The sequence below is a fragment of the Bacteroides timonensis genome, assembly GCF_000513195.1.
Taxonomy (GTDB): domain Bacteria; phylum Bacteroidota; class Bacteroidia; order Bacteroidales; family Bacteroidaceae; genus Bacteroides; species Bacteroides timonensis.
Genome location: NZ_CBVI010000097.1, coordinates 1 through 57671, shown reverse-complemented (window position 1 = coordinate 57671; position 57671 = coordinate 1). Strand labels below are relative to the sequence as shown.

Here is a 57671-nt window from a genome sequence, read left to right as displayed (position 1 = left end):
TTTCCTTCCAGGACAAACATGAGGTTTATTTTTTGCAGGTCCTTCTCTATCTTATTTTTGAAAGTCCCGTAATAGATTGGATTGCCGTTGACATTCAGCACATAGCTTTCCCGTTTGTCGATGACCGGCATCGGAAGCCGGGTTTTGAAGCAGAAGCTCGTGTCATTGTTCCGGTAGGACAGTACCGGGCTGTAGCGGATAGCAGGCTGGCTGGCCGAAAGTTGCAGTTTCCGCTTCAGGTCGTTGGATGATAGCGGCAAGGTGTCTTTCCGTTCCTTGTCTTTAAAGACGAGCGTGCTGTCCGGCAGCGAGGTTATGTCTATATGGAGCTGCTGTTCGGGGGCGGTCAGCAGGCGTTCGTCTATCCATCCGATGACAGCATGCCCTATGCTGTCTGCGTCAAGCTGCGGCGTGTCTGCCACGAGGGTGCATCCTTTGTCTTCCGATATTTGATAAGGATATACGACACTGTAAAATGGAATCTTGCCAGCCTCTTGTGTCAGGTCTGTATTTTTGAACAGTTTTACGGAGTCGTTGGCAAAATACGTTTTTGGGGTGGCCAATGCCACGCTGTCGTTCAGCATGACCACCTGTTTGTTTTTGAATCCGGTAACAATGTCGGTAAAGCCGCTCTGGGTCAGCAACAGGTCGTTTTGGTTGATCCATCCGCAGTATTTTGCCTGTTTCCATTCTTTCAGTTTCCCGTTTTTCAGAATGGCTGGGTCGTATTGAATGACTCTGAGCCAGTCTCCTTTTCGCTTGATGACGAGAAATGCGTCCATGTATTTCACAGACTGCATCTCGTTCTTTCCGCTCGGACTCAGATAGGTCGTTCCTGCTTCATTGGCAAAGACAATCCACGGGGTATGCTTGGGCAGTGTCTGGCTGCGGGGAGCCTTTACCCCTTCTATGGAATAGTTTCGCATATATTCACGGGGTACATTCTTTATCCGCGTAAAACGGTGTACCGGTCCGCAGGATGCCATACAGATGATGCACCCGCAAATCCATCCTCCTTTTATGAGTGTCGATATGCAATTCTTTTTCATGCCTCATTTGTTTTTTTGTTCGGAAAAGCGTTCGTGCTGTGTTACCATCAGCTGCATCACACATTCGTTGTTCAGGTTGTCTCCCATATCGACGAACACCTCGTCTATAAGGGTTTTCCTGCGTGCTATGATTTTCAGTCCTTGGCAATAGGAATAGAAATCATTCTTCTTGCTGTTGTTGACGGTTACCGCTATGTCCGGATTTCCGCAAAGGTATTTCTTCAGGATATAATTGTAATGGGTATTGAACGGCTTGCCGTCCACGATGGCTTGCAAGTGTTCACGGATGTCATTGCCGATGATGACAAGCACGTCTGTCGAGTCGTTCTCCGTATATTGGGGAAGGATTTCAATGGTGTGCCGGACCGGATATTGGGTATTCTCCGTAGTCAGCAGAACCTCGTATATGCCGGGTTCTGTATAGGCGTAGAGTGGGTTCTGCTCCCGCGAATCGACAATTCCGGATTCTCCGAACTGCCAGCGCCATTCTTTCGACGGACCGTATCCTTTGAAAGATACGATTTCTCCTTGAAAGGCGGTTGCCGGTGCTTTCATCCTGACAAGCTCGTCGCTTCCGTAATCATCCCGGCTCCTGTGTACTGTGATGATCTGTTTCCTTTCCAGTCCTCCGTCCACTTGAAGGCGCACTTGGTAGCGTCCCGGTTTCTTGAACACGTATTCTCCGCTCCGTTCGTGTGATATGTCCCCGTTGCCGAATTCCCAAAGCCAGGAGCGTGCGTTGCGGGTGCTGTCTGCATAATGGACCGTTTCTCCGGTTTCCACCTCTATGGGGGTCAGTGTCATACGCACGGTGCGGCTGGAAAAGAACAGCCGGATCAGTATGGCGACAAGGATGCACAGCAGCATGGCTGCGATTACGAACAGAATCTTTCTGGTATAAATTTTTCCCATGTCATTTGTTTTTAGTTCCTGAGCGCAAGTCTTCCTCCTTTTTCTGCAAGCCTATCTCGCACTCCTCCAGATTGGCTTTGAACAGACTTATGTTTTGTCCGATACTCCATAGCTGTTTCCTGTCGGACAGCCACATGGCATAAAAGTCGGCAATGTGCATGAACAGCTTGTATCGCTTGTCCCAGCTGTTCCTTTCGTATGTGTTCCGCAGGTTGTTTATCAGATAATGGATGTCGTCTTCTTCGTACTGGGCGTAAACGCCTGGTTCAAATGTTTCTATTTTACGGAACAGGGAGTCCACCGGCAACTGGCTTTCCGCTTGTTCCTGCTGGAAATCCTTGATGCGGTTCATCTTGATCTTTACGAACTCTTTCTGCTCAAACATCTTGAAATCTGAGTTCCACATGAAGATTACCAGACAACACGCTACGGTTGTCAGGAAAAAGAACAGGAATACATAGGCATGTCCCATGAATATTTCCCGTTTGTTCATTGTCTTTCTGTTGTTGTCCATGGCTTTCCGTTTTATTGTTTGTTGCCGCCGGAACCCACATTCAGGTTACGTCGTGTTTTCCAGTTGTCTTGGATGCACTGCATCAGGTCTTTCTTCACCATCTCTTCCTGGATATTCAGCAGACGGATGGAGTCTTTTACCCCGAGGAAGATGTTGAGGTTTTCCAGCAGCTGCCTGTAAAGTCTGCAATCTTTGGTGTCCATGTCTTGGACATATTTGAGCAGGTTCATCTTGCGCGTACTGACTACGCTTTGCAGGAGCTTGTCGTTTATTTGCGGTGAAGTGTTCATCAGTTTCATGTACTGGTAGATGGAGTCCATGCTGTTCGACAGGGACAGCTCTTTGGCATAGATATGGTCATATTCCAGTGCCTGCTCCGTGATTCGCTTTACTTCTATGCCGGAGGTTTTCAGGAAACAGGCAAAGATGCTTACCGCAAGGATGGTGCAGCATGTCAGATAGCCCGCGAATCTCAGATAGGCTTTCCTTACTTCTGTGTTGTTTTTCGGTTTCATATAGGATGATGTTTTATATTCATAAATAGGTGCTGATACCCAGATAGGCGCCTTGTTCGGTTGGGGTTCCCAGCCAGAACCGGGCGTCTTCCTGCTGGATGATGTAGCGGATCTGTATCTCCTTGTCCGAGGGGAGGAACAGTTCTGTCAGCGCATTCAGTATTTTACTGTCGGCGGCGCCGGGAAAGAAGCTCTCCATCCGTCGGGCGGACAGGGGACCGATTTCCACCAGCATCTGGTAGGTACCGTCGGCAAAACTGTTTCCCAGAACCATGTCGTCTCCCAGAATGCAGCTTCCCAATTTGGGAATAAGGCAGGAATCCACTTCCACCACGCATTTGTCTCCTCTCTTGATATGCACGGGCACACCGGTCAGAATGGTCATGCACTCGCCGGTTTTGGAGAGGCTCGCTGTAATCTGTTCCATATAGGCCAGCATATGGACAAGCATGACCGCCAGATGGGTCGGCAGCAGTTCCAGTACGGGCCATTGACCGGAAAAGATGCTTACGAAATCCGGATGTACGTTCATCTCGTCAATGCGGCGTTCCTTGTTCTGGAAGGCTACCAGCATATGGTCCAGGGAGATTTCGAAAGGCTTGAAGAAACGGCGGGCGAAAAATTCCTCTTCACGGTGGATGCGGATTTCGTCCAGCACCTGTTCCTTCGATATTTTCTCGGACTGGTAAAGGTTCTTGTGGAATATGCCTTCGGGCAGCTCGTCATAAAGGCTTCTCCTGTTCACATAAAGATACAGGTAATCCGTCAGGTCATAATGGGAATATTCCGGGTGGATGTCATGGATGTCTTTCGAGAATCCGCGCCGGATGTCTCCCCGTCTGAATATGAGGGTACGCTCTGCATCATACCCGGCTTCTTTCAGTCCGCTGGCCACCACTTCCGCCTTGAAGTCGGTATCCGGCAGGTTGAATGAATGGGAATGTTCGTCAAACCGTACTATTTTATCTTGTTCTTCCGTCATGTCCGTTCGCTTATAGGGGATTAGTCCAGTATGTTCCAGCGTGACTCGCTCGATTCTTTCGGTTGTCTGGAGCGTTCGGCGACAACGATATTTTCCTTGTGCTTGCCGATATATTCCAGACGGCTGAGGGTTGTCCACAGGTCATTGAACAGGTATAGGAAACGTTCCGCCGTAACCATCAGCTGGCGGATATTGTGGTGGTTGTACAGCAGCCCGCAGTTTTCCCTCAGCAGGCCTTCGTAGGCACCGGGAGTGATGCCGTTCCATTCGTTGAAGTATTTCAGCAGGTCCTCCTTGTCTTCCTTGTCCATGAAACTCAGGCATACATACAGGCGGTGAGCCAATGTGGAGAATACATTCAGGAAGTGTAGCGGTGAATAGTATTGCCCCTCGTTGCGGAAGGAGAAGTAGATATCGGATATGAACAGCATGACATGGCGGCACAGCATACCGATGTTGGTAGCCAGGCTGGTCTGTTTTTCTGCATTCTCCACTTTGGCAAGGATGTCAAACGAGGCCTTTTCTATGGAATCTACAAGTTGCCCGAATTTAGTATAGTAGCCTTTCAGGTCCGGATGGCTGGACATGCTTGTGCATGGCGGGATGAAGTTTCCGTCCACTTCACAGCGGTTTCCGTTCTTGCGCAGACGGCCGATCAGCAGAAAGTGTCTTCCCAGCTCGCTTCCGTCGGTCTGTCCGCTCGGCAGCACGCTCAATGCATATTTGGGTAAGGCATTGGGCTGGCGTGGACTGATTTCCTTCTCGTTCGGAATACCCGAAGGAAGATGCTCGAAAGGGTCTGCCATCAGTATGACATCCCACCGCTTGTCCTTTTCTTCTTCCTCTTCTGTAGGGATATGGAAACTGGCGGTGAGTTCGTCATCCTCACCGGCATCATAATCTATCAGGTAACCTCCGGAAGTAAGGGCGTGGCAACGTTTCAGACGGACTTCCAAGGTGCCTGTAACGAGTTCCGTAATGCTGAAATCGCCGGAAACCGGCTCTCCTTTCTTGAATGGCAGGAGTCCGTAGGTATTGCGGTTCAGATGAAATGACTGGTATTCGCACAACCGGTCCGTAAAGTGGTCTTCCTGTTGGGTGAAATGCCCTTTGTTGACAGGCATTCCGTCTGCCCAGTTTACCAGCGGATATTTTTTCTTTTGGCTCTGTTTTCCTATCATAATGTTTCTATTTAATATTCGTTATACTTTATAAGTTCGTTTGCCACACGTTTGGCTATGATTACATCGTGTCTTTTCAGCTTGTTGCCGGCAAGTGTAACGTCGGGGTCTATATAGCGCCGTCTCTTGAAAAAGGACGGTTTGGTATAGAATACCCATTCGTAATAGGCTCCTCCTTCATTCTTATATACGATGGGCGAAGACGGTGATTTGAGGTTGCAGTCGTCAATCATGCGCTGGAACCACTGCCCGAAGATGACATCCTCGGATGCCTTGCCGGTTATGCGTTCCGATGCGGGGTCATCCACCCTGCGGAATATGTCCACATCCATTACGATGCTCCGTTCACGGTTGATGTACAAGGTATCCGAATCATATTCCTCCGAATATTTCCATACTTTATAAATTTCAATGGGTATGTCGAAATAGCTGTTCACCGTTTGGGAATACAGGAGTGGAAATGCAAAGGGCAGCAGGCAGGTGGAGGCCCAGATGCCGTACTGGAGTTCGTTGCAGAGGTTGAACACTACGGAAAAGAGTCCGGCTCCCAGAAGCATGACCGTAACCGTCAGCAGGCATTGGATGCCGAAAGAAGGCATTTCCTTGCTTGATGCGAACACTTTGCGAAGGATGAGCCGGTTGTAATATCCGGCAGTCCAGTACAGGATGACCAGCAGGATATAGGCATAGGGCATGAAGTTATAATCCATGAATCCGGACAGGCCGGGCAGGGCAAGGATTATGCCGCACAGCAGCAGATACGCAATCAGTTTTTTGTTATTGAGCAGCTTGTTCTTGCGTGCGATAAAATAGGCTGCGATTCCGAAAATCACGGTCAGCAGCGGCATCAGCAGGTACGATGAAATGAGATGTTGGGTAACTGGGTTCATAAGTATGGTATTTATGCTTTATTGTATTCTATGAATATCCGGTAATTGAATGTGTCCGGCGAACAGGCCGAGAGTTTGGTACGCAGGTTGTCTTTTATCTGTTTTTCCTGCGAAGGCTCATCCAGTTTCGTTCCAAGAATCAGATGGACTTCTTTGGTTCGGATCAGTCCTTCGTGCGGCATCGGGCTGATTTCCACCCCGTTCCGGATTTCTGTCCGCACCAGCAGTTCGCCGAGTTCTTTTTTGCAGAAGCTGGCTATGTCGTTCTGTGTCAGGACACGGCCGTGCGAAATGAAGGCGTATTTGTAGATGTCAATCCGTTCTCTGTTTTGGGGGGCTTGTTTCCCGCCGTAGGTGGTACTGACCAGAGCCAGTGTCTTCGGGTCCAGGTAAGTGGTGGCATTGGGGGACAGGTTTACGCCTGCCTGTATCCGGTTTCCTACCTCACAGTTGGTTGTCCAGTATTTGACGGTAATCTGCCCCTTGCCGGACAGTTCGTCAATCATAAGGTAATAAGGTGTTTCCCTGAACTCGTTCATGTTGTCTGCCGTCTGTTTCATTTGCGCCATCAGCTGCTCCATCTGGATGGTAAGTGCCTGTAGCTTGATGCTTGATACGGCATTGAAGGCATGGGTCTCGTCATCCAGCAGGTCGGACAGATAGCCGAGCAGCTCCTTGGCGGAACGGGAGTCGAAACGCTCGCATCCTCCTTTGCGGATGGAGTAGGTTCCATAGCTTTCCGTGGAATCCTTTGCGGGATAGAGGAGTTCATGGTAGTTCTTTCCGTCAGAATCCTTCACGCTGTATACGGACAGAAGGGATTCGTAGCTGCCCGTGCGCAAGGGTATCACCCTGAAAGTTTCCTCAAGGGTGGTCGTCTGTTCGTGAAGCGTCTTGTTCTCTACAGGCACGATATTGATGCCGGCATGAAGTTCTTCAAGGACTTCCGCTGTGAAATGGGCGGGGAACTGTATCTTCACCCATACCAGCTTGTCCTGCATCTTCTCCAGAACGGCCTCTTTGAAACAGGACCGCAGGGTGTCCGGAAGGTTTTTCCTGCAGGAACCGTCGAGTGGAAAGGACTGCGATACCTTCAGAAAATGTTTGCTGTAAATATCCATGACTTCCTTGTCTATGACGGACATTACGTCATAGTCTTGGAAAAAGGCACGGGTTGGTTCTTTCTGTATGGTTGTCTTTTCATGGATTCCCCCTTCCATCACGACTGTTTTCCCTTCTACGGACCATTCCGTACAAGGGAGCAGGAGCAGATATTCATAGCTTTCCGTAAGGTTGGGAAAATCCAGATAGAACGAAAAGTCTTCAAGGTCGGAAATGGATTCATCCACCGCCATTCCTAACCAGACGGTACGCGGAGGCATCCTTGTCTCTGCACGGGCAATCATGGTCTTCTCCAAGGTAGGGGCTATCCGGTAGAGAAGGTCGTCGCAGACCATATATTTCACGTCGGCTTTGTGCAGCAGGGTATCGCAGGCGGGATAAAACGATACGCTTCCGGTCGATAGCTTCCGGGTAAGCGAGTCGCTCTCGTAATACATGCCCGATTCCCGGGTTATCAGGTAACACGGTTCTATGGGATAGGCGTGTACGATGCCGTGTGCGGGAAAGGGTGAGGTAAGGATGTCCGGGGTAAGGATTCGGGCGGTCTTTTCCAGCAGCCTTGTCTCGATGGCGGTAAAATCCTCTCCCAGCATATATATCTCGTTGGACAACGCTTCCAGCAGGAGCTTGACAACCGGGTCGAAGTTTTCCGCCTTTTTTATTCCCCAGAAAGCCGCAGCGTATTTCAGCATACGGTTTCTGATTTGCTCTTTATTGTATTTTTCTGTACTCATAATCCTTTCATCGGGTTGAAATCGGTCCTAAATAGATTACATAATAGAAACACCGTTTTTCTCCGGTATGTACCAGGGTTCCATATACATATACTTGTACACGTTTCTTTACGGCGGGAGCGTCAAATACATTGTCCTGTCGGGTGGTGTCATCAATGATGACACGTACATTTACACCTGTAAGCCGCTTCTCGTGCCGGGTAATTGCCTTGGTTATGTATTCCGAGAATTGTCCTTCCCAACGGGTGTGTGAAACAATGCTTTCAAAGTCGAGAAAAAAGATCTCACAGCCGAACTCCTTGTCAAAGGCATGTTCGCCGGGAGCCGTACTGATCAGCAGTTCGATAAACTGGTCGATGGACTCGATTTCCGAGCAGGATGCAAGACGGCTGTTTTCCACATCCTCGCTGAGCAGGGCTTCAAAATCCAGGGGCAATTTGCAAAACTTTGTTTCCATACTTGTCAGTGCCATTCGTTTTCAAATTCTTCGTCTATGAACTTCAGTGTTCTTGCGGCAAACAGAAGGACGATGCTGCTGGAATTGGATATACGGTCAACCTTGCGTTGCAGACGGATGCAGTTCCCATCCACAAAGCGCAAGGCAAATGCCGCTTGTTGGTCGGGTTGCTCCTTCTGGTAGATCCGTATTTCGCCGTCTTCACGGGAGTGGCTGTATGCGGCCCATCTCAACAGCTCGTCACCCGGCATACCGATAAGGGTACAGGTAATGAATCCGCCGTATGCCTCACCTTCAGGCAATCCGTCACGGTCTGTATTCCGCTTGAATTGCAGGTCGAACTCTTCAATGCTGTATGTCTCATGGCAGACGGACAGCCGCATCACGTAGCGGTCATCTGGCATTGAAGATTTTTTGTTTTTGAACAATGAAGTGAACCAGTTCATGATTATAAGTTTAAGTGACACGAATCGCCGGTCTCCATTTCCCGGAAGTGGATGAATAGTGATATACGGCTCTCTTTGGTTGTTGAATGCACATTGAAATCAAGGCATTTTGCTCCCTTGAAACGGATGATCTCTTTGGGAGTACCGGGCAGGCCGGAAGTGTTCATCACCTCTCCGTCCTTCAGGATTCTTGAATTGAACATCCATTCCAAGAGTTCCTCTGTAGGAAATCCGGCAATGCTTACCCGTATTTTACCTCCGTAGGTCTTCCCGGTTACCTTTCCGTTAGGAGTGGTTTCTTTCCGGAAGTCATACTCGTAGCCCAGCAGGTCGTATGCCTGCACTTCCTCATGCTCCGAGGGTTCGGCTGTCCAGAACTTGATATACGATTGTGCACTCATATCCTTATGTTTTTTTATTCTTCTTCACTCATCAGATTGGTTTGCAGCATGGTTGTCAGAGTCCGTTCCTCGTTCATGCGTGATTCAACGAACAGTACCGTATCTTGGCTGTCCAGATGCTTGCGGGCGTAGGCTAGCAGGTAGGCTTTGAATGCCTGTACCTTTGTCCGATATTCCTCTAAAGGGAGGGCGAATATACCTCGTTCTCCCACACGTTCTAATCCGTATTTCTCCAGTTCTTCTTCAAAAGACTTTTCTAATTGACCATTAGCTATGATATAAATCACTAATACTTTATATTGTCTCATAATAATCTATTTAAATATTAACGATATATTGAATAAGGTTTAGAAAATTGATATTCAGAGTCTTTAAATTCTCGTCTTATATGAAATTTAATCTTATTAGCAACTAATCATAATCCAAACCAATATACACTGCATTGTCAAAGAGAATAAAAATATTCCATAATATAGTGTATATTTTTTATCCGTATTAAACTTCACAAAAAAAACTCGTACTTATTTTTTTTAAACAAAAACAAATAGTTCGTAATATATATAACCGCACATATAATCACAAAAAATATACTTAATACCAACATGTTATTGAAAGCCATTTGAATGACATTGACCCTAGTAATTTTATAAATAAGCCAAAATATAAAACTTAAAAAACAAAGTGTATGGGCACAAATATAAGAAGTTGAAAATATAATAATCCCAGAATCTATACCTCGTTCATCCACTTCTCGTTTATTCAAAAAAGACACAATATTGTTAATATATTCATTAAGTCGTAATCTAACTTTTTTGTTTTGCAACCAATATATTGGATTTAGCAATCTATTAAAAAGATAGAACAACAATGTATATGTACAATAAAACATTATATTCCAATATAAATTAAGCAATGTTTTCATTTTAATATCAAAGAATTTGAAATATCGATAATAATATCTTCTCCCAACTCACCACCAAAATACCCTCCAATAGCACTTCCGATAAACCCTCCAATAGCAGCGCCGGCACCGATTCCAATACCAGCAGTAAATAGCCCAGCAACAGTAGCTCCTAAAAACGTTCCTATTTTTGTACCTAAATATAAACCAGCAGCCCCTCCAGCCATGCCACCACCAATTTTTAAAATAGTATTTTGGGTATTATCTCCAAATCCTTTATCTTTAGCCAAAGCGTACCCTATTTCAAGAGCATTTAATCCATATTCAATAGGTTTTATTGCATTTCCTATTTTCTCCCCGATACGAAAAAGTGAATAAGTCTTAACATATTGATTACCATAAAAGATATATCCTGATTGTTTTTCAAAATAAAGTCTCAAATTTTTATTTGAAATTCTAGTTTTTCCTGTTTTAGTCAAACCTTCTGCAAAATTGCCAACATATCCACATACTTCCTTTGAGTAATCTATAAGACTATCAATCAAAGTGTTAGTATCTTTAGTTCCTAAAAGTTTCAGTAACTCTATTGACAAACGATTACTATGATTATAGTTATCAAAATCATAATCATATGTTTCATTTATATCCATACTTTTCACTTCAATTTTAATATTGAAATAAGTATCGGATTCATCGGTAGATATGATTATTTCAGAATCCTTTTTAGGTATCATCAATGGGCCTTCTGGAATATTTAAGACATACATATCTCCTTTTTCTGAAACTAATTTATTACGAATATCATCAGGTGTCAAATGAAGGCTCTTGATAATTGCCAACAAAGAAGTATCTATTTGTTGAACTTTTATTGGATTGTATATATATGATGAATTTTCTAATATAGCCATCTCCGATGGGATGTTTTCAACATATGCATACCCACACCCAATGACAAATCCTTCATAAGGATATCCTTGGATACAGCTGACCCTAAAGTCATCTAACTCCATATATGTTGTTCTATAATTTCCCATATTACACCCATCTATTGTCGAAATCAACACCTTGAACAGTTAATGTTTCTGGAGAAATCGTTAATGTTGTAGATAACCCCTGTCCGAAACTGATACTTCTGTGTAGCCTTATGCAATACGCGTTCATAAACGCCACCTCAAATATCACCCCGGACGTTCCGGTCTTGAACAGAACTGCCCCGTTCTTTTTCACCCACGGTTTCACAGCCCATCCGTAGATGTTGCTTTTCACCGTCTGCGAAAGGGTTATCATGATTCGTCCCCCTCGCACTTCGCCTTCCGGTTGGTTCTTTAGGTTATCTACTGGCTGGTGAAAACCTATTTTGAACTGTTCCACTGCATATTCGTCGCCGTCAACGCTGAATATGACATTCACGTTGCTGTCCACTTGCGGAAAATTAAAAAGTCCCATAACGCTGCTGTTTTTAAAACACCCACTGATTTTCAAACTCTTCTGTACCGAATGCCAGTTTCTGTGCCTGTACGGTCAGTTTGGTCGCAATATAGCTTTTGCCCTGCCGGATATAGCTGATTTCCATATCCACACAAGTCGCTTTCTCAAAGAGTATCTTTTCGAGCGTGGAGCCTTGGTTGTCATGAACTACGATGGCTCCGCTCTGGTATTTACGGGCATCCAGCATCCACTGGATCATATCACGGTTGGGAAGATGGGGATAGGTCACATAGAATGTGCCGCCTTTTACCTCGGTCTGTGCCTGTCCTTTAATATCTATCCCTTGGGCAAATCCGAATTCGCAGCCGATGAGTTGGTAGCTGTCCTTGTACATGTCGGTCAGTGAGGAGGCAGCCAGGTTGCCTATCTTTAAGAATACGGTATATCCAAACATACGATACTTGATTATTGGTGAATATTCCAGGTTAATTCATTCTGTTCGTCCAGACCTACCTCCAGACTTTTTCCTTTGCCCAGCTCCTCGTTGATGATAAGCCGTGAAATCGGTCTGCGCAGATAGTTACGGATTACACCGGCCACTTGGCGGGCACCGTATTTGGGTGTGAATCCTTTGTGTGCAAGCATCTTACGGGCATCATCGGTGATGGTTATGCCGATACCCTGCTTGTCCAGAAGCTTTCTGACTCCATTGAACTGTATGTCGAATATTTTCAGGAGTATGTCTTCGCGGATGGGGGAGAACGGAACGATTTCAGACAGGCGTGCCAGAAACTCCGGACGGAAATACTGCCCCATCACCTCCATGATCTGGGTGGTGGACGGAACATTGCCGGACTCAAGTTGCTTGGTCAGCCACTCGCTTCCTACATTGGATGTGAACAGCACGATGGAGTTGGAGAAATCCCCTTCCTTGCCCAGACGGTCATGCAGTTTTCCCTCGTCCATGATTTGCAGGAAAATGTCATATACGGACGGATGCGCTTTCTCTATTTCATCAAAGAGGACAACGGTATATGGCTGTTGCCGTATTTTATTGACCAGCATGCCGCCTTCCTCATATCCCACATATCCCGGAGGCGCTCCGTACAGCAGGGCGGCGGAGTGTTCTTCCTTGAACTCGGACATGTCGAATCGGATCATGGATTTCTCGTCATTGAACAGGGCTTCCGCCAGTGCTTTGGCAAGTTCGGTCTTGCCGGTACCGGTGGGTCCCAGCAGGAAGAAGGAGCCGATGGGCTGTCCCGGCTTGTTCATGCCGCTACGGGATTCCAGGATGGCATCCGTCAATGTCTTCAGGGCCTGGTCCTGTCCGACGACGCGTCGCCTCAGATAATCTTCCATATTGAGTAGCCGTTCCTTTTCCTGCGACTGTATCTTGCCGATGGGGATGCCTGTCTTGCTGGCGACAACGGCGGCTACCTCATAGATACCCACCTCCTCTATTTTCTTCTCTGCAAATTGGAGGAGGACGTTCAATGCGTTTCTCAGATAGCCGGTCAGTTCTTCATACTCCTGCAATTCATGGATGTCCGCTTCATCGGGTATGACTCCTAAAAGGATGGGGCTTAATTTGTTGTGCATTACGAAAAGCAGCGTTTTCAGTTCTTCGGTCTTTTCCTGAAGGTCCTTTTCGTCCTTTTCTATTTCATCCAGCCCGGACAACAGGGCCTCCACATTTTTCTTTCCTGTTTCATTGACCATCTTGATGGCGGAGAGCGTCATGTCCAGCAGACCGATGGCGGAATCAGGCAGACGGCGGTCTTTGATATACCGTTTGGCAAGACGGACACATTCGGCTACGGCTTCGTTGCTGATTCTTACATGATGGTAGTCCACGTATTGTTTCTGCACGGAGTGTAGCATCTGGATAGCAGACTTTATGTCCGGTTCGCTTACCTGTATGACCTCGAAACGGCGGCTGAAAGCATGGTCCGGCTCGATTATTTTGCGGTATTCGTCAATGGTGGTGGCACCGATGACGGTCAGGTCGCCGTGCGACAGTTCGGATTTCAATACATTTCCCGCACCGGTATTTCCTTGTCGGTTGTCCAGCAATACATGGATTTCGTCAATAAACAGGATTGCATTGTCGATATTCCGCAATTCTTTCAGGATGTTTTTCAGGCGATCCTCGATTTCCCCCTTGTAGGTGGCTCCCGCAATCAGGGAGGCGTTGTCCAGTTCAAATACACGGGTTTCTTCCAGAAACGAGGGTACTTTATGGTTGACTATGTCCCAGGCAAGTCCGTAAACCAGTGCTGTCTTTCCTACTCCGGCATCACCGACAATCAGGACATTGGACTTGCTCCGGCTTCCCAGTATCTCCATGACCATACGGTTTTCACGGTCGCGGTTGATGACCGGATGCAGCTTGTTGGCCGCATCTTCGGTTAGATCCACACAGTATTTGCCCAAGAAGGAGGATGAGGCGGAAGTCGGGGCATAGGACTTCTCCGTAGTGGCGGAAGGACATGCCGGCTGCCCGTTACCTATATATATGGAATGGATATCCTTTTCCAGAATGGGGAAAGACCTGAGCTGGTCGCTGGAAAAAGCGACACCGGGTTTTGCCAGTGCCAATAGCACACAGATGGGATTGATGTCGAACAGCCCGAACTGGATTCGTGCATCGTCTGCGGCACGGAAAACGGCGTCAATCCGTTCCGAAGGCTTGATTTCGGACAACTGGGTGGATTTCGGGCATTGTTCGATATACACGTCCGCCCATTCCTCCAGATAGCCTAAATCCTTGCCTATACTTATTATAAAATCTCTTAACCCTACATCTTTATGAAGTAGAGCCTTCAACAAATGCGAGGGTGTATAACACTCGTTCGCATTTTCACGAGCCACTGCAAGTGCTATGTTAAGCGCAATTTTTACAGAATCATCAAGATTGATGAAACCAACTCCTGTTTCCATAATCGTAAGATTTAAAAATTGCGCAGGAGAACATTGCAAATATAAGGCAAAAAAAATAATTCGGCTATTGTTGGCAGCCTTTTTTTTATGCTTATGGGCATATTTTCGGTAAAAACAAGAAAAAATCATCAAAAGTTCTTTGTAGTTTTCAGAAAATGCCATATATTGGGCGCAGAAATTGAAGGACAAAGATAGGACTGTAGCAGGCCTCCTTTGACCGGATATTTCAAAATCAACTTATTTTTTAATTTAAAACTTTGAGAATATGGCATTTAAAGCGTCATTTAAGTTTTCGGACTCAAGAGAGTTTGATGTACTGACCTGGAGAGTTAAGTTCAATCGTGATGTGGACCCCAAAGGCCGTCCGGCATCTGACATTTATGGTGGCACAATCTATGTGGAAGTCGAATCAACTCCCGATACCATTGTGCTGGATAAGATGTTCAAGCAGTACCAGCCCGTAAACGGAAACATCGTCTTCAAGAAAGCGGATGAAGATGCCAAAATGAAGGAATTGGTGTTCGAAAATGGTTATGTGGTGGATTACGAAGAGGCACTGAATGTGGCTAACCAGTATCCGATGACAATCAAGTTCGCCATTTCTGCACAGACCGTGAAGATGGACGAGGCTACATTTGTACAGGATTGGCCGGAAAACAACTAATGGTTGTTTCCTAATCAAAGTTTTAAGGTGCCGGAATATACCAATTCCGGTTATTTCGGCGCCAAAAAACATACCGACCAGTCGGATTATTTATTTAAAATCATAGTTTAAGATAGTATGGGAGCAAGTTTTCTGAATTTGGTGGCTACTAAAGTAACCGTGAAAGGAGAAGAACAGAAATTCGTTTCACTGCATCTCCGTCAGGGTTTCAACCGGCATCACACCTTCACTGTGGTGGTGAATTATCTGTCGCCTAACAATACGTTCCAACAGACCCCGGAAAAATTCATCGGCTACATCGGGGAGACTGCCAGCATTTCATTTGTCCATAGGCAGACGGGTGAAAGTTATGACTTCGAGGGAATCATCACTCAAGTGGAAATGGTTGGAAGCATGGGCGAGACAGGCGGAGTGGCCATTCACGGAACAAGCCCTACGATACTGTATGAGAACAACAGGACACTCGATTCTTGGATGGATCAGTCCCTCTCTACCATAATAAAGGAGGCGACGCAGGAGTATGGAAAGGTCAATCTGGTTTCCAATCCCAAGTATGCGGCGCCCATACCCTACATGGCACAGTATAACGAGAGTGTCTTTGACTTTATGAATCGCCTTTCGGCTCTTTATGGGGAGTGGTTCTATTATGACGGGACGAAAGTGTATTTCGGCAAGCCTGACAGGGACAATACGGAGAAGATTGTTTATGACATGGATTTGGAGGAAGTACGTCTGGTTGCCAATCTGGTACCGGGTAAATCCGCAAGATACGATTATGTAGCGCAGGAGAACAAACAGCATAATGCGGATACGCCTGCCAAACCGGATGGCATGAACGACCTTCAGTCTATTGCACACAGCTGCTCTGAGAAGGCATATACCGCAAAAACGACCTCGGCTGCCGACCCCCATGTAACGGACAAGGCGGAACTGGACGAACAGATGAGGATTGTAAAGAATGCGTCTGGTGCCAATCTTCTGAACATCAAAGGCATAGGAAAGACTTGCCGGATAAGGATTGGTGAAATCATCGATGTTTCTTTCCCCGACAGGATGAAACTGCCTCCTTTAGGCAAGTTCCGTATTGTCGGGATTGAGCATGAGGTACGCCGTGACGGACATTACTCCAATAGTTTTGTCGGTGTGCCGGACGGTACGGTACATATTCCTGTTCCCGATGTGAAGCGGCCGTTGGCGTTGCCGGAACTGGCTACGGTGAAGGAAAACAACGACGACAAGGGACAGGGACGTGTGAAAGTGGCTTTCGACTGGCAGAAAAACGGCAAGACAACCAATTGGATCAGGGTGCAGACTCCTAATGCGGGAGTAAGTGGTGCGGTTCCCAAGAATCGCGGATGGGTATTTGTTCCGGAAATCGGCGATCAGGTTATGGTAAGCTACGAGCATGGCAACCCGGACCGCCCCTATGTTACGGGATCGGTGTTCCATTCCGGTTCAGGTAAAGGAGGGGACAAGGACAACAAGGTCAAGAGCATTATCACACGCAGCGGCAATGCCATCGTTTTTGATGATGAGACGGGAAGCATCGTTATTACCGACCAGACGGGAAAACAGCTGATCATGTTGGATGGCACGGATGCCATTACCGTCATGGCGAAAAAGAGCATTACCCTTACCAACGAGGCGGAATCGGTCATCGTAATGGATGATAAGTCGATAGGCTTGCAGGCCGATACCATTGCTCTCGAAGGCAGGAAAAGTGTAACATTGCTGTCCGGCAACGAATGTATGGTGCTCAGCAGCGAAAAGAGTATAATTAACAGCAGCGGTACCAATATCAAACAGGAGGCGGCAAAGGATTACGATGTTGCTGCAAAGAACGGAACGGTCAACGGTGTAAATCTGATGATAGAGGGAAAGGGAAACGTAACGGTTTCGGGAGGAATAGTAAAGTTTAACTCATAATTCGGTTGGCCATGGGAGCAGCTGCATCTGTGATACAGGAATATTACAAAGCGGTCGATTACTGGGCGGACATAGTCGGCAACAGGGACTGGAAACTGTCTGTATGGATTGTCGGGCAGAACGATGTGGACTTGGTGGACAGGTTTCTGGAAATAGAACGTTCTCCGGTAGGGCAGTTCGATGACATATTCTTTCGTTTTGATACGCCGTACAGGGGGGATGACGAGGAATACACTGAACAACTCTGGCAGGAATATGCGGGTTGGTTTTCAGAAAAGGTTGAGGAGAAGTATGATATTCTCAGGGCTCTGAGGCACGACGGGTTGCTGAAGGAAGAATACATTCCTGATGTGTCGGTTGAGCATACGGCAGGCAACTTGTGGAGAGAGATGTTGCGTTTCAAGGCATGTATCTCCCGGTTGGATGATGCCTTTTTCTGTCTGTACTTTCCTCCAGAACAGGAAAGGGGGTATTCCCGGACAGGATGGTTCGGCAATGTGCTGAAAGAAGGTGTCCCGCAGGGAATCCGGATGACAACCATTGACTTGAAAAAGAACAGGAGTATCCGATTGGGTGAGTCTCGGGAAGTGGTTTGCATACGCCCGCAGTTCGATATGGCGGCGGCTTTGCATAACCGGATGGCACGGTCGGATAGCGGTAACGACCTGATTGCACCTGAAAATCGGTTCAAGCAGCAGGTTACGGTTGTCATGGATTCTACACAAAAGCAGGATTGGAAATTATTGGACAGGGAAATCCGAAAACTGTTGGATATTGCACAGGAAATAAAGGATACGAATATCCGGATTTCCGCTCTGCTTATCGCATCCGAGGCATGTTATGCTATCAGGGAATATAAGCATAGCATGAAATACAGCGACGAAACCGTCCGGGAGGCGGAAAAGGCGATGCAGGGCGGTGAAACGGCAGGATATAGTTATTGGAAAATGGCTGTTTCCATGAAAGCGGCCATTCTGACAGCCGGGAAAAAACGGGAGGAAGCGGTTGCTTTGTATGACATGATGGCTAAAAAAGCCGTCATGCAAAAGGATCCTTATTATGTCATGGAAGGCTATCGCATGTGTGGTTTCCTGCGCTATGAGGATGGAAAGATGGAACAGGCTTTCGAATATTTTTTGCTTGCCCTGGCAGGAGGCAGCTACCTTTCTGCCGAAATCAGGCGGAGTTCCACGTTCGTTTATGCGGCGTATCTGGCTCTTCATACGGGAAGGCTGGTTCGTGCTCCGATTGATGTCGGGATATTGGAACGGCAGCTCTGCGAATGGATTGGGGAGGATTGGAAGGAACTGGTGGACAATCCGGATATGCAGCAGGCGAAGGCCAGAAGAAGGGGAAGTTTTTTCAGTTGAGCGAGATTTAATTAATATATATTTTAAATTTAAAATTGAATAAGTATGGATCTTGGTAATTATGGAATCGGCGGAAACGAAGTGAAGATTGACGCTTCCGAAGGTATTGCGGAAATTCCACAAAATCGAACCTTATTGGTGGAACAGCTGACGAAGGATGAGCCGGTGGCTCCCGAAGTGGTTGCAGGTCTGACCAACATTGACGAAGTCTTTGCACATTTCCGGCCGGAAATAGATATCGAGTTCGCGGATGCGGACGGTGCTCCCGTAGAGGAAAATTTCCGTTTCCACAATGTCGGTGATTTTTCTGTCAGGAAAATGACGGAACAGAGTCCATTCTTGTCCGGCCTGAATGCGGAAAAGCAGTTTGCGGACAGGATGGAGAAGTCGTTGCGTTCCAACAAGGTGCTGCAACGGGTACTGGAAAATCCGGAGACACGTGGAGCGTTTGTCAATGCGATTTCTGCCATTTTGGACGATTTGAAGAACAATGAGAAGTCTAACCCCACTAATGAATGATAGTTATGAGCGAACAGAATACACAAAGAGAAGCAGCCGTACAGCAGCAACAGGCTGTGGCGCAGTCCAGAAATCTGAACGCTGAATTGCAGATTCTGGCTAAGTTTGGCGGTTTCAATGTCTTGGAATCTTCCGTGGACGGCATACAGAACATGAATCCGGAGCGTAAGGCACGGCGGAACATATTCCTTTCCGACCCCGAACGGGCGGCTGAGCGCAAGGAGCTGGAAAAACGGCTTGAGATGTGGGTCGATATGTTGAAAGGCAACAAATCCATCAGCGAGATGGTGGAACTATGCCAGAAGAAATCTGCGGCGGTGTCCGGTCTGCTATCCCAGAACCAGCTGAAAGCGGTGGAAGAGGTCAGGCAGTTGGAGAAGTCCTACCGCACGGTCATGCTCTTCTACAAGAATACGGATTCCGACAAGATCAAGAATATCTCCATTGTGAACGCTTCGATGAGCCAGCTTACCGATTTGGACAACTCCTTCTTTATCGATGCCATTGCAAACGAGCTTCGTGCGAATTATGACCGTTTGGACTTGCGTACCAACTATTCCCTGCTGGTTATCCCGGGATATTTGGGTTCTAACAAGGTTGTTGAAAAATGGGCAAAGATTGCGCATGACAACAAGGTGATGATTTACACGGATTTCGCTGATCTGGAAAAACCGGATGATGTCATTGAAATGTTCTTTGATTCCAATCTTTCGGGAGGCGATGTGTACAAGTCCAACGTATGTATGACCTGCAACTATCTGGTAGGACGGGGACGCTATGCAGAACTGGGCGAAACCGAAGACTTGCTGATTCCTCCTTCTGCGGCATTGGCCGGCAGTGTGTACAAGACGGTAATGGCACAGGTTACCGCAGGTAAGAAGTATGGTTCCATGAGCGAGGTGGACGGGGTTGCCTTCAACCTGAAAAAAAGCGAGATTTCCGAAATCGAGAAGATTGGCCTGATTCCGATGGTAAAGGAATACGGCAAGGTGATGGCTTTCTCTGCCAAGACATTGTTCAACGGGGACAACTTGGGATTGCAGACCTATTCCGTAGTCCGTGTGTTCGATTGGGTAACGAAAGTGCTGATGGATTTCCTCAACCGCCGTGCCTTTGAGAACTGGAACAGCAAGGCGGAAAGGGATTTGCGTGGCCAGATCAGTAAGTTTTTGGATAGCATACAAGGTCCCGGACGCTTGATTGAGAAATTCAAGATTCTTCGTTTCGAGCGCGATCCGAAGCAGAAAGACCGTATTTTCCTCGACATTCACCTGACTCCTTATTTCCCGGCAAAGAGTTTTGTCATCAAGTTGGAAGGTACAAAAGGGGATGACGAGAACGATTGGAACAGCGACTATGCACAGGATGCATAGGTAAGTCCTTACAGGGACAGCCGGAGTGTGCCGGTTGGAACGCCCGGTTGTCTCTTTTTCACATTCTAAAAAATTCTCACCATGTCAGATGTGTTCAAGAATATAGCTGACGCCGCCGGTAGCAGCAGCGTCAGACGGGGCTTTGCCGACCTTTTTTCAGCCTCCAAGGCGGCTTTGGACGAGATTCAGGCGGGTCTGGGCGGAATCCTTCCTTCCATGCCGGGTATGCCTGTCGCCAAGTTCGGCGACCTGTCCATCGGGATAGACATGCATCCTACCGTTACCCCTCCCTCTCCCATCATGCCTGTGCCTCATGTAGGCAAGGTGTACGACCTCATGGCAGACCTCATGGCCGGCATGGCGGCTGCCATGCCGCCTGCGGCTGATGGAGTGGCCGGAGTGGCGTGCAACATCCTCAAGAGTATGGCTCCGTCGGTCAAGGTGCATAACCAGTGGATTGCGCAGGCAGGTATCGGCATCGTGCATCTGCCGGCATTTGTATTGCATCCGGCCCCGTTGGTCAGCGGTATGTCCGAGTCCGAGATGTGGATGGGCAGTTCCACTGTCCTGGCGGACGGTGCGCCCTGTTCCTCTCTAACACATCCGGCACTCTCATGCAACATTGTGGGAATACCGACGATTCCCCGCAAGGGGAAGCCCAGGAAGGTGAGCAAGGCCCTGCTTGCCCCCACTTCCATGCTCTCCACCATCACATCTGTAGGAAATCCCGTGCTTGTGGGAGGACCGCCTACCATTGATGTGTTTGCGCTGGCGATGAAGCTGGGGCTGAAAGGATTGTCAAAGCTCGGAAAAAAAATATCCCATCTGCTGCATGGATTGATAGACAAGGCGGGATTGAATCCCCGGCTTGCCAGGATTCTCAAGAAAACAGCTTGCATCATATTCGGTGAGCCAGTGGACGCTGCTACGGGCAGGGTCTATCACACCAATGTGGACTTCGAGCTTCCGGGTCCGATTCCCGTCGTATGGGAACGTACCTATTACAGTGATGCCGCCGTGGACGGTCCGTTGGGATACAATTGGCACCACAGCTACAATCTAGGAATACGGCAGTTGGAGGAAGGGGCGTTCGCATTCCGTCATGCTGACGGACGGGAGTCCTTCCTGCCTGCGCTGAAACTTGGAGAATCCCATTTTGACCGCAGGGAACAGCTGGCATGGACACTCGATGGCCGGGGTTACATGCTTACGGACATCCGGGGGTTGCAATACCGTTTTGACGGTCCCGAAAACCGCTCCGGTTACCGCATGGTATCGGGCATTTCCACGAAGGACGGATTCCGGATCCGCTTCGAATACGCTTCGGGGGGAAGGCTGGCAGGAATCATATCCTCACGGGGAGAATTCCTGAAAGTGGAAACCGACGAGTCGGGACGGGTACTCTGCGTTTCCGTGAATCAGGACGGTGAGGAGGTGAAGCTGGTCCGTTACCGTTACGATGACCGGGGCGACATGGTGGAAACGCTGGATGCGCTGGATGTCAGCAAGCATTTCGTCTATTCCGGCGGACACCTGCTGGTACAGCTTACCAACCAAGGGGGTATGTCCTTCCATTGGGAATATGAAGGTAAGGGGGAGAATGCCCGCTGTGTGCATACATGGGGCGATGGAGGCGTGATGGAATATTTCATCCATTACGGCAAGGGATATACCCATATCCGTAACGGGGAAAATGCCGAAACCGAATATTATTACGGTGAAGACAAACTCATCTATAAGATAGTGGATGCCAACGGAGGAATTACCCGTCACCAATACAACAGCTTTCAGGAGCTGGAGGTCACGGTCAACCCCGAAGGCTACACCCATAAGACTTCCTACAACGAATTCGGCCAGCCGGTCCGGATAACGGACGAGAACGGCGAGGACACCTTTCTGGACTACAACGGCAACCGCAACCTCGTCTCGCTCTACACTCCGGGCGGAAAGAGGCTTTCATGGGACTATGACGGACTGGACCGCGTCGTCAGCCGGACCACACCGGGCGGAGAGACAGTGAAATATGCCTACGAGGGAGGCGTGTTGCGTACCATAACGGACGGACAGGGCCGGGTTTACACGCTCACGTTCAACGACAGGTACGACCTGGAGCTGCTGCAGTTCCCCAACGGGCTGTTCCGCCGGTGGGAGTACGACGGCAGGGGAAGGCTTGTGCAGGCGGTGGATGTGAAAGGCAATGTTACCCGTTATGCCTACGACCGTGCGGACAACCTGGTACGGCTGGAAGAACCGGACGGCAACGTGCACCGGTTTGAGTACGATGCCATGGGGAACATGGTACATGCCAGCGACAACATCCGCGAGGTCAGGTTCACCTATGGGGCACTGGGAGTACTGAAAAGCCGCGAGCAGGAACGGCACCACATCACCTTCGGCTACAACAGCGAGTTGCAGCTCCGGCGCATCGGCAACGAGGCGGGCGACAACTATTTCTTCGAGCTGGACGGGCTGGGACTGGTCGTTACGGAAACCGGCTTCGACGGCCTGCGGCGTGAGTACGAGCGCGACGGTGCGGGCCGTGTCACCCGTGTGAACCGTCCCGGAGGAAAATGGACGGAATACCAGTATGATGGACTGGACAATATCCTGAAGGAGGAACAGTATGACGGGGAGGTCTCCCTCTACACGTACGACAAGGACGGCATGCTTGTCAAGGCGAAGAACAGCGAGAACCTGCTGGAGTTCACCCGTGACAGGAAGACGGGACTGGTTACCGAGGAAAGGCAGGGAGAATACACCGTCAGCCGTACCTATGACGGCGAAGGCAACTGTACCCGCATCACCAGCAGTCTGGGAGCGGACATCCGTCATACCTATGACCGGGAAGGCAACCTGCAGACCATGCAGGCGGGCGAAGGCTGGCAGGCATCATGGGTGCGTGACAACACGGGATTGGAGGTGCAGCGCACCTTCTCCGGTGGCGTAACAGTCTGCACCGAGCGCGACGGTTTCGGGCGCGAGGTGCGCAAGTCGGTACGGTCGGGAGGCATCGAGCGTGGAGCATACCGCTATGAGTGGGGGATTGCGGGCCGCCTGCTCTCCAAGGAAAACGAGCTGACGGGAACGGTCATGCGCTACGACTACGACCGTTTCGACTTCCTTATCCGGCAGGAAACCACCCAGGGCTCGGAAACGGACGTGATTTACCGCGTGCCGGACTTCGTGGGTAACCTCTTCGGAACTCCGGACAGGAAGGACCGCAAATACGGTGCCGGTGGAAAACTTTTGGAGGACCCGGATTGTTTCTACCACTACGACGATGAGGGAAATCTCATTTTCCGAGAGTTCAAGCAGTTGCAGGAAATGGGCGTAAGGTACGACCGCAAACGCATGGAGAAGGAACGCGGCATCCGTTGTCTGGCTACGGGAACGGGATGGCTCTACGAGTGGGCTTCCAATGGTATGCTGAAGAAGGTCATACGACCGGACGGAAGACCGGTGGAGTTCCGTTACGATGCGTTGGGACGGCGCACCGCCAAGCAGTATTTCGGAAAGGCCACACGCTGGGTGTGGGACGGAAACGTACCTTTACACGAATGGAGCTATAAAGCCGTTGGCTTACAATCGGACGAAGAGGAAAACATCCTTCCAAAAGAACCGGCAGAAGATGTTACCACCTGGGTGTTCGAGGCGGACACGTTTGTGCCTACGGCAAAAATTCAGGGTGATAAACAGTATTCCATCGTGTCCGATTATATGGGTACACCCATCCAGATGTACGACGGACAGGGAAACAAGACCTGGGACTGCACGCTGGACATTTATGGGAAAATGCTTGCCGTTGATAAAGGAATGGAGTTTGATTGTCCGTTCAGGTTTCAGGGGCAATATGCGGACAAAGAAACAGGGCTGTATTATAATAGATTCAGATATTATTTACCTAATTTAGGAGGATATATTTCACAAGACCCTATTAGATTAGCAGGAAATAATCCCACTATTTATGGTTATGTAGATAATCCTAATTTTATATTTGATATTTTAGGATGGATTGTTGTACCTGTTTATACCCGTGGTTTACAAAACAAAATATTAACAGCGAAGGCAACAATTACCAGTAGTGATTTAGGAACTGGTACAAGAACAAATAAAAAATCTATAGCACAAGCCCGTGGATTAGGATTTGATACAGATGATGCCGGTCATATCATTGCAAAGCGTTTAGGTGGATCTGGAGATATTGACAATGTTTTCCCTCAAGATTCACGTATAAATAGAGGCCAATTTAGGCTTTTTGAAGCTGAAATAGCAGATGCTGTTAAAACATATGGCAGTGTTGATGTTTCAATTCAATTGGAATACGAAAATGGTGGAACAAGACCTACTAGTATAGTATATTCATATACGACTCCAAACGGTAAAACAAAAACAAATACTTTCTTAAATTCTCATTAAAATATTATTTAATTATGGATGACATTATAAAAAAAACAATTAAAGAACTTGTCCTCAATTTTATTTCAGAAATGAATGAATGGGAGAAATTTTGCAACAACTTAAAAAATGAAAATACTCAATTATCATGGAATGAAAAACATGATATGATGAAACAAAAGGCTACTTTTATATTCACTAAATATTGCACAAATAAAGAACGAAAAATGAGCCGTCCAAATGCTTTATCATGGGGAAGTGAAGGAAGTTATATTTATGACCCTAATGAGGAAAAAGTGATTGACATACAAGAAACTAGAAAGAATAAATTTACTGTAATAACACAAAATGATAACAAATACCTACAGTATACAATCATCAAAAAAGAGAATAAGTACCTGATAGATAGCAAAAAAAGAAAATTTTTAAGAGATGATAAATGGAGTGTAGATTATTTATAAATCAGATAAAAAGGAGTTCCTTCGGGAAATCTTATTGACATTGTATCTTTAGGAATGAGTATTAGGATTTGTAATCCTTTAATTTTCCTTTGAAAATGTATAGAGATAAGCAAAATGCCAATCTTTATATTTGTTGAATTTGTAAAAGAACTAAAATAGAAAAAGGTATAATCAAACTGTCCAAGAACTCTTATCTAAAACATAGCATAATGCATGTAAACAGGATATGAGTTTTTGGACAGCTTACTATCCTTGTAAAAATATGCACCAAAGCTATAAAAGCATCACCCCACATCACTCAACTCATGATCCAAATCAAATCTCAACACATAAAAAACGCCATCCTCCACATAGCCGAAGCACCTGTTCCGCTGAGTGATTCTGAATTTCTTAATGCCTTTACTCCATAAGTCATCTGAAAAATAGCGCTTGCTTTTCTTGTTCTTGTTATACGGTTTATAATCCAACCCATTATCTGTAGCAATGGCACTCCAGTCCAATTCCTCAAATTTACGGAATGAATCAATAAATTCGGTCTGATTCTCGCCGTCAATAAGGGAAAAACCCTGCGGGCTGAAATCAAGCTTGCCTCCACTGAAACGAATGGTAATATACTTTTCAAGAGATAGTTCCCCCCTTTCAAACAGAATGGAGTGCAGTTGCTTCTCTTTCCAGATATTACCTACCTCGATTGGTTCTTCATCTTTGGTTACGGCAACCGGATGCTTCTCATACCCGAATCTGATAAATGATAGAAGACAAACCGATCGGGCTGCTGCTTCGGCAACTGAACTGCCGGATACATCGGTTTCACCTACTGAATATTGGGCATTGGAATCCTGTTGGGGAGCTTCATCCCAAAACGGATTACAGATGGCACGTGCCAATATACTTTTATACAGCCTGGCTTCATCGATGATACGGGTTTCCGGTGCTATCGGCAAATCATTGATAGTTCTAAAACATAAGCCTAATAATCATAACTTTTTTAAAACCGGGTTTGTCGCTTCCGTTTTTTAAATTACCTTTGTAGTTACTTAGTTATAAATGAAACATATTCAATGATTAACAGCATATTATTAACTGATTTTACAGGCTTTGCAAATACCCGGTTTGATTTCACCAAAGGGATAAACGTCCTTATTGGCAAGAATGGTACGGGCAAGACGCACGTTCTCAAATGCTTGGCGGCAACTTTGCAGGCACGCCATGACTTCCTCGGCAAGAACTCAGCTTCCAAGGAACAGTTTGAGTATATCTTGGCGGAAGACATGATATTTTATTTCAAGCCGGATGTCATAGGCAACCTGGTCAACAAGGGAGTGCCTTCAGGCAGGGCAAACATTACAGTCACGATAGACGGCAAACTGTTGCAATACAGCTTCTCATCCGCATCCAAAACAACTGTAAAATTAGAAACGGACGAAAAGTGGGACGACCGCCACTTTATCTATATTCCCCCACGTGAGATGTTCTCTTTGTTCGAAGGCTTTATCGGTTTGAGCAGTAAACGTGAAATCTCATTTGACCAAACGTATATCAATCTGGCGCACGCGTTGTCACTCCCCATATTGCGTGAGTCGGAAGACAATCCGTTGAAACCGGCAATCGAGTTGCTGGAGCAGGAATTGCAGTTCAAGGTCTTGCAGATGAACGGACGTTTCTATATACAGACAGAAAAAGGGAACATGGAAGCGCACTTGGTGGCGGAAGGACTCCGCAAGCTGGCTTCCATCTTGTACCTCATACTGAATGGGGAAATCAATGCGGACACCATCCTGTTCTGGGACGAGCCCGAAGCCAACCTGAATCCGGCTCTTGTGAAAGTCGTGGCAAAGTTTATCCGTGTGCTTCAGAAATGCGGCTTGCAGATTTTCGTTGCCACTCACGACTACCTGCTTACACATACGCTTTCTCTCTATTCCGAATACAAGGAGCACACGAACATAACCGTCAAGTTCTTCGGCTTGAAAAAGGAAGATAAGGGAATCATGGTAGAGGAAAGCGACACCTTGGCAGGCATACAGAACAATCCGATATTGGAGGAATATGCGGCTTTTTACGATTTGGAACAGCAATTCATCAACAGATATGAGTAATTTTCAGGAAAGCGGTATAAGCTTCAAGTTCAGCTCTCCCCAATGGGCTGTAGTCAAGTACGATGAACATTTGGCACACAAAAAGGTAAGCAATGCCTTGCAACCTACCAAGGCGGTGGACTTCTTGGGCATTCACGATAACAGACAGCTGTTTCTGGTCGAGGTGAAGAATTACAGGGGGCATACGCACGATGCGGAGACTCAGGAAGTTTTTCAGGCAAAAGGCGACGAGTTGATGCGCAGGATTGCAGTCAAAGTCAGGGACACGATTGCTACGGCAACCAATGCGGCACGTTTCTCAACCAACGATGAAGATTTTTTTACCTTGATTAACCGGTTGCTGCTTGACGGGCAGAAAAAGATAGTCGTTATTGCCTGTATAGAACTGGATGTGGCAGATGAAAAAGAACATAAGGTCCGTATGAGTATTTGGATGCAAAAACTAAAGCAAAAGTTGTCTTGGTTACATGCTGCTAAAATTTCCATCAATCCGGTTGAAAATATTTCCGATGTATTGCCGGATACGGAAATCTCGTTCTTATAGTCTCCCGTCAGATTCTGGTATCCTTTGCCACCGTTCTTTTATGCTCCCTTTTTATTGCGGATTGATTGCGTAGCCTGTTTATGTATTGTTTTCTGAAAAATAAATCCTGCATTTTCCTCTTGTTTGAAGGGAAAAAGATATATTTGCAAAAACAGACCCGTTAATCGGTTTGTTGCCGAACGGAAAGTGTTTGCTCGAATGAAAATAGAATATATTATTGAGGTTGCAGTGATTTTCGGCGAAAAACGGAACTCCGGTACGAAACTTGATGCCTACATTTGCACTGTTAACAAAATGTTTCACTTAAAACCAATAGTTTATGGACTATACCCAAAAGATTAAGTTGCTGAACGAACTGATGCTCAATGCAACGCCGCAAAATGTAGATTTCACGCCGCAAAATGGCAATTATTGTGTGACGCTGATAGCTACGCGGCCTGTTCACACCTGGGGATATCAAAAACGTAATTTCAAGATTAAGGGATGGCTGGAAGAAGGCAAGACAATCTCTGCCGACTTGATAGCGGAAAATGAAATGCTTTTTGGAGTGGAAAATCTGCCTTACGTGGCACACGAGAGTGACCGTACCCCTATCTTCAAGATAATTCGTGCTTCCATTTTCTGTGCGTATGCGGGGTTGCAGCTTACAGAACTGCATCTGGGGATGCGGAAGATTGCCTGGTCAGATTATCCTTTCAAAAAATCGGATAAGGAAGAACAGGCAAAAGCGGAAATCAGATTCATGAAAAGGCTGGCATCGGTAATGACTGTTCCGGATCACTGTATGATAGGACGTTCCGTGGTGACCCATCTCACTTCCACCCGTTTGCGGGATGTTATACTGTACAACAAAGAGTACGAACCATCCTTATATGAAAAGATAAAGGATTCCATCGAATCCTTGTCTCACTTCATTCCGGCAAAAGACCATGCCGATAATGTGGTTCCCGATGTATTTGTTTCGCAACAGGATTGGGAAAATCCTCGTGACACTTATGAACATCAGGTTATCATACTCAATGCCAAAAGCAAAAAGAAAGAACAGTTCTGGTGGGATTACCTGAAACTCAATATTTTCCTGAGCGATTTGGAGTATTATTTCGGCTACTATATTTTGATGAACCGCTGGCAGATTCCGATGATCCAAAAGTGGATTGCCGAATACCGTGAAAAAAGTCTCTTCGAGTCCCAGCGTGCGAAAGATTATCTTCTGTTCTATTTGAAAGCCGGAGAAAAAACACCGGTTCGTGTTTTAAACTCACAGGGAGTACAGGTTAAGATGAAGATGCCTTCAAGATAAGCCGGTAACATAATGTTTCTCATAGGGAAAAGCGGATTATGTATATTTCATAGGCATTTCTTTGCCGATAGAATGCATAATTGGCCTTTCCCTTTGTTTTTATGGTATATATTTATACTTTTGCCGTAAAAAAATACCATCCGGTCGGTATTTTTTAGGGATATGGCGGAACAGGGATAGAATCCGGTTGCCGGAAGATGGAATAACAAAGACATAGAGGAACATCTCTGTTTTGAAATTCCACTTTCTGTTTGGGTTCCTCTATGCCGAACAAACCGACTAATCGGCTTATTTGAAGACAAATATAGGCAAAAAATAATATATGTATAAGAAAAAAAAAGAAAAAGGCATCGTTGGCATTTATTTCATAAACTGGTATGTATGGTCATAAATGATTTAATGGTAATTGGGTAGGAGATATTTAATTATACTAAAAATGAACGTGTTTTCACTCAAAAGACCTACTTTTGTATGATACTAAAAAACAAGGTTATGAAAGGAGTAAAAGGCTCAGAAACAAAAAGATTAATCAGGGAAGCTGCATACAAACAGTTTCTGACAAAAGATTACAACACGGTTCCCCTGAAGGAGATAGAAAAAAGTCTGAATTTATCAAGAGGATGCATGTCATATCATTATCCAAGCAAGCAAGAACTGTTTATTGATGTGATTGATTTTTACATTTTTCACAAACAAGATGCCAAAAATAAGTTCAAGGACATTTCTCACACCTCTCTGCTTGAATTTATTGATTATTACATAAAGAAGGTGGAGGAAACGATGAATGCAATGAGGATCTATCTCATAGAAAAAGAGAAGACCAATATTACACGTGCATATCTTAACTTGATTTTGCAGGCAGAATATTTCTATCCGGGATTTAACGAGGCTTTCAACGAAATAACAAATAAGGAGATTAAATTATGGGAAAGAATATTTGTGAAGGCTGTTGAAACAAAAGAAATAAGATCCGATGTTAATCCTTCTACATTGGCTTTGACATTTCGAATCCTGCTGTTTGGAAAATGTTTTCAGGATGCATTGGTGAATGGATTGCGAATAGAAGAACTGAAAGTAGTTCTTTATAATCAATATGAACTAATTAAAAATTGAACTAATGAAGAAAGATGTTTTTATTACTGGGCTTGCAAGCTTCTTTCCGAACTCTCCTGTTTCCAATGATGAAATGGAAGAGTTCTTGGGACTCATTTCTGGAAAACATTCCAAAGTGCAACGGATAGTTTTAAAGCAAAATGGAATTAAACGGCGATACTATGCCTTAAACAAAAATCAAGAAATCACACATACAAATGCAGAAATGGCGATGCTGGCTATACGTAAGTTGCTGGCATTGACCAATAAGAGCCAAAAGGACATTGAGTTGCTTGCTTGTGCTACTGCGACCCCTGATCAGATCCTGCCTTCTCATGCGTCTATGGTACATGGGCTTTGGGAAGAACCTGTTGAAATATTCTCTTCTGCTGGAGTTTGTCTGTCTTGTCTGCAAGCGCTGAAAATAGCTTATTTGAGCATAGCCGCATCAGAAAAACAGAATGCAATATGCAGCACATCTGAATTGGTGTCAGCAATGCTTTTATCCAAAAACTTCGATATCGAATATGAAAGATGCTGCAATTTGGGTACCAATCCATATATGGCTTTGGAAAAGGACTTCCTGCGCTTTATGTTAAGCGATGGTGCGAGTTGTGCATTATTGGAAAATCATCCGGGAGAAAAGGGCGTATCTTTAAAGATTGAATGGATAGAAATGGATTCATATGCTAATGAAACCCCTACCTGTATGTTTGCCGGAGCTGTCCGGAGGGAGGACGGTGAACTGAAAAGCTGGAAATCTTTTGAAAGTCAGGAATTGGTCGATGAGTCCGTTATGGTTATTAAACAGGACATTAAACTTTTAGGGGCGAAGTTGATGCCGTTATGGATTAGACATATTAAATCATGTCTGAATAAACATGGCATGACTCCTGACGATATGGATTATGTAATACCTCACTCTTCGTCAATGGTTATTTATGGTAATCTCATTGAAGCGATGAAAGACGAGAGTTTTGAATTGTACAAACGAGAGTGGTTTACCAATCTTACCTGGGTTGGAAATATCGGATCGTCAGCAATACTGGCTGCCTTGGATGAGTTCTGTTCTACCCGTAAACTCAAATCCGGTGAAAAAATACTGCTGCTTGTCCCTGAAAGCGGACGCTTTTCTTATGGAACAGTGCTATTAAGTGTCGTATAAATTTGGAAATAAACGATAAATAACGTATTTTTGCGCTGTTAAAACGACATAGTATAGTATCATATATCATCTTCCAAACGAAAAGTGGAAAATTTCAAAGAGACAAGATGGAATATGACAGCTTGCGCTATATTAAAATATATAGCACAGGTGCGTCACTTCGTCTCTAGGTATTCCACTACCATGTTTGGATGTTGATTGCGTCTGTGCTATTTTTTATAATATAGGCAGTAGGATGGACCCGAATTTGAAACAGCGGATTATAGAGGAGGCATACAGGTTATTCATCACAAAAGGAATGAAGCAGACCTCATTCTGTGATGTGGCTGTTGCCGTACATAAATCCAAAGGGGCTGTCATACACTACTTTCCTTCCAAAAAGAAACTGATTGATGCGGTTGTCAGAATGCGTTTTTTCCCCGACTCGCAGATTTCTTGTGAAATGTATTCTTTGGCTGACAAGGATTGGAATGAGTTTTTAAGGCAATACAGGAATCCGATAGAACGGGTGATAAACAGTTTTCCCGAACATCTGAATGGCAATCCCCTGATATGTTATATGCAGTTTGTTTCCTCCGCCCATGAATATATGGACGAATTTCCACAAATGTATCAGCAACTCCTTGTCCGGGAACAGGACTTTCTTTCCAATGTGGCTTATGGTCATAAAATAAGTTTAAAGGATGCCAAGGCGTTCAGCAGACAGGCATTGAACACTTCTATTGGTAAGACTTTCTTGGGGATGTTCTCAGAAATTTAAGCCCGCATTCCTTTCCTTTTCCTCCCTATCAGTTCATTCCGTTGTCTTTTAGACTGATAAATGATAAAACTTTACTTGCTGGAACCTGTTTTTTTTCATTATTCTTGGAAAAGGCTTATCTTTGCAAAATAAACCGACCAGTCGGTTTATTTTGCAAAGAATTTTAATAGAATATAATGAATTAAAAAGTGAATAATTGGAAAGTAGGAATAAATTGTTGAAATCTTTGCGCCTGCAACCGCTTCTTGCCAAAATAGCGGTAGGATATATGGTCAAGATTGTAATCATAAGTGGTATTGCTTACGTTGGCATCTGCGAATGGAAAGAGACTAAGGCCAGGGAAATGGAAGTACGGATGATTAACCGGAAAAAGCATGAGATAAATGATATATATGTGAAAATGCTCAGGCTTTCTTTCTTCTGTGAAACCTTTATGGAGTGGAGTGAGCATGATTTTTTATTATTTCAGAAACGGAAACGGCACATTGACAGCCTGTTGTGTAGCTTGAGGTACTCCTCTTCCGGCTCACATGCAGACAGCATCCGTAATTTGTGGAGAGCCAAGGAGCGGTATATGCGGGAAATCATATATTGGGTACACAGGCAGGAGGAAGCCGACCGGGAAATTGCAGCGCAGATTCCGGCCATTGCCAGACAGAGTGAACGGGAAAATGCCCAAAAAGGGGGATTCCTGAAGAGGTTGTTCGCAAAACGCCACAAGGCGGATTCTCCTTCTGCCACCTCCATGCTTCATGAACTTAACCGGAGCGTGGTGGGCAGACAGCAGACGTATGCCCGGAAGCTGGCAGAACGGACGGACAGCTTGGATGGGATGAACAGAAGGCTGAACGTGCAGTTGCGGCAGATGATTGAGAATATGGACGGAACGGTACAAGCGGAATTGAAGAGACAGGAAGAAGAAGTTGCGGAAGCCGGGAAACGGTCATTTGCCACGGTCATCGGTCTGACGGCATTCATGGTTTTGCTGCTGATATGGTCCTATATGGTGATACACCGGGATATGATGCGTATAAACCGTTATAAAAAAAGGCTGGAAGGCACAGTCCGTCAGTTGGAGCAGACCGTTCTTGAAAACGAGGAACTGATTGAGGCAAGAAAGAAAATCATGCTGGCCGTAACCCATGACTTGCGCGCGCCGCTTGCTTCTATCAGCAGCTATGCGGAATTGCTTTCCACGGAAAGAGAAGTGTCGAAGTGCAGGGAATACAGCCGGAACATACGGCAGGTGGCGGGACACATGTCTTCCATGCTGAATTCCCTGTTGGGATTTTTCCGGTTGGAGAGTGGCGGGGAAAAGGCCGTTTCTGTCCCGTTCAGGTTATGTTCCGTCACCGAGATTTTGGAAACGGATTTTATGCCGCTGGCAGCAGGAAAAAACCTTTTGCTGAACGTGCTGAGTGCCGGAGATGCGGTTGTTATAGGAGATAGGGACAGGATAATACAGATAGGAAGCAACTTGTTGTCCAATGCAATCAAGTTTACGGAGCGGGGAAGTGTAACGGTTCGCACACAATTTGACCAGGGCATATTGACGCTTATCGTGGAAGATACCGGCACCGGAATGGACGATGAGGAGCAGACACGCATTTTCACTGCATTCGAGAGGCTTCCCAATGCGATTGCGGAAGAAGGGGTCGGACTGGGACTTTCAATAGTAAAAGGTCTGGTCGGATTGTTGGACGGCAGGATTGAAGTGGCAAGCCGGAAAGGGGTGGGCAGCCGGTTCACTGTCTGTCTTCCTTTGGCTGTGGCAGAGGAAACGATGGCGGAGAGCGGCAGGAGCCGGATTTCCGTACAGTCCTATACGGTACTGGTATTGGACAATGACACCGTTTTGCTGGCGGCAATCAGGGAAATGTTTGCGTATCACGGGGTGGCTTGCACGGTATGTGAGAACACGCGTGATCTGATGGAGCATGTCCGCAGCCGTAGTTATGACCTTTTGATTACGGATTTGAAAATGCCCCGGACAAACGGATTCGAGGTGTTGAATCTCCTGCGCATGGCCAATGTGGGAAACTCACGGAGCATTCCGGTTATCGCGAGTACCGCATCGGGAAACTGCGATACGGGAGATTTGTATGCGGCAGGATTTTCGGGCTGTTTGAAAAAGCCGTTTTCCGCCGAAGAACTTTTGCAGGTATGTACGGAATGTCTGGGAAGTGAAAGGCAGTCTGAACAGATAGACCTCGATGCCCTGCTGAAATATGGGAACAGGAGGAAGATGCTGGATACCCTGATTCGGGAGACAAGGAAGGATATGGAGGCTATGGCTGAATGTGCAGAAAAGAATGATCATGAGGCACTGAAAGAATGGATACATCATCTGACAGGCTCGTGGGAGATCATTCATGCCGGCAAGCCGCTGCGTGAGTTGTTTGCACTGCTTCAGGATTCGGGAGAGTTTTCTGTGGACGAGTTCGGGCGGACTGTACAGCAGGTATTGGATAAAGGAAAAGAAATAATATGTTTGGCACAACAGGCTAAGAAGGCTTATGAGAGTAATTGTTGTTGAGGACAATGTCTTGTTCTGTAATTATATCTGCAATTTTTTGCAGAAGGCGGATTTGGATACTGTAAGGACTTACAGGCTGGCACAGGCTAAGAAGGTCATTGGGACATCCGTCCGTGAGGATGACATCGTATTGGCGGATTTAAGATTGCCTGACGGGGAAAGTACCACGCTGTTGCAGTGGATGAGGGAGAACGGCTATATGCACCCGTTCATCATGATGACTAATTATGAAGAGATACATTCCGCAGTTCATACCATGAAGCTGGGTGCGGAAGATTATATCCTCAAACCGCTGGTTGAAACCAGGCTGCTGCCCGTCATCAAAAAAATAAGGACGGTGAACGAGGCTTTCACCAAGGTAATCTATGAACGCAAAAGCACCCCTTTTTGCGAGTTGAACCGGTACATTCACATGGTAGCGCCGACGGATATGACGGTACTGATATTGGGAAGCACCGGAACGGGAAAGGAACACCTGGCAAAAAAGATTCACAGGCAGAGCCTCAGATCCGGCAAGCCGTATATAACGGTCGATTGCGGCAGTTTGTCCAAAGAGCTGGCACCTTCCGCCTTTTTCGGTCATGTCAAGGGGGCGTTTACCGGAGCCACAGAGGAAAAGGCAGGATATTTTCAGGAAGCGCAGGGAGGCACCCTGTTCATGGATGAGGTGGAGAACCTTTCGATAGAAACGCAGCGGATGCTGTTGCGTGCCATGGAGGAACGGCGGTATCGTCCGGTAGGCGGACAACGGGACAGGCTGATGGATGTGCGCATCATTGCGGCTACCAATGAGGATTTGCAGGAGGCTGTTGCGGAAAAGCGTTTCCGGAAGGACCTGCTTTATCGCTTTCAGGATTTTACCATCACCGTACCTGCATTGCATAATTGCCTGGAGGACATACTTCCTTTGGCGGATTTTTTCCGGGAGCAATCTTGCGGGTTGCTCCGGAAAGAGGTCTTGGATTTTGACGAACCGGCAAAGAAGATGCTGCTGGGATACAGTTGGCCGGGAAATGTACGGGAACTGAAACAGGTCATTCATGCGGCGGTATTGATATGCAAAGGAAAACTGATTACCCCCAATTCCTTACGGCTCCAATATACGGGAGAGCCCGTTTCTGACCCCATGGGGAAAGAGAAGATAGACAAGTGTTTGCAGAAAGATGAAAGAAGAAACATAGAACAGATCAAGACGGCTCTTTCCATCTCTAAAGGGAACCTGACACAGGCAGCGGCCTTGTTGGGAATCAGCCGCCCGACCCTTTACAAGAGAATGAGCCTGCACGGGATTTCCAGATAGGTTTGTTTGCGATACAGTTTTCCCCCTCATCAAAGGAAAATCGAATTTGTCTTGCCGGCCGCATTTGCCGAATCTTTTCGTGGAAATTTTCCTTGCGGCTTCGCCGTGGAAAATTTTCACGAAAAAGAATGCGGCGGCAATCCAGATTCGATTTGAAAAACGATTACAGGGGCAAACTGCGACCGACGTGACGCATGGATAAAGGATATGGGCTGCTTGAAGAGGCCGTGTTTCATAATCCATGAAATTCCACATATCCAGCCGGAATACAGGTCTTATGAAAGTCTTGCTGTAAAAAAGCGGAAGGCATGAGAAGACAGGGGGCTTCAGCTCCCTCTGTTCTGCATGGTTTTGTCTTGCCTGCCCGCCTGCTCTTTTTCTAGTGTCGGATGCGCAGGCTTTTTCCCTTCTGCCTCACGTATCTTCTCTCTTTCCGTTTATTCACTTCCCTTCTTCTCCGTTCACGGTTTAGCCGTTGGAAACAGTCATGTTTATGACATCTGACGACATTTGATGACATCTGATGACACCTTTTTGAAAATCAGCATATTATTTGAAAATACCCCATACCTTTGAAGCGTCAAAGCAATTCATTAACCCCTAAAAGAAAAGGTATGGCACAAGAAAAGACCCCGAACGAAAAGCCCAAACGGACCCGGAAACCGAAGGCCGGAAGTGATGCTCTTCCAGTGGAACAGATTACGGAATTGATGCTGGTTCATAACAAGAACGATCCGAAATTCGGAGTACAGGCTGTCAGTGAAATTGACAAGGACGGAAAAGCGAAGACGGTTCCGGCGGACGAGAAGAATGAAAACTCATTCCTGAAATTCGACAAGAATTCAAGTATTCTCGAAAACTTCATCAAGAATTTTTGGAGCCAGCTCAAGGAACCTACCCATTTCCGCCTGCTCCGCATGACCTACCACGACTACAAGGTGAACAAGCAGGCCATCAGGGATTTGTCGGAGGGAAAGCAGACGGATGCGGTGAAAGAGTTCCTCAAACGCTACGAAATCCGTCCGAGAGAAAACAAGAAGGAACAAAGTGTAAACCAAAAAGAAAAAACAGCTATGGCAGACAAAGAGACACAACCGCAGGAACCCCTGCAACAGAGCGAAGTACAGCAGGCGGCACAGCAACAGCAGCAGCCCCAGGCTCAACAGGCAGCGCAGGAGTCGCAAGGACCGCGTTACCGGTATAATGAGAACATGGTCAACTGGGAGGAGTTGGAAAAGGTCGGAATCTCAAAGGCTTCGCTGGAACAGCAGGGACTCCTTGATTCCATGCTGAAGGGCTACAAGACCAACAAACTGGTGCCCCTGACCATCCATCTTTCCGGTTTGCTGACAGCCAAACTGGATGCAAGGCTCTCACTCATCCCGCAACAGGACGGACAGGTGGGACTGGCCATTCACGGCATACGCAAGGAACCGCAGTTGGAACGTCCTTATTTCGGGTTTAACTTTAACGAGGAGGACAAGAAGAACCTGCGTGAGACCGGCAACATGGGGCGTGTGGCGGAACTCAACCTGCGCGGCAGTGAATATACCCCCTGTCTGATTTCCATCGACAAGAGCACCAACGAGCTGGTTGCCGTCCGTCAGGAGCACGTTTACATCCCGCAGGAAGTGAGCGGGGTCAAACTTACCGCAGAGGAGATCAGGCTGCTGAAGGAGGGACAGCCTGTCAAAGTGGAGGGTATGACTTCCAAAGCAGGCAAGGAATTCGATGCCACACTCCAGTACAGTGCCGAGCGCAGGGGACTGGAATTCATCTTTCCGAAAAACCAGATTTTCAACGAACGTTCCATCGGAGGCGTGCCTCTCTCGCCCACCCAGATAAAAATGCTCAGCGAAGGACATACCATCCTGGTGGAGGACATGAAGTTCAGGAACAGGAATGACACCTTCTCGTCCTTTGTAACGATAGACAAGGTTACGGGGCGCCCGAACTACACGCGGCACAATCCGGAAACCGGAGAGATTTATATTCCAAAGGAAATCTGCAACGTGCAGCTGACTGCCGAAGACAGGGAAACCCTGCGCAAGGGACAGCCGGTCTATCTGGAAAACATGATCGGGCGCAACGGGGAGGAATTCTCCTCGTTCGTCAAGCTGGATATGAATACCGGCAGGACGATGTATTCACGCACGCCGAACGGATTCAACGAGCAGCAGGCACCGCGTATTCCGGCGGAGGTTTACGGGCACGTGTTCACGGCACAGGAAAAAGCGAACCTCCAGGATGGCAAGACTTTGCTTGTCGAAGGGCTGAAAAACAACGGGCAGACCTTCAGTTCCTACCTGAAAGTCAATCCCTATTCCGGGCAGTTGCAGTATTTTCAGGAAAATCCGGACATCCGCAGGGACACTTCCCGCCGTGCCGCACAGACGGAGACCGCACAGGGACAGCAGCAGGAGCAGAAGAAGGGTGCATCGCAGGCAGTATAGACCTGCCCGGAGAGAAACAGAATCAATCATACAAACCTAAAAAACGAATCGTATGAATACGGATCAGAATACCCGTCATATTTATAAGACGGAAGATATCGACTGGGACGGTCTGAAGGCCGCAGGTATCAGTAAGAAACAACTGGAAGCGGAAGGCAACATGGAACTGTTGCTGCAAGGAAAGGAAACGGGCATCGTTCCGCTGAAACTCCATATTTCGGTCCTCAGCCTGACAATGGATGCCACGCTGAAGCTGGTACCCGACGGCAACGGCAGACCGGTTATGGAAATAAACGGTCTCCGTCAGAAGGAGGAGGCGGCAGTTTGACCGGGAAACAATAAGTATAACTCACGTTCCGTGCCGTTCCTGACGGTACGGAACATCAAAAGGAAAAAGAATATGATAGCGATAGTGACTGACAAGCCCAATGTGGGCAGAGAGATAGCAAGGGTTTTGGGAGCTGACAGAAAAGAGAACGGATATATGAGCGGAAACGGATACATGGTAACATGGACATACGGCAACATGCTTTCCCTGGCGATGCCGAAAGATACCGGTACGGCATGGGTGGAGCGGGAGAACTTCCCCCTGCTGCCGCCTCCTTTTCTGACGGTACGGCATGTAAAGACGGACACGGGATGGAATCCCGACATCAATGCGGTGCTCCAGTTGAAGGTGATAGCCGGGGTGTTCGATGCGTGTGACACCATTGTTACGGCAACCGACGCTTCCCGCGAGGGGGAAATGCTGTTCCGGTATCTTTATCGTTTTTTGGGATGCAGGAAACCTTGCCTCCGCCTGTGGATCTCCTCCTTGACGGACGAAGCCATTGCCAAAGGAATGGAAAACCTTCGTCCCTGCAGCCTGTTCGACAACTTGTTTTTGGCGGCAGACAGCCGCAACAAGGCCGACTGGCTTCTTGGAGTCAATTCGAGCTATGCCGTCTGCAAGGCGGTCGGTTTCGGGAACAACTCGCTTGGAAGGGTACAGACCCCTGTATTGGCAGCGATAAGCGGACGGTACAGGGAAAGGGAAAATCACATTCCCGCAGACAGCTGGCCCGTATTCGTCAGCCTCTGCAAGAACGGGAAGATAATAAAGATGCGGCATGTGGAAGATTTCTGCAACCGCCGGGATGCCCTGGAACTTTACGAGGACTGCAAGGCGGCAGGATATGCCCGTATCACGGCGGTCAACAGCCGGACTGAGGAAATCACCGCACCTGCCCTTTATAACCTGACCGGGCTTCAGAAGGATGCGAACCGTTACCATAACCTGACAGCCATACGGGTGCAGGAAATTACCCAAAGCCTGTATGAGAAAAAACTGATCTCCTGCCCGCGCACTTCCAGCCGTCTGCTGCCCGGAGACGTGTATGACATGTTGCCTCCGGTTATGGAAAAGCTGCTGTCCGGCAAGGAATTCCGTCAATATGCCGGTATGATCGACCTTGCTGCAAGGAAAGGCGTAACCGGAAATCAGGACACGGCGGAGCATCATGCCATTGTCATCACCGGCATACAGCCGGGGGAACTGGACAGGGAGGAAAGGCTGGTTTACACCCTTGTTGTCGGCAGGATGCTTGAAACGTTCATGCCGCCCTGCAAGGTGGAATATACGACGGTTGAAGCGGTCTGTGCCGCACGCAAGTTCCGAATCCGTACATACCGTATTCTGGAAGCGGGGTGGCTCGGTATCTTTCAGAGGGAACGGCTTGTCGCGGAAGACAACGACCTCTGTCCCGTACCCCCTGAACTTTTTCGGGAGGAGAAGCTGCCGGTAACGGGATGCAGCCTTATACACAGGAAATCGCTGCCCGCTGCCCCTTATACGGATGAGGAACTGGCGGACTATATGGACAAGACCGGTCTGGGAACCGCATCCACGCGCACGAATATCATCCGTACGCTTCTGGAGCGTAAATATATCCGGTATTCGGGCAAATACATTATCCCGACCCCAAAAGGTCTTCTTTTATATGAAACGGTACGCGGAATGAAAGTGGCTGACGCCTCCCTCACCTCCGGCTGGGAAGCGGAGCTGGCACGGATTGAACAGGGAGAACTCACACAGAAAGAATTTCTGGATGGCGTATTGGAAACGGTAAATGAGGTTACCGGTGAGATTTTCCGGAAACTTTCGGAAGATGGACAGCCGCATGGTTCCATATAGACGGCCGGGCGGAAGGTACGGAACAGAAGAGGTGCAGACTGGGGTCTGTGCCTCTTTTTTATATATGTACAAGATACGTTTTTCCGCTTTTAAGCGGCAAAGGTCTTGGATTGCCTCGTTTTTGCCGCAAGGCGGCCCCTTTCAGGGGCTGGTCGGCTAAAAGAAAATCATCCTCGCTTCGCTGCGGTATTTTCTTTTGCCAAGCCTTGCGCAAAAAGGCAATCCAAGGGCCGGAGGCCTATAAAATCGGGAAAACATATCCCGATGGGATTATTCATTCTTAAAAATTTAAAGACATGAAACTGAAACTCATCGAAAACATCTGCAGGCAAGTGGTCGCACTGGTTCTGCTTACGGGAATATGCCTGCTTTACTGCAAGGGCGTCATTCCCGTGTACCTGTCTGTCCTGTTCCTTATGTCCGGAACACTGGTCCGTCTCGCCTTCAGGACATTCACCTTTGTCTTGAAAACAATCCTTGTCCTGATTGTCATGGGCATGCTTGTATAACCATCAAATGCAGAAGATATGAGAACTTACACATTTACATCCTCGGCTCCGGTCATGCCGGCTGCATGGCCTGCCACAAACCGGACAACACCTGTCAAAAGACAGCCTCCCTGTACGACAGACGGGCCCAGACGTATCGGCTACTATCTGGAACCGTTGAAAGGCATCGCCTCGAATCCGGACAGGCAGAGAATCCTGAAGGATTTTTTCAAGGAAACTTATGTATAACATTTTAAATTTTACCATTATGTTTTTTCAAGCAATCAACCAAATGATTACGGCAGGCACAGACCTGAGTATCAACATCAGACGGGTAAACGACAATCTGACGGTTGCCGTCGTTCCCAGACGGTCGGGAGTAAAGGCCGGCGAACGCATTGTCCCGCTCATCCTGAACGGTACGCCGGAAGAACTGGATGCAGGATTCCTGCAGGCTGTCGGTGCACCCGTACAGAAAGTGCAAGGTATCCTTACCAACCTGGAATCGTTCGAGAAGCAGGCAGAGCAGGCGGTTTCACAAAGCAAAACCTCCAAGCCTACGGTGGAAAAGGAGTCCAAGGAAGCCCGTGAAAAACGGGAAAAGATGGAAAAACTGCTGAAGAAAGCTGAGGATGCCACGGCAGGAAAGCATTATTCCGAAGCATTGACCTGGCTCAGGCAGGCTAAGGTACTGGCACAGCCGGACAAACAGGCGGACATTGACAAAAAAATGGCGGAAGTGCAGAAGAAGGCATCCGAGGGAAGTCTGTTCGACATGGTACAGCCGCCGGTAACTGCTCCACAGCCATCCTTGCAGCAATCGGCTCCACAACCGATGGCAGCCCCGACGCCACAATACCGGAGCGGAGAGCAAGTTCCGATGTTCATGCCCGAACAGCCTGCCCCGGCTCCGCAACCCGTTGCACAGCCGCAAGTACAGCCCGTACAATATAGGCAACCTGCACCGCAACCGGTTCCTCAGCAGGCTGCTCCACAACCGCAAGACATCCAGTTCCATCAACCGGTACAGGTGCCGCAACCGCAATTGGCGGACAATCGCTGGATGCAACAACCGGCTCCGTCACAGTATGCAACGGTGCAGGAGGCTGCAATGTATAACTTCGACAAGGATTACGAGGATGACCGGGAGCTGCTCAGGGAGGACCCTTATGCGGAATATCCGGACTTTCCGAAGGAATGCCGCATGACGGATATGGCACAAATGGATATGGTATATTGTTAAACCCTATAAAAGAAAAATAATATGGCACTTGAAATCAAAGGATTGCAGAGAGTATTCAAATTCAAGAAGGACTCCGTGGAGCTCGTGTTGGATGATCCGAACAGCGAACTGTCCGTAAACGAGGTGATGGACTTCTATTCCATGACCTACCCTGAACTGACTACGGCAACGGTACATGGTCCTGAGTGGGAGGACGACAAGGCGGTTTACCGCTTCAAGACAACCATCGGAGTGAAAGGGTAAGCGGTATGAACAAGAAAAAAAAGGATAAGGAAACATGCAGACAGCTTTCAGAACAAGCCAAGGATGGACTGGCACGGCTGATTATTCTCTCAGTAAGTTCGTCCCACATCCGAAGGGGAACCTCGGAACGGAAAAGAAGGATACTTCTGCCACCGGGAAGCACAATGCTTTTCTGACCGGTAGAATCACACCCCTTGCACCGGATTATTGGCATCAGGATATGGATAATGATTCTCCGGTCAATCTCACGACTCCGGAAAATTTTGACTATCTCTACCGGTCGGCATCAAGATATGCGGAACTTATGGGCATAAAACTCCCTTTCCGATACAGGAAAGGGGGTTGCCCCCGCCTGAATATTACCGAGTTGTACAGAGTTATGGAAGAGTGTGTACCGGAGTGTATCAATCTGGAAAAGAAAAGCGGAAGGCTGCATTTCTGTCTGTTCCGCCATCATGACTGGCCGGAACCTGCTTTGTTTTGGATTCCGGTTGATTTTACCGAACGGCTTTCGGCATCATTGAAGAACATTGTCAGAGAGTTCATCCGGCTATTTGTCCGGCATCACGGGCTGTACGATATTACTGAGACATTTTATTATGACTTTGCCATAGAAGAACTGGAAGACTGGGGAAACCGGGATTCCGATGCTTCCCCGAAGGAAGTCAGGGCGAACAAACGGCTGGCAGATTCCTATCAGTCTGGAAAACGGATGAAAGCACTCAGACGGATGTCGGGCAAACCGTTCTGCAAGTCTTTGGAGGAGGCTGTGCGGAATTATCGGACAAAAAAGGAAAAAGAGCTGAAGCTGTTGGAACTGATTGAGGACGGCATGGCATTGATTACTCCGGAAAGCCCGGTATTGACAGGCTACCAGTACGATTGGGCTTATGAAGAGGAATGCGATTTTCCCCCGGTGGGAATGGAAAGCCAGGTCATACTGGTCTATTCTGCTGATGATACATTGGCGGAGTGTGTCAAGGGGTATATGAATTCGGATTATCAGGAAACCTATGCCCTTACTCCGGTCACTTACAAGCTACTGACACCGGAAACGGACAGTCTTTTTCAGATGGATGACTATCCGGAAAGGCTTTCCAGATGGTTGGTGTGTTTTACAGGCTATATTGATGACAACTTTTAAAACGAATGACATGAATGAACTGACTAAGAAACTTCAACAGGTGATGGTTCCCAAAGCGGCACTGATTGCTTACGAATACAGTGATGGCCGCTATGGACACGGGACATATTATCTCGAACTGCATCCGATCAACGACAGAGGCCGGATGGAGGCTGCCGTCCCCGTTACGTATGAATTTATGGACTCCCTTGTGGAATACTATACGGATAACCGGCAGGATGTACCGCATGGGAAAATCCCCGCCAATATGCTGTGGTGCGATACACGCAAGGGACACGAGAGGTACATCTGGTACAATCCTCCGGGAAAACGGCAGATGTTCTTTTCCGAAAGGCTGAATATTCCGGACGGGACATTCCATGTACCCGGTGTCATTTACAGGGTTTCCGGTGACAGACTGGAAATTTTTGCCTATAAGGGAGAAGCACCGGCAGAAGACAGCCCGCTTTTCCTTGCCCCGTTTTTCAATGTAACGGGAAGCAGTGTCTGTCTGGGAAATGCCTCGTTGATTCCTCCGGAAAACATGACTTTCTCAAAACTCCTTGAGTATTGGGAAAAACGCTTCTGGCTCAGTGAATTTTCCCATTTGGGAGGAAGCAGGAATCCCACCGAAAGCAATCTGGTTTCGGTGACGGAAAAGGCACGGACCAATCCGTTTGACTATAACGAATTGAAACCTATGGACAGACAACTTAAAGACTTATTGGTATGAAAAAGATTCATTATACAGACAGATACCTGCTCAATCCCCACCATCCCGTAACCGTTTTCATAATCGGTGCGGGCGGAACCGGATCGCAGGTGGCCACCAATCTGGCAAGGATGAGTATCGCATTGCAGGCACTCGGACATCCGGGCCTGCACGTGACGGTTTTTGACCCCGATACTGTCACGGAAGCGAACATCGGACGCCAGTTGTTCAGCGAATCCGAACTCGGACTGAACAAGGCGGTGGCACTTGTAACCCGTATCAACCGCTTTTTCGGCTTTTCATGGGAGGCAAAAGGGCAATGCTATCCGTCAGGAACATCAGATTCCGTTTTGGCGAATATCATCATCACCTGCACGGACACCACCCGTTCACGGACTGGTCTGTGGCGTTTTTTGAAAAAGCATAGGGAACGTTCATACGATGACGAGAAATCACCGATATACTGGATGGATTTCGGCAATGCCCAGACCACCGGACAAGTACTGATAGGAAATGTCAAAAGCAAGATACCGCAGCCCTCCTCTACTGAATACCTGCCTATACCCAAGATGAACGTCATAACGGAGGAAGTTCCTTATTCCACCATCAGGGAGAAGGATTCGGGACCGAGCTGCTCGCTGACGGAGGCATTGCAAAAGCAGGATCTCTTCATCAATTCCATGTTGGCACAAATCGGATGCGACGTCCTGTGGCGCATGCTCAGGGAAGGAAGAACGTTCTACCGGGGAGCCTATCTCAATCTTGACACGTTACGGGTAAACCCCATCCCGGTATAGAACACAAACGTCAGTTTCTCCTGATACATAAAACGATGTATAGGAGAAACTGACGTTTTGGAACACTCCTGCTATGCGGTTTAATATTTCAGCCGTACGGCATTTGCCACTCCCTTTTCCGTCATGACCAGCTCATACCGGTCCAACTTTTCATAGAGTTTGCCCAATGTCTTGCATCCATATCTCCTGACCTTGAATTTGGGCATCATTTTTTTCAATGCACCGCCGATCAGTGAAAGGGAAACCTCTTCTTTGCCGTCAGCCGCCTGCTCAAAAGCCTTGTCGAAATACTCCATATCCCTTCGGATAAAGAATTCGGGAGTGTTCTCCTCTGCCTTGCTTTCCTTCCGGTCGGCATACAGGAATACGGAACAGGACCGTACCAATGACACCGGGGTCTTTCCTTCCCCATATCCCAGCACTTTCACCCCGGCTTCCCGTATCCGTTGGGCAAGCAGGCTGTAATCACCGTCACTGGCCACCAGGCAGAAACAGTCCACCTGCCCGTCCCGAAGAATATCCATCGCATCTATGACCAGTGCAATGTCCGTCGTGTTCTTTCCGGGAACATGGGAGGAAGCTTGTACAAGCCTGAATCCATGCTCCCTGGCACTTTCCTTCCATGCGGAAAGCGCTTTCCTCGTCCAGTCTCCATAAATTCGTCTCACAACGGCATCCCCGTAACGGGAAACAAAGCCCATTATATCTTCCATCCTCTCAAAGGATGCGTTATCCCCGTCAATAAGGACTGCAACGGTATATCTTGAATTGGCATTTGTCTTCATAACAACTGTTTATGAAACAAAGTTAGCATAACTTTCCCATGTTGGTATTCCCGCCCTTATCTTTTTTCCCACGTTTCTGTAAAAACTCCTGTATTTCCGAGCTTCTGTAGAAGTTTTTCCCGTTATCGTCCGTCTGGTAATAACGGATCAGCCCTTTTTCCCTGTAACGGGCGACTGTCCGCAATGACACGTTTAGCAGTTTGGCAATGTCATAGTTGTCCAAAAGCTCGTCTCCATTCAGGCAGTCCTTCACGCGTCCCATCCTGTCCAGTTTCTTTTCTATACGGTCAAAACCTTCCACTATGGTCATTATCATTTTTTCAAGCACTTCATTGTCTATATACATCATGGCAATTTTCTCCTGTCTTTTTAAAGGTTATTACTGGAATACCCTTTTCTTGTGCGCACTTTCAAGAGTATATGCCATATTCAGTGAAAAATGTATGCCACATTATCCGTTTATATTGGACGGGGAATTATATAATGCTGCAAATCAATAAAATACAGATATAAAAATAGTATAGGGGAAATTGAAATGTAAAAATTCGAGGTGTAAAATTGTAAAATCCGAATGTAAACTTTACAATTTACAGGTCGTCAGACCTTCTCCAGATCAGGACTGATAGATGGCGTTTCCATACCAGGCGTTTTACTTTTGTCGGCGAAGGCATCTGAAAGGTACGGGCAAGAAATACAGCACCTTCCACTTTGGCACCGGCCCTTTCCAGATTATGGGCGTATTCCATCAGGCTGGATCCGCTGGTCAGCAAATCATCGACAATCACCACGCGCTTTCCGTACAGATCGTTTGACATCATATAGTTGGCGGTATTTATTTCAGAGCGTTTTTCTGAGGCGTGTTTACACTCCCTGCTTTCCGTAATGCATATTAAATCCAGTCCTGAACGGACATAGCCATGCGTTTCCAGAAAACTGGCAATACCTGAGAAACGTCTGTAATAGCGGTCTGATGTGCTGCACGGCATAAACATGGCAGTAATATCCTCATCAGTGGAAAGAAGCAGGAATGCTTGTGAAAAATATTCCGTACAGCTGTCTTTTCCATCCTTGAAATCATATACTTTTTGCACGAATGCCAACTGGTCATCACAAAGCCAGCTTTCAAAGCGTTTGGGAAAATAATAGCCGGCAAACACGCAGCGAATGCTCCCGAATGAGAACAATCGCAACGGACGGACTTTATCAAACAGCTCAGGACAAGTCAGCGCATATAACAGCGGTGCATGAGGATTTCCTGCTATGATGGCTTGACGTAGCGGTTTCTCCCTGTCTTCCCGCTCATCGTAGGCTGCTGCATATTGGCATAGCACCTTGCCGCACTTTTTTCTCCAGTATTGTCCGTATATCCAGAGAACGATAGCCGTTAGTAATAATGTTGCATTGATTATCAGTTCCATATTTCCTGTTTTTTTATTTTCGGACAGATTGTCCGGGATAAAAATACTGTTTTTCCGGTAAAGAAACAGACTTTTAGCCATTCTTTTAATTTGCTTCCCCAAACAGAGCGGTCTCTGACATCTGATGACATCTGATGCCGTTTGATGACATCCTTTTGCCCACGACTTTTACTTCCCGTATTTTCGTGCCGGACAAAAAAAGCAGAGTTTATGGAGTTTGTATGTATCGAAGCTAAGGCATTCATGGAAATGAATGAGGCTTTGGAAGCCGTTGAAAAGAAAATGCGTGAAACATGCGGAGGAGGCATCTGTAGTATGGATGACTGGATTGATAACCAGGAAGCGTGTATGCTTATGAATGTCTCGCCCCGAAAGCTGTTGCAACTTCGGAGAAGCAGGATTATCCCTTACAGCCATATAGACCGCAAGGTATATTACAGGCGTCAGGATATTATACGTTATTTGGAAAACAGTATTCACCATGTAACCCCCGAATCCTTATGACTCAATTCATACTGACCAAAGAAAGCCCTGAGATTATACGTTTTTTTCGGAACATAAGCACCCTGTCCAAAATGCTGGATGACCAGGAGAAAAACTTTCGTCCGGTCCTGAACGGAGAGCGTTACATTACCGACAGCGAGTTGGCGGAGAAATTAAAGCTGACACGAAGAACGCTGGCTGATTACAGAATGAACGGCAGGTTGCCCTATTACAAAGTAGGAGGCAAATTATTATATAAGGAAAAGGACATTCTTGTTCTGTTGGAAAAAAACAGGGTGGAAACATTTGATCATTGGTAATACCCGTTTCCAAGTATCACGACATAAACATAAGAAAGTCATGGAAACGATAAAAAGAGAGGGTTTCATGGCTTTCTTATTACAGAACCGGCCGATTATAAGTTTTTTATGGTGAGTATTTACGACAATACCCTAACTAACTTTGCCAATAATGCCGTTCAGAACAAGAGTTTTGGGCGGTATTTCTATATACACAGATAACTGTTTTCCCAAGCAACTTTTCTCACCAGAGTTATATATAGCAAGAACTATAAACTTTAGTAAGATGAATATTGGTAAATTCACTTCTTTATATGACCTCTTGGAAGCATTTCCTACAGAGGAAAGCTGCATCAAGTATCTGGAACAGCAACGCTGGGCAAACGGTATTCCTGTTTCTCCTTATGACCCCTACGTCCAAAGTATATAACCGTGGCGATGGAATGTACCGCTATAAGAATACGGGCAAGAACTTCAACGTCAGAATAGGAACTATGTTTGAAGGCTCTAATAATCCTGCCTTTATCTAAATTTAACCTTGGGAGCTTGCTCTGCGGTTTTCTTTACTTTCTTAACCCAGCATTGTTTTTGGTCACTCCAATAATTTATCTTGAGACTATGCCTTAAAGCAGTCCATGTTGTTTGAGCTTCCATAACGTTTTATTTATCAAGTGTTCTATAATCGGGATTAGCTTTCATTTTACTCCGTATCGTTATATCATTGAATAGTTTACGGATACAAAGAATACCTACACTCTCGCCAAGTTTCGAAAATTTTTCCATAAATCGCCCTTTCAGAAGATGAAGACGTAAAGAGTACTTTTCTTCGTCCTTATAATCAAACTGTTCCTCAAACATAATCTGATTGTTCCGTTCCCCTTTGACGATGATATTCGCTTCTTTACCACCGCGGTCTTGTACTTCAATTGAAATAATTGTTCTATTTATATCTACAAATTTTCTTTATTCTATATCTGATAACTTTGGGCATAGATTGCTATGACATTTTGTCAGGAAAAGGGTATTGGCACTCATTTTGTTTACCTTTTCCATAAGGTATCGCAAGCCTTTTCTTAAAGTCCGTGAGGATATGCGACAGGCTTTTATAGACTTCTCCCCTGAAAACTGAGAATAAGAGACATATACGATACAATCTTGTTGCAGGGGCGACATAAACTTATCGTATACAAAGATTCCCCGAATTAAAATTGCATATTATGGCTTTTTCAGAAGAAACCATTCAACAAGTATGGGAAAAGGCAACACCAGTTGCTGGAAATGACCCAGCTGTTTGGCGTCAAGACCAATGCAAGGCTTGGATTGGAAGAAGGTTCTACGGAAATAGAAATAGTGAATATGGTTGGGAAATAGACCATATCGTTCCTGTTTCAAAAGGTGGAACTGATAATCTATCCAACCTCCGTCCCTTGCAATGGGATAACAATGCTTCACGCCAAAATGACCGTCTTGTATGCAAAATTACAGCTTCAGGAACTCACAATACTGAAAAGTAATTTTGTATTGCTTTTATCAAGTCGTACTCTAATACGATTTTGCAATTTTTATAAAACTGCCGTCATTTGGGTACTATGACGGTAGTTTTTTCTTATAAAAATGCAAATATAACGTATTGTATCTGAAAACGTTCAATTCCTTTTCAAAGTTTAAGATTTCAGTTATTATAAATCAGATAAGCCTATTTGGGATATTATCGTAAATACTCACCTTTTTTATTTTGGAATCATATATCAGTCAGCATTTCTATTTCTTACATGTAAAGGTAGCCTTTTGCTTCTGATGCGCAAAGCGGTCCTTCGGACTGGTTGGCTGAAAAAATCATCCTCGCTTCGCTGCGGTATTTTTTCGCCAAGCCTTGCACTATCAGAGCAAAAGACAAATGTCTGACATGTAAGAGATAGAAATATCGGCTTTGCCAAAGCCGGAAATGTTTAATCACGAAATAAGAAAATTATGATTCAGACAACAAACAAGTATAGCAAAGAAACTTTCATCCGCCTGAACTACTGGTATGATCGGATACACGGACTTGTACAGGAAGATATAGATAAAGTGAATACCATGGTGGAACACATCGAAAAGACACGCTCCGACCGGTATCCACGGACAGGAGACAACCTGTTCTTTGTTTCCGGTTATGGTGAGCGTTCCCGGCTGTTCTTTATAGATGCCGTATATGGAGATGACATTATACTCCGGGATTTTTCCCGTGTTCCATTCGTGTCCCGTGACAAAGAGGGTATCAAATGCGATATGCATGGCGGTGAGTGTCTGTTGGTAAAGGCAGGCGATGTAAGGTTCAAGGCATGGACTACCGGCCGTTTCAAGCATTGGGGGCATTACGGGGCATGTGAAAACGGGGAGGTTTACTACGATGCGAAAATAGCCCTGTGGGAGTGTGGCGCACCTGAACAGCCGGAAAGCCGGGAATGGTTCAAAATCCATATCCGCAAAAACACCCGGTCGGGCGAGGATATGTACGTCGGAGAAATATCCTGTAAGGATGAGGATGGACTCAAACAGTTTGTCAACGATCATGAAGGTACCATATTCGCAGAAGAGGATTCTCAGGAAATGGTCATGCTGTGTTTCAGGCATTCCGACATGAGGATTTCCCCGGAAGAATGGGAAAAGATGGATTGTCCGGTATCCATGCGTGAGATATACGGACAGATGCAGGAAGTAAAGATTGTAAAAGACCATAAAACGCATCTGACCACATTCTACTATTAACATAGTATCACCACATGAAAAATCACCCTTGTTTTCTTCTGCCACATATGACAGGAAGGAAACAAGGGCATATCATAAGGCAGTCTTTTCAAAACTTCTATTAGATATGGAGCAGATTGTTCTTCCCGCACAAATATTCATTCAGATCCTTATATCCGGAATATTCATGCGAAAGATCGCATATACGGATTCCGTATTTGTCCTTTAATGCCTGCACCGCATTTTTCCCGGCGGTATCATTATCCAGACAGCAACGGATGCCGTCATATTGTGAAAGGAAAGAAAAAGCCTTCTGTAAGTTACTGACAGAATTCAACACTATATAATCCCCCTCTTCCAAAGATGGAAAAGCCAGTCTGAAAGACAGAAAATCCATAAACCCCTCAAAAATATAGCAAATCCTGCTTTCCGGCGTGCTAATGATGCGACTGATGTCCTTGGGAGCAATACAAGCCTTGAAATACCTGTTCCTGATTTCGTACCCTCCGGAAATATTAGGGAAAGCGATGGCAAAATAATTCTTCCCATTCCGTTTAAAATGGGCTTCCCTGCATATTTTTCGGGCAGTTTCCAGATCGATGCACCGTTCCTTCAGATAAGTAAGCAGTATCCGGTTGGCAAGAGGAATGATTTTCAGATCTTGAAAGGCGGGATATGCCTTTTCAAACGGACAGGAAACAGTAACCGGTTTCAGTACGGCTCTTTTATTCTCAATACACTGTAATACATAACCTATATCTTGTGTCCGATAAATCTCCTTGGCCAACGTTATAATATCCCCTCCCTTCCCCAGACCGAAATCATACCACAGTTCCTTATGGAGGTCAACCTTGAAAGAGGCTTCCTTTTCCGTCCTGAAGGGCGATTTGTACCATACGCTGTTCCCACGCTGTATTACCGGTTCGTATCCGAATCCGGCTAAAAAATCAACAAGCCTGATGTTCTTTGCTTCTTGTATGTTCATGGCATCTCATTTTCAAGGGTTAGTTCACTATTAATACACGACAAAGAACCGCTTTATACCCGAAACATAAAAAGCAATGTCATCAGATGTCATTAAAAGTCATCAGATGACATCCTGTATATCCTTTTTACATGAATGGCTCAAAAAAACTTTTCTGTTTTGGCATGCACACCTCCTTCATGCAGCAATGCCGCAAAGTATGATAAAAGCATGAATTATAAGTAAAACAAAACTGTACAAAATAATATTTATGGAGAAGTTATGACATTCTGAATAGTATCTGTATATTTGTAGAATCCAATAACACATAATATATTTGAATGGTATAATCTGTAGACATTATATCGAATAAGGTTTTAGGATATTGATAACCAATAGCCCTGTTTCTTTTCTGTATAAACTCTATATTTTAATACAATGAAAATTTAAAAACTGTTGACTGCCGCTTTACTATAAACTATTAATTTAAAAAAGTATTTATGAACAACATGAAAGATTTGATTGCGTTATTTGACAACCACAAGATTTATGATACGGATATATGGACAAATGTCCTTATTCTATTGGTGTTTACAGATTTGTATTTAGGTGTGTGTTGTCCCCAAAAAGAACCTGGAATTACGTTTCAGGATTTAACTCTAATAAACCTGATTCCATTCGTAATATTAGGTATTGTCTGTATTTGGACTGTGAAATTTTTTACTTGTATCCTCTTTGCATTATGTACACTAGCAGTACCCTTAATTGGGAATTATATTTTTCTATTTAAGAATGAAGAAGTTTCGATATTTACGTTGAAAGAATATGCAATGAAAACCAATAATACTGTGATTGCACAAATTGTAAGCGATATAGAGATACAAAAATCAAGAAAGGTAAAGAGTGCTTTAGGAAAGGTGGGAGCCATAATCTTATGTTTAGTAGATCTCTTTGCAGGTGCCTTCATGCCCAAGTCAGTTCCAAACTTTTTGGCACCTAGTGAAATAGTCGTCATTTGTATTTTTGCTCTTTTAGTGCTTTTGGTTTATTCATGCAAAATAAAGATTCAAGGGGTATATCTTTCTAATGATTTGCGAAGCAAAATTTCCAACTTTAAAGTCAACACCCCAAACAATAAATAAATTCTTAATGCATTTAATTAAGCACATATTTTTATTTTTTTCTCTTGTTGAAAACTATAATTAAAAGGAATGAAAATATTTGCAGAAATCGAACCTGTGTATTATATTTGCAGTGTCAAAGAGACAAATTTTGTCAGATTAGTAAAGAAAAACAATGAATTTAGCGTAAGGCCAATTCAATGGTTTTCATAAAAGATAAAGCAAAAAGGTACAGTCACTCAAGGAGTTAGAATAAACCGAAGCAAAAGGTTCGATTCCTGGTGGCACCACTTGAAAATCAGAGAGTTACAACAAAAAGTAACTCTCTTTTTTTTGTTTTCATGGCTATGGTTTACACAGATTTAGGCAAGTTGTGTAAACCAGCGTGTAAACCATGAATGTTACAGTAAACGTGATTTAAATCTGCCCGAACCGGAATTTCAAACAGTGGGAATGTTTACGGCTATATTTAAACGTCAAACCACTAACTCTGCCAACTATGGCAGAGTAAATGACATAGTAATAGCTATAATCGGTGTCTTATCGGCTCTTATGGTAGCAATGAACCTTTATGGGAGTTTGGTATAAACTCAAAAAAACAGAAGTTAATGCTTTAAAAGCAAAATTGAGAGATAAACAGGAAGTTGAACAATCGTTTTATGTGAATTCTACACAGCAAATGTAGGAAAAATAATAAAAAAGCAAGCGATCTTACCCGGATAAATCAACGGTTATTATATTTTTGCGTGAAATTACTCCACAGCATGAAATCAACTGAAATCACAAGAGAAGAGATGTGGGCAAAGCAACATTTGTCTGCAAATGAAATCGACTATGCCATTTGGGAACAGGATAAAGTTGTGCTACAACAGATGTCCAAAATCAGCAAAAGTTGCTCATTTGTAGTTGACGTTTATAAATACAGATATGCTTTCGCATCTTCTAACTTTGCAGATATTCTAGGATATGACAGCCGGAAAATAGCTACTCTGGAGAAGCAGGGAGATTATTTGGAATCACGCTTTCATCCGGACGATTTCGCCCGACTGGAGCAATTGCAGATTAACCTTAGCAAGTTCATCTATAGCCTGCCTCACGAACAAAGAAATGATTATTGTAATATATATAGTTTCCGGCTGATGAATGCCAAACAACAGTACATACGGGTAATCAGCCGACAACAGGTTTTAGAACAAAGCCGCAACGGAAAAGCATGGCTGATACTTGGAAATATAGAGATTGCACCCAATCAGACAGAAACTGATCAAGTGGAATGCACTGTATTGAATCTCAAAAATGGAGAAATGTTCTCGCCTACTTTAGTATCTATTCCACGGATTCATCTGACACAGCGTGAACTGGAGATTTTACAGCTTATTCAAAAAGGATTATTAAGTAAAGAAATAGCTCACAATCTCTGCATCAGTATTCATACAGTCAATATTCACCGGCAAAACCTATTGCACAAATTAGGGGTACAGAATTCTATCGAAGCTATCAATGCAGGATTAAAGTTAGGAATACTAAGCTAACCGCTCTGCGAAAGAATTATTCAAGTTACGGCATCCAGTCCATAATTCCCGTAACCGGATGCAGACTTCTCCATTCCATAAAGTCCTCATAACTGCGTATACCATCCCGGATAACAGCCTTATAATACTCTATTCCTATAATCTTTTCCGACTCGGGCGTATCATATTTCAATTTTAAAATGGTATACCTTGTTTCATCAGTCAAAACAGCGGAAAGCCGTTCGGCAAACTTCTCAAAATAGCCATCATACCGGGAACCTTCCAAAATATGGATCATATCTATCTGCCAAAGCGCATTATCTGCATCCCGATACCAGGCATGCCACTCCACACATGCCTCCTCCGTATCCAGCAGATTCTTATGCTCCATCTTCATGAAAGACTTGTTTTCCGTAAACTTCACCATTGCCTGAAAGCTATCACACAGACTAAATTGTGAGGTATAAATATGAAAATCAATGTCAAGATGCTTCATCAGCAATCCTGTACTCAAAGAACCTACTAAATTGACTCTGGCACCTATACTTTCCCAAATAGGGATGATTTTTGTGTCTTCTATAATTTTCCGGGCTTTCTGTTGATTCCGTCTGGCAAGATCAAGAATATCCATTGTTTTTCTTTTGTAATGACGTGCAAATGTAGAAAAAAGGACGGATATATAGCTATAAATAACTATTTAATAACCTGATAATTCAGACTAACTTTGCCACCCTTTCCAAACTTCCCAGATAAAAAATTAAAAGAGTTATGACATTCAATCAAACAGAAAAGCAGGAAAAAAAGTACTTGCAACAGATCATCGGCATCATTAACGATACGATTCATAACACCGATACATCAGTCAAAGAACATGTAGAAACCTTACAGGAATACAAAGATTATATCTGGTCAAACAAAGATATCGATCCACATGAAATCCGATCTATGCGCGAAAGCATCCTCAATCATTTCGCACTGGGTGAAAGCGTAATTGACAAACGCAGGCGGTTGGGCAAAATACTGGATATTCCTTATTTCGGACGGATAGATTTCGAGGAAAAGAAAAACGGCAGTAGCATTTTACCTATTTATATAGGCATACATACGTTCTATGATTCACAAAGTAAGACTAATCTGATATACGATTGGCGGTCTCCCATTTCCGGTATGTTCTACGATTACGAACTGGGGAAAGCGGTTTACACCTCCCCTACCGGTGAAATCAACGGAGATATTTCACTTAAACGCCAATACCGCATCCGTAAAGGAAAAATGGAATATATGATAGAAAGCTCGCTGACTGTACATGATGAAATACTTCAGAAGGAACTCAGCAGCAATGCCGATGATAAAATGAAGAATATTGTCACCACTATCCAGCGGGAACAGAACCGGATCATTCGCAATGAAGAAGCTCACGTGCTCATTATCCAGGGAGTTGCCGGATCGGGCAAGACATCCATTGCCTTACACCGCATCGCCTACCTGCTCTATACGTTGAAAGGAAATATTTCCTCAAAAGATATACTTATTATTTCACCCAATAAAGTTTTCGGTGATTATATCTCGAACGTACTTCCCGAGCTTGGCGAAGAAAGTGTGCCCGAAACCAGTATGGAGCAGATTCTTTCGGGAGTTCTTGAAAACAAATACAAATACCAGAACTTCCTTGAACAGGTAACGGAATTACTCGAAAAAACGTCCTCGAACTTCATTGAACGAATCAAATACAAATCTTCCTTTGAGTTTATTTCACAGCTCGATAAGTTTATCCTCTATATGGAAAACAACTACTTCAAAGCAGCAGAAGTAAAACTCACCAGGCACATCACAATTCCCGCCGAATATATTGAAGAGCAATTCAGGCGCTTCAACCGTTACCCCATGCGCCAGCGTTCTGAAGCTATGACGGATTATATCCTGGAAATGATAAAGGTGCAATACTACTTTACAATTACCACTTCAGAGAAAAAGCTGTTGAAGAAAGAAATAAAGAAGATGTTTGCAGGTAACAACGATCTTCAGATTTATAAAGAGTTTTTCGTATGGATAGGTAAACCCGAACTATTCAAATTACGCAAGAACCGGATGTTGGAATATGCAGACCTGGCACCTTTGGCATACCTGCATCTGGCTTTAGACGGAAATATTACTTCGCCCGGTGTCAAACATCTTTTGATAGACGAAATGCAGGATTATTCTCCTATCCAGTACAAAGTAATTCAGAAACTTTACCCCTGCCGGAAGACCATTCTCGGAGATGCATCACAATCTGTCAACCCTTATGGTTCGTCAACAGCCGATATGATTCGGAAAGCATTCACTATAGGCGAAATAATGAAACTATGCAAAAGTTACCGCTCTACGTTTGAAATCACGGATTTCTCGCAAAGGATTCAGACTAATCATGAATTAGAACCTGTCATACGTCATGGTGAACCTCCTGCAATCCTACGGTTTGAAGATATAAAACAGGAAATACTGGGTATTTTCAGTATAATTTCTTCTTTTAAAAAATCCGGTTATACGTCACTCGGGATAGTATGCAAAACCGAAACACAAGCAAGAGAACTGTCAGAAAGCCTCAGGGTGCATACCGGTGATATCCATTTCCTGTCCAATCAAAGCTCTGCTTTTATGAAAGGTATTATCATTACCTCATCTCACATGGCAAAAGGATTGGAGTTTGACGAAGTAATCATTCCCTATGTCAACGACAAGAATTACAACTCAGTCATTGACAAAAGTATGCTCTATGTAGCTGTAACAAGGGCTATGCATAGACTGACACTAACCTACAACGGACGACCAAGTGAATTTATTCCTGTCCCGTCAGATCAAAAGTTTTAGTTCTCCGGTTATGGAATCAATAATAAACCCGTTTATCTTAATATCCGATGGGATAAGTGCCCGATCACCATCACCTGTTCCACGCCAAGTTCATAAATGGCTATCAGCAGACTTCTCACAAGGCTAAAGTTTATTGATATCACATCCTCGCTAACATCGGCAAGAACTTATTACCACCTGCCGAATTACCCTCTGTTCTGTTTCAGCAGACCGGACGAAGTGTTTCAAGCAACGAAACAAATAGTTTCAAGTAATGAAACAAACAGTTTCAAGCAATGAAACAAACAGTTCCAAGTAAT

55 protein-coding genes and 2 pseudogenes (1 of these 57 running past the window's edge) are annotated in these 57671 nt (G+C 45.7%); 33 read left to right on the top strand and 24 right to left on the bottom strand.

Translation table 11 applies throughout. The features are described 5' to 3' along the window. The 16 genes from tssR to BN161_RS18245 form a co-directional block, all read right to left on the bottom strand. On the bottom strand, positions 1-1049 hold the 5' portion of the coding sequence (gene tssR, locus BN161_RS18325) for a type VI secretion system protein TssR domain-containing protein (protein WP_044269091.1). Its footprint begins 1444 nt before the window's first position; only the first 1049 of its 2493 coding nucleotides appear in the window; the start codon lies at positions 1047-1049; its stop codon lies beyond the left edge, outside the window. Positions 1050-1052: 3 nt separating this feature from the next. Then, the gene (locus BN161_RS18320; RefSeq protein WP_004288733.1) at positions 1053-1961 is read right to left on the bottom strand and encodes a PKD domain-containing protein; all 909 of its coding nucleotides are present in this window, start codon (positions 1959-1961) and stop codon (positions 1053-1055) included. A 1-nt stretch (position 1962) separates the two neighbouring features. Further along, a complete protein-coding gene (locus BN161_RS18315; protein ID WP_004288732.1) occupies positions 1963-2475 on the bottom strand; it encodes a type VI secretion system transmembrane protein TssO in 513 nt (170 codons plus the stop codon). A gap of 11 nt (positions 2476-2486) precedes the next feature. Then, the gene (locus BN161_RS18310) at positions 2487-2990 is read right to left on the bottom strand and encodes a type VI secretion system TssO (protein ID WP_044269088.1); all 504 of its coding nucleotides are present in this window, start codon (positions 2988-2990) and stop codon (positions 2487-2489) included. A 19-nt stretch (positions 2991-3009) separates the two neighbouring features. Next, positions 3010-3972, bottom strand: coding sequence for a type VI secretion system baseplate subunit TssG (locus BN161_RS18305; RefSeq protein WP_008777995.1), 963 nt, complete (start codon positions 3970-3972; stop codon positions 3010-3012). A 20-nt stretch (positions 3973-3992) separates the two neighbouring features. Next, positions 3993-5153 (bottom strand): hypothetical protein, encoded by a 1161-nt coding sequence (locus BN161_RS18300; RefSeq protein ID WP_004288729.1) that lies wholly within the window; start codon positions 5151-5153, stop codon positions 3993-3995. Positions 5154-5164: 11 nt separating this feature from the next. Then, the gene (locus BN161_RS18295; RefSeq protein WP_005858621.1) at positions 5165-6043 is read right to left on the bottom strand and encodes a TssN family type VI secretion system protein; all 879 of its coding nucleotides are present in this window, start codon (positions 6041-6043) and stop codon (positions 5165-5167) included. Positions 6044-6054: 11 nt separating this feature from the next. Then, the gene (locus tag BN161_RS18290) at positions 6055-7899 is read right to left on the bottom strand and encodes a type VI secretion system baseplate subunit TssF (protein ID WP_044269084.1); all 1845 of its coding nucleotides are present in this window, start codon (positions 7897-7899) and stop codon (positions 6055-6057) included. A gap of 7 nt (positions 7900-7906) precedes the next feature. Next, on the bottom strand, positions 7907-8371 hold the full coding sequence (locus BN161_RS18285; protein WP_004288726.1) for a GPW/gp25 family protein: 465 nt from the start codon (positions 8369-8371) through the stop codon (positions 7907-7909). Further along, positions 8362-8802 (bottom strand): type VI secretion system tube protein TssD, encoded by a 441-nt coding sequence (tssD, locus tag BN161_RS18280; protein ID WP_008777997.1) that lies wholly within the window; start codon positions 8800-8802, stop codon positions 8362-8364. The genes BN161_RS18285 and tssD (BN161_RS18280) overlap by 10 nt, the downstream gene beginning before the upstream one ends. 2 nt (positions 8803-8804) lie before the next feature. Continuing rightward, on the bottom strand, positions 8805-9203 hold the full coding sequence (tssD, locus tag BN161_RS18275) for a type VI secretion system tube protein TssD (protein WP_008777998.1): 399 nt from the start codon (positions 9201-9203) through the stop codon (positions 8805-8807). 14 nt (positions 9204-9217) lie between these two features. Further along, positions 9218-9511, bottom strand: coding sequence for a hypothetical protein (locus tag BN161_RS18270; protein ID WP_044269077.1), 294 nt, complete (start codon positions 9509-9511; stop codon positions 9218-9220). A gap of 610 nt (positions 9512-10121) precedes the next feature. Further along, entirely contained in the window at positions 10122-11114 is a 993-nt protein-coding gene (locus BN161_RS18260; protein WP_044269074.1) for a hypothetical protein, read from the bottom strand. Between the two features lie 25 nt (positions 11115-11139). After that, the gene (gene tssD, locus BN161_RS18255; RefSeq protein ID WP_004288720.1) at positions 11140-11550 is read right to left on the bottom strand and encodes a type VI secretion system tube protein TssD; all 411 of its coding nucleotides are present in this window, start codon (positions 11548-11550) and stop codon (positions 11140-11142) included. A gap of 13 nt (positions 11551-11563) precedes the next feature. Then, entirely contained in the window at positions 11564-11986 is a 423-nt protein-coding gene (tssD, locus tag BN161_RS18250; RefSeq protein WP_005858603.1) for a type VI secretion system tube protein TssD, read from the bottom strand. Between the two features lie 11 nt (positions 11987-11997). Further along, positions 11998-14475 carry an ATP-dependent Clp protease ATP-binding subunit gene (locus BN161_RS18245; protein ID WP_044269205.1) on the bottom strand — a complete coding sequence of 826 codons (2478 nt, stop codon included), beginning with the start codon at positions 14473-14475 and terminating at the stop codon, positions 11998-12000. Between the two features lie 265 nt (positions 14476-14740). Here BN161_RS18245 and tssD (BN161_RS18240) point away from each other — a divergent pair, with 265 nt between their 5' ends. The 7 genes from tssD (BN161_RS18240) (at position 14741) to BN161_RS18210 (ending at position 25183) form a co-directional block, all read left to right on the top strand. Further along, positions 14741-15139, top strand: coding sequence for a type VI secretion system tube protein TssD (gene tssD, locus BN161_RS18240; protein ID WP_007832783.1), 399 nt, complete (start codon positions 14741-14743; stop codon positions 15137-15139). 117 nt (positions 15140-15256) lie between these two features. Then, positions 15257-17065 (top strand): type VI secretion system Vgr family protein, encoded by a 1809-nt coding sequence (locus BN161_RS18235; RefSeq protein WP_044269064.1) that lies wholly within the window; start codon positions 15257-15259, stop codon positions 17063-17065. 11 nt (positions 17066-17076) lie between these two features. Further along, positions 17077-18435, top strand: coding sequence for a hypothetical protein (locus BN161_RS18230; protein WP_044269062.1), 1359 nt, complete (start codon positions 17077-17079; stop codon positions 18433-18435). A gap of 45 nt (positions 18436-18480) precedes the next feature. Then, positions 18481-18954: a hypothetical protein gene (locus tag BN161_RS18225; RefSeq protein WP_044269059.1), complete on the top strand. Its 474-nt coding sequence runs from the start codon at positions 18481-18483 to the stop codon at positions 18952-18954. Next, positions 18951-20327: a DUF5458 family protein gene (locus BN161_RS18220; RefSeq protein ID WP_004288713.1), complete on the top strand. Its 1377-nt coding sequence runs from the start codon at positions 18951-18953 to the stop codon at positions 20325-20327. Before BN161_RS18225 ends, BN161_RS18220 begins: the two co-directional genes overlap by 4 nt. Positions 20328-20408: 81 nt before the next feature. Further along, positions 20409-24743, top strand: a complete 4335-nt coding sequence (locus BN161_RS18215) for a DUF6531 domain-containing protein (RefSeq protein WP_081743741.1) — start codon at positions 20409-20411, stop codon at positions 24741-24743. A gap of 14 nt (positions 24744-24757) precedes the next feature. Then, positions 24758-25183: an NTF2 fold immunity protein gene (locus BN161_RS18210; protein ID WP_044269057.1), complete on the top strand. Its 426-nt coding sequence runs from the start codon at positions 24758-24760 to the stop codon at positions 25181-25183. A gap of 284 nt (positions 25184-25467) precedes the next feature. Here BN161_RS18210 and BN161_RS30645 read toward each other — a convergent pair whose 3' ends face one another. Beyond that, complete coding sequence (locus tag BN161_RS30645; RefSeq protein WP_234075607.1) at positions 25468-26127, bottom strand: hypothetical protein; 660 nt, start codon at positions 26125-26127, stop codon at positions 25468-25470. A gap of 117 nt (positions 26128-26244) precedes the next feature. On the opposite strand from BN161_RS30645, the gene BN161_RS18195 reads away from it, so the two are divergent. The 18 genes from BN161_RS18195 to BN161_RS18105 all read left to right on the top strand — a co-directional run bounded on the left by BN161_RS18195 (position 26245) and on the right by BN161_RS18105 (position 45211). Beyond that, a complete protein-coding gene (locus tag BN161_RS18195; RefSeq protein ID WP_044269054.1) occupies positions 26245-27282 on the top strand; it encodes an AAA family ATPase in 1038 nt (345 codons plus the stop codon). Continuing rightward, on the top strand, positions 27275-27826 hold the full coding sequence (locus tag BN161_RS18190; RefSeq protein ID WP_044269052.1) for a hypothetical protein: 552 nt from the start codon (positions 27275-27277) through the stop codon (positions 27824-27826). The genes BN161_RS18195 and BN161_RS18190 overlap by 8 nt, the downstream gene beginning before the upstream one ends. A 319-nt stretch (positions 27827-28145) precedes the next feature. Then, positions 28146-29126 (top strand): hypothetical protein, encoded by a 981-nt coding sequence (locus BN161_RS18180; protein ID WP_044269047.1) that lies wholly within the window; start codon positions 28146-28148, stop codon positions 29124-29126. Between the two features lie 492 nt (positions 29127-29618). Further along, a complete protein-coding gene (locus BN161_RS18175) occupies positions 29619-30239 on the top strand; it encodes a TetR/AcrR family transcriptional regulator (protein WP_005858563.1) in 621 nt (206 codons plus the stop codon). 4 nt (positions 30240-30243) lie between these two features. Further along, positions 30244-31383 (top strand): StlD/DarB family beta-ketosynthase, encoded by a 1140-nt coding sequence (locus tag BN161_RS18170; RefSeq protein ID WP_044269045.1) that lies wholly within the window; start codon positions 30244-30246, stop codon positions 31381-31383. 235 nt (positions 31384-31618) lie between these two features. After that, positions 31619-32143, top strand: coding sequence for a TetR/AcrR family transcriptional regulator (locus BN161_RS18165; RefSeq protein ID WP_044269042.1), 525 nt, complete (start codon positions 31619-31621; stop codon positions 32141-32143). A gap of 196 nt (positions 32144-32339) precedes the next feature. Beyond that, entirely contained in the window at positions 32340-34679 is a 2340-nt protein-coding gene (locus BN161_RS18160; RefSeq protein WP_182015853.1) for a hybrid sensor histidine kinase/response regulator, read from the top strand. Beyond that, complete coding sequence (locus tag BN161_RS18155; protein WP_044269040.1) at positions 34660-35979, top strand: sigma-54-dependent transcriptional regulator; 1320 nt, start codon at positions 34660-34662, stop codon at positions 35977-35979. The genes BN161_RS18160 and BN161_RS18155 overlap by 20 nt, the downstream gene beginning before the upstream one ends. Positions 35980-36593: 614 nt before the next feature. Then, on the top strand, positions 36594-38432 hold the full coding sequence (locus BN161_RS18150; protein WP_005802575.1) for a DUF3945 domain-containing protein: 1839 nt from the start codon (positions 36594-36596) through the stop codon (positions 38430-38432). A gap of 52 nt (positions 38433-38484) precedes the next feature. Further along, the gene (locus BN161_RS18145) at positions 38485-38760 is read left to right on the top strand and encodes a DUF4099 domain-containing protein (protein ID WP_004288697.1); all 276 of its coding nucleotides are present in this window, start codon (positions 38485-38487) and stop codon (positions 38758-38760) included. Between the two features lie 72 nt (positions 38761-38832). Next, positions 38833-40605, top strand: coding sequence for a DNA topoisomerase (locus BN161_RS18140; protein WP_044269192.1), 1773 nt, complete (start codon positions 38833-38835; stop codon positions 40603-40605). A gap of 296 nt (positions 40606-40901) precedes the next feature. After that, the gene (locus BN161_RS18135; protein ID WP_005858548.1) at positions 40902-41114 is read left to right on the top strand and encodes a hypothetical protein; all 213 of its coding nucleotides are present in this window, start codon (positions 40902-40904) and stop codon (positions 41112-41114) included. A gap of 18 nt (positions 41115-41132) precedes the next feature. Next, a complete protein-coding gene (locus BN161_RS18130) occupies positions 41133-41342 on the top strand; it encodes a hypothetical protein (protein WP_005858546.1) in 210 nt (69 codons plus the stop codon). A gap of 19 nt (positions 41343-41361) precedes the next feature. Then, positions 41362-42336, top strand: coding sequence for a PRTRC system protein E (locus tag BN161_RS18125; RefSeq protein ID WP_044269190.1), 975 nt, complete (start codon positions 41362-41364; stop codon positions 42334-42336). A gap of 21 nt (positions 42337-42357) precedes the next feature. Continuing rightward, entirely contained in the window at positions 42358-42579 is a 222-nt protein-coding gene (locus tag BN161_RS18120) for a PRTRC system protein C (RefSeq protein ID WP_005858542.1), read from the top strand. A 34-nt stretch (positions 42580-42613) separates the two neighbouring features. Continuing rightward, positions 42614-43723, top strand: a complete 1110-nt coding sequence (locus BN161_RS18115) for a hypothetical protein (protein ID WP_044269029.1) — start codon at positions 42614-42616, stop codon at positions 43721-43723. Between the two features lie 10 nt (positions 43724-43733). Next, entirely contained in the window at positions 43734-44435 is a 702-nt protein-coding gene (locus BN161_RS18110) for a prokaryotic E2 ligase family D protein (protein WP_044269187.1), read from the top strand. Next, positions 44432-45211 (top strand): PRTRC system ThiF family protein, encoded by a 780-nt coding sequence (locus tag BN161_RS18105; RefSeq protein WP_007832830.1) that lies wholly within the window; start codon positions 44432-44434, stop codon positions 45209-45211. Before BN161_RS18110 ends, BN161_RS18105 begins: the two co-directional genes overlap by 4 nt. Positions 45212-45291: 80 nt before the next feature. On the opposite strand, the gene BN161_RS18100 is transcribed toward BN161_RS18105, so the two are convergent. From BN161_RS18100 to BN161_RS18090, 3 genes are all read right to left on the bottom strand, one after another. Then, positions 45292-45996 carry an NYN domain-containing protein gene (locus BN161_RS18100; RefSeq protein WP_004288687.1) on the bottom strand — a complete coding sequence of 235 codons (705 nt, stop codon included), beginning with the start codon at positions 45994-45996 and terminating at the stop codon, positions 45292-45294. A 22-nt stretch (positions 45997-46018) separates the two neighbouring features. Beyond that, entirely contained in the window at positions 46019-46345 is a 327-nt protein-coding gene (locus BN161_RS18095) for a helix-turn-helix domain-containing protein (RefSeq protein ID WP_004288686.1), read from the bottom strand. A 238-nt stretch (positions 46346-46583) separates the two neighbouring features. Continuing rightward, positions 46584-47414 carry a phosphoribosyltransferase gene (locus tag BN161_RS18090; RefSeq protein ID WP_182015851.1) on the bottom strand — a complete coding sequence of 277 codons (831 nt, stop codon included), beginning with the start codon at positions 47412-47414 and terminating at the stop codon, positions 46584-46586. Positions 47415-47624: 210 nt separating this feature from the next. On the opposite strand from BN161_RS18090, the gene BN161_RS18085 reads away from it, so the two are divergent. The 3 genes and pseudogenes from BN161_RS18085 to BN161_RS31155 form a co-directional block, all read left to right on the top strand. After that, complete coding sequence (locus tag BN161_RS18085; protein ID WP_004288683.1) at positions 47625-47918, top strand: helix-turn-helix domain-containing protein; 294 nt, start codon at positions 47625-47627, stop codon at positions 47916-47918. Next, the gene (locus BN161_RS18080) at positions 47915-48217 is read left to right on the top strand and encodes a helix-turn-helix domain-containing protein (RefSeq protein ID WP_004288682.1); all 303 of its coding nucleotides are present in this window, start codon (positions 47915-47917) and stop codon (positions 48215-48217) included. The genes BN161_RS18085 and BN161_RS18080 overlap by 4 nt, the downstream gene beginning before the upstream one ends. A 265-nt stretch (positions 48218-48482) precedes the next feature. Then, positions 48483-48714, top strand: a pseudogene (locus tag BN161_RS31155) (IS1595 family transposase); the annotation flags it as partial. Positions 48715-48856: 142 nt separating this feature from the next. Here BN161_RS31155 and BN161_RS30850 read toward each other — a convergent pair. Beyond that, positions 48857-48979 carry a hypothetical protein gene (locus BN161_RS30850; RefSeq protein ID WP_255467643.1) on the bottom strand — a complete coding sequence of 41 codons (123 nt, stop codon included), beginning with the start codon at positions 48977-48979 and terminating at the stop codon, positions 48857-48859. Between the two features lie 434 nt (positions 48980-49413). Here BN161_RS30850 and BN161_RS18065 point away from each other — a divergent pair, with 434 nt between their 5' ends. Beyond that, positions 49414-49710, top strand: coding sequence for an HNH endonuclease signature motif containing protein (locus BN161_RS18065; protein WP_044269012.1), 297 nt, complete (start codon positions 49414-49416; stop codon positions 49708-49710). A gap of 457 nt (positions 49711-50167) precedes the next feature. Further along, the gene (locus tag BN161_RS18060; protein WP_044269010.1) at positions 50168-50947 is read left to right on the top strand and encodes a DUF4121 family protein; all 780 of its coding nucleotides are present in this window, start codon (positions 50168-50170) and stop codon (positions 50945-50947) included. A gap of 100 nt (positions 50948-51047) precedes the next feature. On the opposite strand, the gene BN161_RS18055 is transcribed toward BN161_RS18060, so the two are convergent. After that, positions 51048-51911 (bottom strand): toprim domain-containing protein, encoded by an 864-nt coding sequence (locus tag BN161_RS18055; protein WP_044269007.1) that lies wholly within the window; start codon positions 51909-51911, stop codon positions 51048-51050. 479 nt (positions 51912-52390) lie between these two features. On the opposite strand from BN161_RS18055, the gene BN161_RS18050 reads away from it, so the two are divergent. Together BN161_RS18050 and BN161_RS18045 are read left to right on the top strand one after the other, a co-directional pair. Beyond that, positions 52391-53032, top strand: a complete 642-nt coding sequence (locus BN161_RS18050; RefSeq protein WP_044269005.1) for a hypothetical protein — start codon at positions 52391-52393, stop codon at positions 53030-53032. A 743-nt stretch (positions 53033-53775) separates the two neighbouring features. Continuing rightward, positions 53776-54543, top strand: coding sequence for a LuxR C-terminal-related transcriptional regulator (locus BN161_RS18045; protein WP_081743740.1), 768 nt, complete (start codon positions 53776-53778; stop codon positions 54541-54543). A gap of 25 nt (positions 54544-54568) precedes the next feature. Here BN161_RS18045 and BN161_RS18040 read toward each other — a convergent pair whose 3' ends face one another. After that, complete coding sequence (locus BN161_RS18040) at positions 54569-55153, bottom strand: hypothetical protein (protein WP_044269002.1); 585 nt, start codon at positions 55151-55153, stop codon at positions 54569-54571. Positions 55154-55290: 137 nt separating this feature from the next. On the opposite strand from BN161_RS18040, the gene BN161_RS18035 reads away from it, so the two are divergent. Then, positions 55291-57372: a HelD family protein gene (locus BN161_RS18035; protein WP_044269000.1), complete on the top strand. Its 2082-nt coding sequence runs from the start codon at positions 55291-55293 to the stop codon at positions 57370-57372. A gap of 56 nt (positions 57373-57428) precedes the next feature. On the opposite strand, the pseudogene BN161_RS31070 reads toward BN161_RS18035, so the two are convergent. Further along, positions 57429-57515 (bottom strand): annotated as a pseudogene (locus BN161_RS31070) (carbonic anhydrase); the annotation flags it as partial. Between the last annotated feature and the right edge of the window lie 156 nt (positions 57516-57671).

What these genes read in the sequence shown, in the direction of transcription:
- BN161_RS18080 (WP_004288682.1), top strand. Translation starts at nt 47,915, where the DNA reads ATGACTCAATTCATACTGACCAAAGAAAGCCCTGAGATTATACGTTTT.
- BN161_RS18290 (WP_044269084.1), bottom strand. Translation starts at nt 7,899, where the DNA reads ATGAGTACAGAAAAATACAATAAAGAGCAAATCAGAAACCGTATGCTG.
- BN161_RS18155 (WP_044269040.1), top strand. Translation starts at nt 34,660, where the DNA reads ATGAGAGTAATTGTTGTTGAGGACAATGTCTTGTTCTGTAATTATATC.
- BN161_RS18110 (WP_044269187.1), top strand. Translation starts at nt 43,734, where the DNA reads ATGAATGAACTGACTAAGAAACTTCAACAGGTGATGGTTCCCAAAGCG.
- BN161_RS18260 (WP_044269074.1), bottom strand. Translation starts at nt 11,114, where the DNA reads ATGGAGTTAGATGACTTTAGGGTCAGCTGTATCCAAGGATATCCTTAT.
- BN161_RS18310 (WP_044269088.1), bottom strand. Translation starts at nt 2,990, where the DNA reads ATGAAACCGAAAAACAACACAGAAGTAAGGAAAGCCTATCTGAGATTC.
- BN161_RS18115 (WP_044269029.1), top strand. Translation starts at nt 42,614, where the DNA reads ATGCAGACAGCTTTCAGAACAAGCCAAGGATGGACTGGCACGGCTGAT.
- BN161_RS18300 (WP_004288729.1), bottom strand. Translation starts at nt 5,153, where the DNA reads ATGATAGGAAAACAGAGCCAAAAGAAAAAATATCCGCTGGTAAACTGG.
- BN161_RS18045 (WP_081743740.1), top strand. Translation starts at nt 53,776, where the DNA reads ATGAAATCAACTGAAATCACAAGAGAAGAGATGTGGGCAAAGCAACAT.
- BN161_RS18235 (WP_044269064.1), top strand. Translation starts at nt 15,257, where the DNA reads ATGGGAGCAAGTTTTCTGAATTTGGTGGCTACTAAAGTAACCGTGAAA.
- BN161_RS18270 (WP_044269077.1), bottom strand. Translation starts at nt 9,511, where the DNA reads ATGAGACAATATAAAGTATTAGTGATTTATATCATAGCTAATGGTCAA.
- BN161_RS18040 (WP_044269002.1), bottom strand. Translation starts at nt 55,153, where the DNA reads ATGGATATTCTTGATCTTGCCAGACGGAATCAACAGAAAGCCCGGAAA.
- BN161_RS18180 (WP_044269047.1), top strand. Translation starts at nt 28,146, where the DNA reads ATGGACTATACCCAAAAGATTAAGTTGCTGAACGAACTGATGCTCAAT.
- BN161_RS18245 (WP_044269205.1), bottom strand. Translation starts at nt 14,475, where the DNA reads ATGGAAACAGGAGTTGGTTTCATCAATCTTGATGATTCTGTAAAAATT.
- BN161_RS18165 (WP_044269042.1), top strand. Translation starts at nt 31,619, where the DNA reads ATGGACCCGAATTTGAAACAGCGGATTATAGAGGAGGCATACAGGTTA.
- BN161_RS18125 (WP_044269190.1), top strand. Translation starts at nt 41,362, where the DNA reads ATGTTTTTTCAAGCAATCAACCAAATGATTACGGCAGGCACAGACCTG.
- BN161_RS18170 (WP_044269045.1), top strand. Translation starts at nt 30,244, where the DNA reads ATGAAGAAAGATGTTTTTATTACTGGGCTTGCAAGCTTCTTTCCGAAC.
- BN161_RS30850 (WP_255467643.1), bottom strand. Translation starts at nt 48,979, where the DNA reads ATGGAAAAATTTTCGAAACTTGGCGAGAGTGTAGGTATTCTTTGTATC.
- BN161_RS18190 (WP_044269052.1), top strand. Translation starts at nt 27,275, where the DNA reads ATGAGTAATTTTCAGGAAAGCGGTATAAGCTTCAAGTTCAGCTCTCCC.
- tssD (WP_007832783.1), top strand. Translation starts at nt 14,741, where the DNA reads ATGGCATTTAAAGCGTCATTTAAGTTTTCGGACTCAAGAGAGTTTGAT.
- BN161_RS18060 (WP_044269010.1), top strand. Translation starts at nt 50,168, where the DNA reads ATGATTCAGACAACAAACAAGTATAGCAAAGAAACTTTCATCCGCCTG.
- BN161_RS18145 (WP_004288697.1), top strand. Translation starts at nt 38,485, where the DNA reads ATGAATACGGATCAGAATACCCGTCATATTTATAAGACGGAAGATATC.
- BN161_RS18120 (WP_005858542.1), top strand. Translation starts at nt 42,358, where the DNA reads ATGGCACTTGAAATCAAAGGATTGCAGAGAGTATTCAAATTCAAGAAG.
- BN161_RS18195 (WP_044269054.1), top strand. Translation starts at nt 26,245, where the DNA reads ATGATTAACAGCATATTATTAACTGATTTTACAGGCTTTGCAAATACC.
- BN161_RS18295 (WP_005858621.1), bottom strand. Translation starts at nt 6,043, where the DNA reads ATGAACCCAGTTACCCAACATCTCATTTCATCGTACCTGCTGATGCCG.
- BN161_RS18220 (WP_004288713.1), top strand. Translation starts at nt 18,951, where the DNA reads ATGATAGTTATGAGCGAACAGAATACACAAAGAGAAGCAGCCGTACAG.
- BN161_RS18150 (WP_005802575.1), top strand. Translation starts at nt 36,594, where the DNA reads ATGGCACAAGAAAAGACCCCGAACGAAAAGCCCAAACGGACCCGGAAA.
- tssD (WP_008777998.1), bottom strand. Translation starts at nt 9,203, where the DNA reads ATGAGTGCACAATCGTATATCAAGTTCTGGACAGCCGAACCCTCGGAG.
- BN161_RS18320 (WP_004288733.1), bottom strand. Translation starts at nt 1,961, where the DNA reads ATGGGAAAAATTTATACCAGAAAGATTCTGTTCGTAATCGCAGCCATG.
- BN161_RS18230 (WP_044269062.1), top strand. Translation starts at nt 17,077, where the DNA reads ATGGGAGCAGCTGCATCTGTGATACAGGAATATTACAAAGCGGTCGAT.
- BN161_RS18085 (WP_004288683.1), top strand. Translation starts at nt 47,625, where the DNA reads ATGGAGTTTGTATGTATCGAAGCTAAGGCATTCATGGAAATGAATGAG.
- BN161_RS18055 (WP_044269007.1), bottom strand. Translation starts at nt 51,911, where the DNA reads ATGAACATACAAGAAGCAAAGAACATCAGGCTTGTTGATTTTTTAGCC.
- BN161_RS18140 (WP_044269192.1), top strand. Translation starts at nt 38,833, where the DNA reads ATGATAGCGATAGTGACTGACAAGCCCAATGTGGGCAGAGAGATAGCA.
- BN161_RS18285 (WP_004288726.1), bottom strand. Translation starts at nt 8,371, where the DNA reads ATGGCACTGACAAGTATGGAAACAAAGTTTTGCAAATTGCCCCTGGAT.
- BN161_RS18135 (WP_005858548.1), top strand. Translation starts at nt 40,902, where the DNA reads ATGAAACTGAAACTCATCGAAAACATCTGCAGGCAAGTGGTCGCACTG.
- BN161_RS18100 (WP_004288687.1), bottom strand. Translation starts at nt 45,996, where the DNA reads ATGAAGACAAATGCCAATTCAAGATATACCGTTGCAGTCCTTATTGAC.
- BN161_RS18315 (WP_004288732.1), bottom strand. Translation starts at nt 2,475, where the DNA reads ATGGACAACAACAGAAAGACAATGAACAAACGGGAAATATTCATGGGA.
- BN161_RS18305 (WP_008777995.1), bottom strand. Translation starts at nt 3,972, where the DNA reads ATGACGGAAGAACAAGATAAAATAGTACGGTTTGACGAACATTCCCAT.
- BN161_RS18175 (WP_005858563.1), top strand. Translation starts at nt 29,619, where the DNA reads ATGAAAGGAGTAAAAGGCTCAGAAACAAAAAGATTAATCAGGGAAGCT.
- BN161_RS18130 (WP_005858546.1), top strand. Translation starts at nt 41,133, where the DNA reads ATGAGAACTTACACATTTACATCCTCGGCTCCGGTCATGCCGGCTGCA.
- BN161_RS18095 (WP_004288686.1), bottom strand. Translation starts at nt 46,345, where the DNA reads ATGATGTATATAGACAATGAAGTGCTTGAAAAAATGATAATGACCATA.
- BN161_RS18215 (WP_081743741.1), top strand. Translation starts at nt 20,409, where the DNA reads ATGTCAGATGTGTTCAAGAATATAGCTGACGCCGCCGGTAGCAGCAGC.
- BN161_RS18065 (WP_044269012.1), top strand. Translation starts at nt 49,414, where the DNA reads ATGGCTTTTTCAGAAGAAACCATTCAACAAGTATGGGAAAAGGCAACA.
- BN161_RS18225 (WP_044269059.1), top strand. Translation starts at nt 18,481, where the DNA reads ATGGATCTTGGTAATTATGGAATCGGCGGAAACGAAGTGAAGATTGAC.
- tssD (WP_008777997.1), bottom strand. Translation starts at nt 8,802, where the DNA reads ATGAACTGGTTCACTTCATTGTTCAAAAACAAAAAATCTTCAATGCCA.
- tssD (WP_005858603.1), bottom strand. Translation starts at nt 11,986, where the DNA reads ATGTTTGGATATACCGTATTCTTAAAGATAGGCAACCTGGCTGCCTCC.
- BN161_RS18210 (WP_044269057.1), top strand. Translation starts at nt 24,758, where the DNA reads ATGGATGACATTATAAAAAAAACAATTAAAGAACTTGTCCTCAATTTT.
- BN161_RS18050 (WP_044269005.1), top strand. Translation starts at nt 52,391, where the DNA reads ATGAACAACATGAAAGATTTGATTGCGTTATTTGACAACCACAAGATT.
- BN161_RS18035 (WP_044269000.1), top strand. Translation starts at nt 55,291, where the DNA reads ATGACATTCAATCAAACAGAAAAGCAGGAAAAAAAGTACTTGCAACAG.
- BN161_RS18090 (WP_182015851.1), bottom strand. Translation starts at nt 47,414, where the DNA reads ATGGAACTGATAATCAATGCAACATTATTACTAACGGCTATCGTTCTC.
- BN161_RS18105 (WP_007832830.1), top strand. Translation starts at nt 44,432, where the DNA reads ATGAAAAAGATTCATTATACAGACAGATACCTGCTCAATCCCCACCAT.
- tssD (WP_004288720.1), bottom strand. Translation starts at nt 11,550, where the DNA reads ATGGGACTTTTTAATTTTCCGCAAGTGGACAGCAACGTGAATGTCATA.